This is a genomic window from Pseudomonas sp. MEJ108 (assembly GCF_030208985.1).
GTDB lineage: Bacteria > Pseudomonadota > Gammaproteobacteria > Pseudomonadales > Pseudomonadaceae > Aquipseudomonas > Aquipseudomonas fragariae.
In genome coordinates this window covers 169,864-227,534 of the sequence record NZ_JARVSW010000020.1, presented here as the reverse complement: position 1 = coordinate 227,534, position 57,671 = coordinate 169,864, and the positions used below count along the sequence as shown (strand labels likewise).

Here is a 57,671-nt window from a genome sequence, read left to right as displayed (position 1 = left end):
GGTCCTTGGGGGACAGCGCAACGATAGTTGCCTGACGACCGGCCACTCTGGATTTGCCGGCAATTTTCATGTCGTACCAGGCGGATAGTCTTTTGACATCGAATGCGCGGGCAGAAGAATCGGCCGGATTGGCCACCCCCGCTTCCAGCGTGCCGCTGACGCACTGAGTAAGCCCGTCAACACGCAATACTTCCTGAGCGGAACCATCAAGCTGTAGCAGGCGCTCCTGAATATGACCGTCCGCTATGCGGTGCCAGATTCGATGGGTAGAAAAACTACCATTGCGCTCGTATACAAACGTACCTTGATAGCTCTGCTGCTGATCAACCTTGGCAAGACGATTGATTGCGTCTTGCGCATCATCAGCCTGTACCGGGAGGGCAAGCCATCCACCAAGCAGTAACGGCAGTAGAGGGACGGCTCGCATGATCCTCCTTAACGGTTTTCCAGGCTCGCAGCACGTGCGTATGGCAGCGCGCTTTCAGTACCTTTCAACGCCGCTTCCTGGGCGTGCTGGCGCAGATAGCCCGGCAGACGCTGGTCACCTTGACCACCGCCCTGCAACACACCATTGGCCATAGGACCAGGCGCTTGCTCGGCGCTTTCAGTGTAACCAGCCAGTACGGCCGGGCCTTTGACTTGCGGAACAGTCAGGTTGGCAGGCTGTTGGGTCTGCTGTGCCAGTTGTGCACCGGCAATGTCATCCTGGTTATACAGGCGGACACCAGCCAGAACGGCTACGGTAACCGACGCTGCAACGGCCAGACGACCCAGCGTACGCCAAGGACCGCGAGCTGCCTTGAGCGGGCTGACTTCATCGGCGATCGCGGCAGACACAGCAGCCGAGATATCCAGATGAGGCACCAGCAGCTCTTTGTGCATCGCTGCACGAGCAACTTGGTAACGCGACCAGGTGGCGCGAGTATCGGCATCGTCAATGGCATTCAATACCCGACGTAATTCCAGTTCGTCCGCTTCGTTATCCAGTACCGCGGACAGCGATTCCTGCAGGGCTTCACGACTCATGGCGGGTTCCTCTCTTGGGCTATCGCCGCTGTCTCAGGATTCCTGCAACAACGGCTGCAGGGCTTTATCGATGGCTTCCCGAGCGCGGAAGATCCGAGAGCGCACGGTACCAACAGGACACTGCATGACGCTCGCAATGTCTTCATAACTCAGACCATCGAATTCACGTAAAGTTAGTGCCGTACGTAAATCTTCCGGGAGAAGCTGGATGGTCCGATGGACGGTGCCTTCGATCTCATCCCTCAACAATGCACGCTCCGGCGACTCGATGTCCTTGAGGCCGTGGTCGCCGTCGTAGAACTCCGCGTCTTCAGACCTTACATCGCTATCCGGTGGTCGCCGACCTCGCGAGACCAGATAGTTCTTCGCCGTGTTAATGGCGATGCGATACAGCCACGTGTAGAAAGCACTGTCACCGCGAAAATTTCCGAGAGCACGGTAAGCCTTGATAAAGGCTTCCTGTGCAACGTCTTGAGCCTCATGGGTGTCGTGCACGAATCGCACGATCAACCCTAGAATTTTGTGCTGATACTTCAGCACCAACAGATCAAATGCTCGCGTATCGCCACGCTGTACGCGCTCGACAAGCTGCTGATCCTCTTCCTGGGTTAGCATGAACACTCCTCGTTGAGCATGAAGGAGTGTTGCAACTGATATTGTTCAGGCTCGCAAACATAGACTCGGGCTTTTCGCAAAAGTTCTCCCCCTTCAAGCAAGTTTCCTGCAAGCCATCTTAAAGCGTGCACGAAAAACGCAGCTCGACACGGTCGGCTGCGCGAATAGTCTTGTCGCCAGTTTCGCAGTTGATGATCACTTATCTAACCCTGCGAAATCGACGCTGTTCCTGTGTAGGCAACCTGCTATTGAGCATGGTTCTTTACAAAAAGTTCCATTGACACAATCGCCGGCGTGAGCCGCAAATGGCATAAAACTCCTTTGAATCAACACACTGGAGTATTTCCAGTGGCCGAACAAAAGGAAAACAATAGGCATGCCGTCCGGGACTGGAGCACAATCCAGACCCGCCGTGGTCTCACATTGCCATGTAGGCGCGGCTATTGTGCCGTTACCCCAATACTTATACTAGTGGTCGCCAAGGGCAGAATTCGCAGATGAGTCAACATTTTCAGCATGACGTACTGGTAATCGGCAGCGGAGCTGCCGGGTTGAGCCTGGCACTGACCCTGCCCGACCACCTGCGGATTGCAGTCCTGAGCAAGGGCGATCTCGCCAATGGCTCGACATTCTGGGCGCAGGGCGGTGTTGCGGCAGTGCTGGATGACACCGACACCGTGCAGTCTCATGTTGAGGACACGCTGAACGCAGGCGGCGGCCTTTGCCACGAAGACGCTGTGCGTTTCACTGTCGAACACAGCCGCGAGGCGATTCAATGGCTGATCGATCAAGGCGTGCCTTTTACCCGTGGCGATGACGCAGACACCGACGAAAGCGGATTTGAATTTCACCTGACGCGTGAAGGCGGCCATAGCCATCGGCGGATCATTCATGCTGCAGATGCCACAGGTGCCGCCATTTTTCGCACCCTGCTGGAACAGGCCATCAAGCGACCCAACATCGAATTGCTCGAGCAGCGCGCTGCCATCGACCTGATCACCGAACGCCGTCTCGGCCTGGACGGAGAGCGCTGCCTTGGTGCCTATGTGCTCAATCGCCACAGTGGCGAAGTGGATACGTACAGCGCGCGCTTCACCATCCTGGCGTCGGGCGGCGCCGCCAAGGTCTACCTGTACACCAGCAACCCTGACGGAGCCTGCGGCGACGGCATCGCCATGGCCTGGCGTTCCGGCTGCCGGGTGGCGAACCTTGAGTTCAACCAGTTTCACCCCACTTGCCTGTATCACCCGCAAGCCAAGAGCTTTCTGATCACCGAGGCACTTCGCGGTGAAGGGGCCTACCTCAAGCTGCCCAACGGCGAGCGCTTCATGCAACGCTTCGATGAGCGGGCAGAACTGGCCCCGCGCGATATCGTGGCCCGCGCGATAGACCATGAGATGAAGCGACTGGGCATCGACTGTGTGTATCTGGACATCAGCCACAAGCCGGAAGCCTTCATCAAGACGCACTTTCCAACCGTCTATGAACGCTGCCTGGAATTTTCCATCGACATCACTCGCGAACCGATCCCCGTGGTCCCCGCCGCGCATTACACCTGTGGCGGCGTGATGGTGGACAGCAAGGGGCATACCGATGTGCCGGGCCTGTACGCCATCGGCGAGACCAGCTTCACAGGCCTGCACGGCGCCAACCGCATGGCCAGCAACTCACTGCTGGAATGCTTCGTCTATGCCCGATCGGCCGCCGCAGACATCGAGAAACAATTGGCTGACGTGCAGATGCCCGCCGACCTTCCGGCCTGGGATGCCAGCCAGGTCACTGACTCGGACGAGGACGTGATCATTGCGCACAACTGGGACGAGCTGAGGCGGTTCATGTGGGACTACGTCGGCATTGTGCGCACCAACAAACGCCTGCAGCGCGCTCAGCACCGCGTGCGCTTGCTGCTGGATGAGATTGACGAGTTTTACAGCAACTACAAGGTCAGCCGCGACCTGATCGAGTTGCGCAACCTGGCGCAGGTGGCGGAACTGATGATCCGCTCGGCCATGCAGCGCAAGGAAAGCCGCGGTCTGCACTACACGCTGGACTATCCCGATATGTTGCCGGAGGCGCTGGACACTATTCTGGTGCCGCCCACCTATGCCTGCTGAATTTCAAACGCACGCGCAGACGTCGGTGAATGTCCGGCGTCAATGCGTCATGCGGGATACAACAACTGTTTATTGATCGTGCCGGCCGACCGGCGATAATCGGGCGAAAACGCAGAATGACCACCCACGGCAAGGCAAGACTGTCAGGGCATAACTGCACAGGCTGCCAGCCGTCACGTGCATTCCACAGCTGCCAGCCTTGATGATCGCGCCTGAGCGCGGTGAATGCCGCCGGATGCGTCAGCAGGATGGCGCGTGGTATCACCCGGACAGCGTGCGCCAGACATATCAGCACACCCAGCGCCGCAGCCCACACAGCGATGTCCAGCCAGTACAACGCGACCAGTGCCAGACACTGGACCGCGAGATACACCGTCACCAGCAGACGTGAAGCCTGCCAGTGACATTCAAAGCGATCACTGGGGCTGGACACGGTCCAGGATCATGCGAACCATGCGCTGCAATTCAGCATCCTCGGATTCGGCACGCTGCATGAACCAGCCGAACATATCCTGATCCTCACAGGTCAGCAGACGGCGGTACAAATCGCGGTCCACGTCATTCAAATGTGGATAGACCTCACGGACAAACGGCACCAGCAGCACGTCCAGTTCAAGCATGCCGCGGCGGCTGTGCCAGTAAAGGCGGTTGAGTTCAACGTCTTCGACCATGGAGCGCTCCTCAAAGTAGGCGGCAAGTATACAGCCGTGAGCCGGGCGCGCGAATCTCGCAATGGTCGCAGCAGTTTTCATGTACCCGTATGCATAACCTCGACTCGGCACTATGATGTGTCCCCGGACTTTTTTCCCAATCTGCGATGACCATGGCCCACACAGCTTTTTTCTGCACGCTATCCCATGAGGGCGTTCTCGCCGTTCGCGGCGTGGATGCCAGCAAGTTTCTTCAGGGTCAGCTGACGTGCAACCTCAATTATCTGAATGAAGACACATCCAGCCTGGGTGCCCGTTGCACACAGAAAGGCCGGATGCAGTCGAGTTTTCGTATCGTCTTCGAGGGCGACGGCTGCCTGCTGGCGATGGCTGGCGAACTGATCGAGGCGCAACTGCTCGACCTGCGCAAATACGCAGTGTTCTCCAAATCAAAGCTCACGGACGAAAGCGCAGACTGGGTGCGCTTCGGTCTGCAGGACGGGGACGCCGCGCTGGTCAGCCTGGGGCTGGATCTGCCACAGCAAACCGATAGCGTGGTGCGCGCCAACGATCTGATGGCGATCCGCGTCTCGCCAGGCCGGGCCGAGCTCTGGGTGCGCAGCGCAGAGGCCGACAGCATCAAGTCGCGTCTGGCATCGCACTTGAATGAAGCCCCGCTGAACGACTGGCTACTGGGCCAGATACGTGTCGGCATCGGCCAGGTGTTCGGCAGCACTCGCGAAGAATTCATTCCGCAGATGATCAATCTGCAAGCGGTTGGCGGCGTCAGCTTCAAGAAAGGCTGCTACACGGGCCAGGAAATCGTTGCCAGAATGCAATATCTTGGCAAACTCAAGCGCAGGCTTTATCGCCTGACCCTGAGCGGCGAAGAGATCCCGCAGCCCGGTACGGCACTGTTCTCACCGGTGCATGCCAGCGCGGTGGGCAACGTTGTCATCGCCGCACAGGATGGGCAGAACATCGAACTGCTCGCGGTATTGCAGGGTGATGCGGCAGAAGACGGCCGTATCAATCTTGGCTCGCCAGAAGGCGCAGCGCTGCAAATGAGTGAACTGCCCTACACACTGGACAGCAAACTCGAAACTCAGCGCTAGCCAGACGAACACATTCAGCTTCCTAGTGTCTTTAGAGCGATCCAGTACAGCCTGGCGCTCTGAAGGGCGCGCGGATAACTCTGGACACCCCCAACAGCTGCGAGATGCAACATGAGCAAGATGGCTGACGAGGTGCAGAGAAACTTGATCAAGGCCATCGACAGAGATGCCTTGTTTCTCCCCACCCTGCCGGAAGTGGCACTGAGAATTCGCCTGGCTGCAGAGGACACCGAGATCAGTATCTCGGCCCTGAGCAAGGTCATCGGTAGCGATACAGCCCTTTCGGCACGCCTGATAAAGGTTGCGAACAGCCCCTTGCTGCGCCCGAACTTTGAAGTCAGCGACGTCAATACCGCGATTCGACGCCTGGGCGTCAACTACACCTGCAACCTGGCCATTGGTCTGGTGGTCGAGCAGATGTTCCACGCCAAATCGCCGGTCATCGAACAGAAAATGCGCGATATCTGGAAGCAAAGCCTGCAGGTTGCCGGTATCAGCTACACCCTGTGTCAGCGCTACACCAATCTGAAACCTGATCAGGCCACGCTCGCCGGGCTGATCCACCTGATCGGGATTCTGCCGATCCTGACCTATGCCGAAGACCATTACGAGTTGCTGTCCGACCCGATCAGCCTCAACCACGTGATCGACAGCATTCATCCGGTCATCGGCGAGCGCCTGCTGCGCTCATGGGACTTCCCTGAACCGCTGGCCTGTGTGCCAGGCCAGTTCCAGAACTTCGCGCGCGTCTCGAAAAACCCGGACTACACCGATCTGGTACAGATCGCCACGGTGCATATCCACAGAAATACCGACCACCCCTTCAGCCTCATTGAAATGGTCGACCTGCCTGCCTACAGCCAGTTGAGACTTGCCAGAGCCGAAGACGTGCTCAGCGCCCAGATGGACGAAGCCAAGAGCATGCTCTACTAGCCTCGACCCATCAGGTGGCGCTGAAACTGACCCTTACCTTCAAGCCGCGCTCGGCGCCCTCGTGCAAGGTGATTCTGGCCAGATGTGCCCGGCAGATCTCACCCACAATCGCCAGCCCGAGCCCGGCACCGCTGCCCTGCTGGCTGCGACGGTAAAAACGCTCGAAGACCCGTTCACGCTCATCTGCAGGAATGCCGGGACCATCATCCTCGACCTCCAGAACACCCGGCGCATAGACCCGCAACACCACGTTGCCGCCTGGCGAGGTATGGGCCAGCGCATTGTCGATCAGATTGCTCAGCAACTCGTTCAGCAAGGTCGGCTCGCCGCGCAGCCAGACCGGCTCATCAGCCTCCAGCGCCAGCGCCACGCCCCGGGAATGAGCCAACGGCGCCATGGCCATGCCCAGCTCCCTGGCCAGTTGACTGAGATCCAGCTGTTGCGCCCCACCCTCGGCGATGGCCCGCGCGCCGTTTTCGATGCGCGCCAGGGACAGCAACTGGTTGGCCAGATGCGTGAGTCGATCGGTGCCGAGCGCCGCCGACTCCAGCGTGCTGCGCCAATGCTGCGGGTCGCGTTCGCGCAGCCCCAGTTCGACCCGCGCCTTCAAGGCGGCCAGCGGGGTGCGCAGTTCGTGGGCGGCATCGGCAATGAATTGCGCCTGACGCTCGAATTGCACGCGCAGTCGCTCGGTAAAGTGGTTCAGCGCGCCCACCAACGGACGCAGTTCGTGCTGCACCTCAACCATCGGCAACGCGCGCAGATCATCCGGCTGACGCTCCTCGACGGCAGTACGCAGCCGCTCCAGCGGTCGCAATGCCGCGCTTACCGTGAACCAGACCAGCAGCAGCGCGCCCCCTCCGAGCATGCCCAGACGCAGCAATGTGTCGGCCATCAGGCTGCGCGCCATGCCCTTGCGCGCTTCCTGGGTTTCGGCAACGCGGATCTCGGCAGTGCCGTTCATGCCCGGGTCGGTCACCGGTTTGAGCAGGCTGACGACACGCACATCCTGCCCCTGATAGGTCCCGTTATAAAATTTCGCCAGGGCCGGGTAATCGTCGGTACGCAAGGTACCGGGCGGCGGCGAAGGCAGGTTTTCATAACCGGAAATCAGCTTCTGATGAATGTCATTGACTTGATAGTAGATGCGCCCTTCGCTGTCGTAGGCGAAGGTATCCAGCGCCACGTAGGGGATGTCGGCGCTCAGCGTCCCATCACGCTGGGTCAGACCGGCAGCGATGGTCCGCGCGGAAGCCAGCAATGTGCGGTCATAGGCGGTGTCGGCCACTTCGCGGCCATTCCAGTAAGCGCTCATGCCGCTGGCCAGCATCAACACCACCAGCAGCAGGGCCAGGTTCCACAACAACCGCCAGCGCAGGCTGTCGTTAATCATCACGGCTTTCCAGCAGATACCCCAGACCGCGAAAGGTCACGATGGCCACGGAATGCCCGTCGAGCTTTTTCCGCAGACGATGGACATAGATCTCGATGGCGTCGGGGCTGGCTTCTTCATCGAGCCCGAACACCTGCGCCGCCAGTTGCTCCTTGCTCATCACCCGACCCGGCCGGGCGATAAGCGCTTCCAGCACCGCCTGTTCGCGAGAGGTCAGGGTCAGCAGTTCTTCACCAAGCGTGAAACGTCGCGTATCCAGATCGTAGGCCAGCACGCCGCAACACTGTTGCCGCTCGCCACCCAGCACACTGCGCCGCAGCAAGGCCTTGACCCTGGCTTCCAGCTCGGAGAGTTCAAAAGGCTTGGCCAGGTAGTCGTCGGCGCCCAGATTCAGGCCATGGACCCGGTCCTTGACGTCACTGCGCGCCGTCAGCATCAGCACCGGCAGGTTTTTGCTGCGCGCGCGCAGACGCGCCAGCACTTCGAAGCCGTCCATGCGCGGCAACCCGACATCGAGAATGGCAACGGCGTATTCCTCGCTGTTCAACGCCAGGTCGGCAGCCACGCCATCATGCAGCACATCAACGGTCAAACCCGCGCTTTTGAGCGCCTGCGCGACACTTTCAGCCAATTGCAGATGATCTTCCACAAGAAGAACACGCATCGCCGTCTCCTGATTGTCACTGTTGTTATCGATCGGGGTATCGAGGCTCGTGGCGGTGGAGTTTACAGGCCGGCCGCGGTCTGTGAAGGGCAGAAACGCTTCGCGGCTCTTCAATCACGACGTGAAAGGCCGCTGAAAGGTTTACGAAAGGTTTGTCGTTTAGCATCGCGAGAAGACCCGACAAAAGGGTACGTAAAAAACAGGCGCCCGGATGCGTCTGAACAATAAAAACAATAAATCGCTAAACGGAGTCACGCCATGTCTACGCCCGCCCAGGCTCAACAGCCCATGGAGCACATCCCGTCGAGGGCTGCTCTGCACACTCTTCCCGCTACCCGCCTCGAAACAACACACCAGCGCAAACGCCCGCCCCTGTGACACAGCACTCAGGTTTCGCCATGCGCGTGACAAAAACGCCTGCTGGACAGCTTCTCTCTGCCAAAAACAACAAAATCTCTGGAGACTGAACATGAAATTTTCCCTGCGCCATGTAGCCGCCACCGCTGGGTGCATGCTGATTGCCAGCCAGTTGCTTGCCGAACCCAAACGTCCGGAATGCATTGCCCCTGCCTCGCCCGGTGGCGGGTTCGACCTGACCTGCAAACTGGTGCAGAGCGCACTGATCAACGAGAAGATTCTGACCTCGCCGATGCGCGTCACTTACATGCCAGGCGGTGTCGGCGCGGTGGCCTACAACGCTGTCGTCGCGCAGCGCCCCGCCGACGCCGGCACACTGGTCGCGTGGTCCAGCGGTTCGCTGCTCAATCTGGCACAGGGCAAATTCGGTCGTTTCGATGAAAACGCAGTGCGCTGGCTCGCCGCTGTGGGCACCAGCTATGGCGCCATCGCCGTGAAGAGCGACTCGCCCTACAAGAACCTCGACGACCTGGTCCAGGCGCTCAAGGCCGACCCGAGCAAAGTCGTGATCGGCTCGGGCGGCACCGTGGGCAGCCAGGACTGGATGCAGACCGCGTTGATCGCCAAGGCCGCAGGCATCAACCCGCGCGCCCTGCGCTACGTGGCACTCGAAGGCGGCGGTGAAATCGCCACCGCGTTGCTCGGCGGCCACATCCAGGTGGGCAGTACCGATATTTCCGACTCCATGCCGCACATTCTGAGCGGCGACATGCGCCTGCTCGCGGTATTCGCCGAGAAGCGTATCGACGAACCCGAAATGAAAGACATCCCTACCGCCAAGGAGCAGGGCTACGACATCGTCTGGCCTGTAGTGCGTGGCTTCTACCTCGGGCCAAAGGTCAGCGACGAAGACTACAACTGGTGGAAAGCCTCGTTCGACAAGATCCTGGCCTCCGAAGACTTCGCCAAACTGCGCGACCAGCGCGAGTTGTTCCCGTTCGCCATGAGCGGCACGGAACTGGACACCTACGTCAAGAAGCAGGTTGCCGACTACAAAGTGATGGCCAAGGAATTCGGCCTGATTCAGTGATTGAACTCAATTGACTGACATTCCGTTGCGCCCGCCTAAAGGGCGCGACTCAGGAGCTTCTCATGGTCATACAACGCATCTTCGCTGGCGTGCTGTTGCTGGCATGCATAGGCCTTGCCCTTATGGCCTGGCCTTATCAGGCACCTTTTTCCTATGAACCGGTCGGACCGCGCGCCTTCCCGCTGCTGATGCTCGGGCTGATGGGCGTCGCCCTGCTGTACCTGCTGATCAGACCCACACCCATCGTGCACACCGAGGAAGACCCGGAGCTGGACCGCGAGACCCTGATCAAGATCGGCGTGTGCATCGTCCTGCTGCTGGTATTCGCAGGGCTGTTCGAACCGCTGGGCTTCATCCTCAGCAGCATTCTGATCGGCATCCCCATGGCCCGCCTGTATGGCGGTCGCTGGCTGCCGAGCGTGGTGGTGGTGATTCTGATGAGCGTCGGCCTGTACCTGCTGTTCGACAAGGCCATGGACGTCCCCTTGCCTTTGGGCCTGCTCAGCGTTCTGGAGAATTAAAATGGATACTTTCGGTTATCTGGGCCAGGGCTTCGGTGTCGCCCTGACGCCTTACAACCTGATCACGGCGCTGTGCGGAACATTGATTGGTACTGTCGTCGGCCTGCTACCGGGGCTTGGACCGATCAACGGTGTCGCGCTGCTGATCCCTATCGCCTTCGCGCTGGGCCTGCCGCCCGAATCGGCGCTGATTCTGCTGGCAGCCGTGTACCTGGGCTGCGAATACGGCGGACGCATCAGCTCGATCCTGCTGAACATTCCGGGTGAAGCGTCCACCGTGATGACCACCCTGGACGGTTACCCGATGGCCCGCCAGGGCCTGGCCGGGGTCGCACTGTCGCTGTCGGCCTGGAGCTCGTTCATCGGCGCGTTCATCGCCACCTGCGGCATGGTGCTGTTCGCGCCGTTGCTCGCCAAATGGGCGATTGCCTTCGGTCCTGCGGAATACTTCGTGCTGATGGTGTTCGCGATCGTCTGCCTGGGCGGAATGGCCGGTGACCGGCCTTTGAAGACGTTCATTGCCGCGCTGATCGGGCTGTTCCTGTCTGCGGTCGGTATCGATGCCAACAGCGGGGTGTACCGTTTCACGGGCGACAACATACACCTCACCGATGGCATTCAGTTCGTGGTGCTGGTGCTCGGCCTGTTTTCGATCAGCGAAATCCTCTTGCTGCTGGAGAAAACCCATCGCGGCCAGGAGGCAGTCAAGGCCACCGGGCGCATGATGTTCAACGTCAAGGAAGCCGCTGCCGTGTTCGTGGTGAATATTCGCTGCGGTCTGCTGGGGTTCATCCTTGGCGTGCTGCCGGGTGCCGGTGCGACGCTGGCCAGCGCGGTCGCTTACATGACGGAAAAACGCATCGCCGGCGCTGGCGGCAAGTTCGGCCAGGGCGACATGCGTGGCCTGGCCGCACCCGAGACAGCCATCGGCGCGACGGCCTGCGGCGCCCTGGTGCCGATGCTGACGCTGGGCGTGCCCGGTTCAGGCACCACAGCGGTGATGATCGGCGCGTTGTCGCTGTACAACATCACGCCCGGCCCGATGCTGTTTCAGCAGCAGCCGGACATCGTCTGGGGCCTGATCGCGTCGTTGTTCATCGCCAACATCATGCTGGTGATCCTCAACATCCCGATGATTCGCATCTTCACGCGCATCCTTGCCGTGCCGAACTGGGCGCTGGTGCCGGTGATTGCGATCATCACCGGCATCGGTGTGTATGCAGTGCACGCCACCACGTTCGACCTGTTCCTGATGGTCGGCATCGGTATCTTCGGTTACATCCTGCGCAAGCTGGACTTCCCGCTGTCGCCGATCCTGCTCGGCTTCATCCTTGGTGGCCTGATGGAGCAGAACCTGCGTCGTGCCCTGTCGATCTCCAACGGCGAACTGGGGATCCTCTGGTCCAGCCCGATTACCCTTGGCGTCTGGGTGGTGACCGTGTTCATGCTGCTGTTCCCTCTACTGCGCATCTGGCGCAAGCGCGCCAAACAGCAGGCTGCTGCGACGCATGGCTGATTCCTCTCTGCGCCAATGGTGGGCAACACCGCTGATCGGCCTGCTGGGCGGCTACCTCGCCAGCCAGGTCGGCTGGCCGTTGCCGTGGATGGTGGGCTCGTTGCTGGCAATCATCCTGGTGCGCTGCCTGACACCCTGGCAGCTGGCGCAGATTCCCGGCGGGCGCAAGTGTGGTCAGTTGATCATCGGGATCGGCATCGGCCTGCACTTCACCCCGGTAGTCATCGAACAGGTACTGGCGCATTTCGGGCTGATTTTCATCGGTGCGCTGGTTACCAGTCTGTCGTGTCTGGTCGGCGTGTGGCTGATGCTGCGTACCGGAGAGGATCGCCCTACGGCGTTCTTCTCCAGCATGCCGGGCGGTTCCGGGGAGATGGTCAACCTCGGCGCACGTAACGGTGCAACGCTGAGCAGTGTCGCGGCCGCACAAAGTCTGCGGGTACTCGCCGTCGTGCTGTGCGTGCCGGCGATCTTCAAATACCTATTGGGTGACGGCGCACCCGCGTTGCATGCCAGCGTCGTCGACTGGCGCTGGCTGGCCGTTCTGTTGCCGCTGGGTGCAGCGCTGGCCTGGCTGTGGCAACGCCTCAAGCAGCCCAATCCCTGGCTGTTCGGCCCGCTGCTGCTCAGTGCCGTGGTGAGCGTGGTCTGGGATCTGAAAATCGGCCTGCCCAACGGTGCCAGCCAGCTTGGCCAGTTGCTGATCGGCAGCGGGCTGGGTTGTCATTTCAATCGGGAGTTCTTTCGGCGTGCGCCATCGTTCCTGGCGCGCACGCTGCTGGGCACTGCGCTGACCATGCTGATCGCCGCGCTGGCGGCACTGGCGCTGAGCGCCCTCACCCACCTGGACCTGCGTTCACTGACGCTGGGCATGATGCCCGGCGGCATCGCAGAAATGAGCCTGACCGCCGAAGTGCTTCAACTGTCGGTGCCGCTGGTCACGGCCATGCAGGTCATGCGCCTGCTGTTCGTGCTGTTTCTCGCCGAGCCGCTGTACCGACGCTGGAACAAACGGCTCGCTGACTGAACAGGTCGCTGGAACCCTTTCAAATTCAAATCAGAGCGCAGGCAAGCGCCAGTCAATCGGCGCGATGCCGTTTTGCTCAAGGTACTTGTTGGCCCGCCCGAAGTGCCCGTTGCCCAGGAAGCCTTTGTAGGCTGACAACGGCGAAGGATGGACAGAGGTCAGCACCAGATGCTTGGTCGCATCGACCAGTTTCTGCTTGCTCTGCGCATGAGCGCCCCACAGCAGGAACACCAGATGCGGCTGATGCTCGCTGACCACTTGGATGATCCGGTCAGTGAAGTGCTGCCAGCCTTTGCCCGCATGCGACGCCGCGTTGGCACGTTCGACGGTCAGGGTGGTGTTCAGCAACAGCACGCCCTGATCAGCCCAGGATTGCAGGCAACCGTGGTTCGGAATATCGATGTTCAGGTCGCGTTTCAGCTCTTTGTAGATGTTGACCAGCGATGGCGGCGTCGGCACACCCGGTTGCACCGAGAAGCACAGACCATGCGCCTGATTCGGGCCGTGATACGGATCCTGGCCAAGAATGACCACTTTCACGTTATCCAGCGGCGTGGAGTTCAACGCATTGAAAATCAGCGGACCGGGCGGATAGATTTCCTTGCCCGCCGCGTGCTCCTGACGCAGAAACTCGCGCAATTGAGCCATGTAGGGTTGTTCGAATTCGTCACGCAGGGCGTTTTTCCAGCTGGGCTCAAGCTTGATGCGGTCGTCGCTAGTCATGGTTACATCCGGTAAAAACAATGCGCGGACACTAGGAAAGCCGGGCAGCAAAGTCAATGCCGGTCGCGCTATGCGCCTTCAAGATCGGACGCAGAGCGTCCAGAAAGGCGTGCCGACGCGGAGCGTCGGCACCATAGTCATGTTGCAGCAGTCAGTTTGTAGCAGTCAGTTCACAGCGCTGACACGATCGTGAGCGCGCGGCTTTCAGCTAGCGATGCCCGCCACGACCATCGCCGCGCCCGCCTCGTCCATGATCACGGCCATCTCTTCCGCCACGCCCACCGTGGTCATCCCAGCCACGATTGCCTCGGTCGCCGCGGAAGCCGTCGTTACGTCCGAAGCCGTCATTGCGGCCGAAACCGCCATTGCCACGAAAGCCGTCGTTTCTCCAGCCATAACCCGGTGGACGTCCCGGCTGGTAGTAGCGCGGCGGGGGCGGGGGCGCGTAATAGCGTGGTGCCGGGGCGTAGTAGCGAGGCTGGGTGTAATAGCGCGGTTGAGGCGCCACATAGATGCGTCGCTCCTGATAGTAGGTAGCGCGATAGCCATTGTCATACGCGTAGGCGCCGCCAACGACAGTCGGCTGCGTGTACACATCGGATTCGTAGTAACCGGGACCTGCGTAGCAACCAGAAAGGAAAAGGGTCAGCAACGTGATAAGCAAGGGTCTTCGATACATGGCGGCCTCCTGGACCGCGATTGGGCCAAACCAGCGACGCTGGTCGGCGTCCGTCAAAGCGGTTGGCGGACGAATTATCTGACATCGAAAAGGCCTTCTAGTGCCTTGGGGCAGCCTTGAGGCCTGACTACGAATGGTTGCCCACTGGCTCGCAAAGGCTCTGCGACCAAGGCCTGCAGGCGTATTTCAACGTTCTACAAAGATGCTACAAAACATTTCATCCGCCGTTGCCTCATCACGGTGCGCCCTCGCACCAGCACAAGGCAGTTCCTGCGGCAGCTGACTGTGGACGACTCGGCCAGCCCTTGAAAAACAAGGCGCAGCACGAGTTGGCACAACTCTCGCTTGAGTGAGCGGTGTGCAGGAGTCAACACAGGTTCGCGGCACCACAATTTGCAATAGCCGACTAGGGTTCCGGCTTGCCGCCAGGCAAGTGGCTGGTCCGAGAGTTGGCGACCTCCAGTAGAGGTTACACGGCGGGACAAAAGCCCGGGAGACAGGGACACCAGTGGTGTCACGTTGCTCCTGGCCGCCTTTTTTCACTACTGGAGATTTCTCAACATGCAAAAGTCTCGTCTCTTCGGTCTGCTGACGGCAGGCCTGCTTGCTGCGTTGAGCCTCTCGGCGAATGCCGCCCAGAAAGATCACTTCAACGTCTGCTGGACCATCTACGCAGGCTGGATGCCGTGGGAATACGCAGGTAGCCAGGGCATCGTCGACAAGTGGGCGAAAAAGTACGGCATCACGATCGATGTCACCCAGCTCAATGACTACGTCGAATCCATCAATCAGTACACCGCCGGCCAGTTCGATGGCTGCACCATGACCAACATGGACGCCCTGACCATCCCGGCCGCAGGTGGCGTGGAAAGCACGGCACTGATCGTCAGCGACTTCTCCAATGGCAACGACGGCATCGTGCTCAAGGGCGAAGGCAAGAAAGTCGCCGACCTCAAAGGCATGGACGTCAATCTGGTCGAGCTGTCGGCGTCTCACTACCTGCTGGCCCGGGCGCTGGACAGCGTCAAGCTCAGCGAAAAAGACCTCAAAGTGGTCAACACCTCGGATGCCGATATCTCGGCAGCCTTCAATACCGACGATGTACAGGCGGTCACCACCTGGAACCCGATGCTCTCGGACATCAAGGCCAGGCCCGGCGTCACCGAAGTGTTCAACTCCAGCCAGATCCCCGGCGAGATCATGGACATGATGGTCGTCAACACCCAGACCCTGAAAGACAACCCGGCCCTGGGCAAAGCCCTGACCGGCGCCTGGTTTGAAGTGGTCGCGTTGATGAACGCCAAAAACGCTCAGGCCAAGGCGGCGCTGGAACACATGGCCAAGGCATCGGGCACCGATCTGGCCGGCTTCCAGGCGCAACTGGACACCACCAAGCTGTTTGCCACGCCCAAGGAAGCGCTTGAGTTCGCCACCAGCAAACAGCTGCCGGACACCCAGCGCAAGGTGGCTGACTTCTCGTTCGCCCACGGTTTGCTCGGCGAAGGTGCACGCGACGCCGATGCGGTCGGCATGTCGTTCGCCAATGGCGTGACGCTCGGCGACAAGGGCAATCTCAAGCTGCACTTTGACCCTAGCTACGTGCAGATGGCCGTCGACGGCAAGCTGTAAATCACGTTCAGTAGAAAGGTCATTGCCATGCGTTTGATAAACCGCCATCCGGATCGTGCCGGTCGCCTGATACTGGTGATCCTGCCGTTCGCCCTGTTGCTGTTCGCCTATTTCATGGGCTCGGCCACCCGGCTTGCGGAAAACCCCAGCGACAAACTGCTGCCCAGCGCGGTACAGATGGCCGATGCGGTCAAACGCATGGCGTTCGTTGCCGACCCGCGCAGCGGTGACTACCTGCTGTGGCAGGACAGCGCATCGAGCCTGCAACGCCTGGCCATCGGCCTGGGGATCAGCGCGCTGCTGGGTCTGTGCCTGGGCATCGCAGCGGGCATCCTGCCGTTGTGCGGCGCACCGCTGTCGCCCTTGCTGACGGTGCTGTCGATGGTGCCGCCGCTGGCCATTCTGCCGATTCTGTTCATCGTGTTCGGCCTGGGCGAGTTGTCGAAGGTGATGCTGATCGTGATCGGTATCACACCGATTCTGGCCCGTGATCTGGAACAGCGCGCCCGTGAAATCCCGGTCGAACTGCTGATCAAGGCGCAAACCCTCGGCGCCTCGACCTGGACACTGATCCTGCGGGTGATCCTGCCGCAATTACTGCCACGCCTGTTGATCGCCCTGCGCCTGGTGCTGGGGTCGGCGTGGCTGTTTCTGATCGCCGCCGAGGCGATTGCTTCGACTGACGGCCTGGGCTACCGGATCTTCCTGGTGCGGCGCTATCTGGCGATGGACGTGATCCTGCCCTATGTGGTGTGGATCACCCTGCTCGCCTGGCTGATGGACTGGGGCCTGAAAGCCCTGACCCGACGTGCCTTTCCCTGGTACGAAGGAGCGCGGGCATGAGCTTTATCAGTGTGCGCAATGTCTGGCAGCAATACGCCGACCAGGTGGTGCTCGAGGGCCTCAACCTGGACGTGGCCGAAGGCGAGTTCTGCACGCTGGTCGGCGCGTCGGGCTGCGGCAAGTCGACCTTTCTGCGCCTGTTGCTGGGTCAGGAATCCCCCAGTCGCGGCGTGATCACGCTGGACGGCACGCCCTTGCGCAATGAGCCGGATGCCAGCCGTGGCGTGGTGTTTCAGCGCTATTCGGTATTCCCGCACCTGTCGGTGCTCGACAACGTGGCGCTGGGTCTGGAGCTGCCCCGCTCGCCCTGGCTGGGCCGTCTGTTCGGCCAGGCAAAAGGCGAGGCCCGCGAGCACGCCGCGCAGTTGCTCGGCAAGGTCGGCCTCGGGCATGCGCTGGACAAGTATCCGACACAATTGTCCGGCGGCATGCAGCAGCGCCTGGCCATCGCCCAGGCGCTGATCATGAAACCGCGCGTCCTGCTGCTGGACGAGCCGTTCGGCGCGCTCGACCCCGGCATCCGCAAGGACATGCACCACCTGCTGCTGGACCTGTGGCGCGAAACGAAACTGACCGTGTTCATGGTTACCCACGACCTGTCCGAAGGTTTCAACCTCGGCACCCGCCTGCTGGTTTTCGACAAGGTGCGCCACGACCCGCATGCGCCCGGAGCCTATGGCGCACGCATCACTTACGACATCCCCCTCAACAGCGAACGCCGCGCCGAGCGCGCCGCTATCGATTCGCTGCTCAACGTTTCAGAGGAGCCTGTTCAATGACTGACTCAACCACGCTGTACCCGGTTTTCGCCGAAGAACTGCTACCCGGTGGCGGCCATCGTTCGTTCATCCTCAAGCGCGGCGAACTGCTGCGCCTGACCGACCTGCACGGCAACGCCAACGTCAGCCTGACCCTGCTCAACGCCCACGAAAAAACCGAGCGGCTGAACCTGCCCGACAGCCTCAAATGCCAGCACACCGCTCGCCTGAGCAACGGTCATTGCCTGTATTCGGACATGGGCCGCGTACTGGCGGCCATCGTCACTGATACCTGCGGCTGGAGCGACAGCATTGGTGGCGTGCTCAATGCTCAGGAGGTTGCTGAAAAGTATGGCCAGGGTCGCTACCAGGAATTGCGCAACGGCTTCTTTCGCAATGGCGTCGACAACCTGCTGGTCGAGCTGGGCAAATGGGGGCTGGGGCTGTCCGACCTGCTGATGACCCTCAACCTGTTCAGCCGTGTCGATGTCGACGAGGCAGGAACCCTGCACTTCGCCCCGAACAATTCCAAAGCCGGCGACTACATCGAGCTCTACGCACCGATGGATACGCTGGTGGTGCTGACCGCGCTGCAACACCCGATGGACCCCAACCCGGAATATGCCCCGCAACCGCTCAAGCTCAGCTGGATGAAAGCCGACGCCAGCGTTGCCGAGCACTGCCGCACCTCGCGCCCGGAAAACGCGCGCGGCTTCATCAATACCGACCGCCTGTTCGCCTGAGGAGCCTTGTCATGAACTCACCCACTCATCTTTGCTGCGACGCGACCATCCCGGCCGGCGAGCCCTTTCTGGCCGAGGTCAAGGCCGGGCAGACCGTGCGCATCCTCGACCTGCAAGGCAATCAGGCCGTCGACACGCTGTTTTTCAGCCTGAGCAACCCGCGTGAACGCTACGACGTGCAGCGCACCCTGCGCCGTCAGAACAGCGTGTACCTGACCACCGGCAGCGTGCTGTTTTCCAACCTCGGCCAGCCGATGCTGACCATTGTCGATGACACCTGCGGTCGCCACGACACACTCGGTGGCGCGTGCGCGCAAGAGAGCAACACCGTGCGCTACGCCCTGGAAAAGCGCTACATGCACAGCTGCCGCGACAACTATCTGCGCGCCTGTGTGCATGACGGCCGTCTGAGCAAGGCCGACATCGGCCCCAACATCAATTTCTTCATGAACGTACCCGTGACCGCCGAAGGCGGCCTGACCTTCGAAGACGGTATTTCCGCGCCCGGCAAATACGTCGAGCTGCGCGCTGAAATGGACGTGATCGTGCTGATTTCCAACTGTCCACAGCTCAACAACCCCTGCAACGGCTACAACCCGACGCCTGCGCAGTTGTTGATTCGCGACTGACCCGGCACCTGCCCTCAGCAACGGACGACCGTTGCGTAGATTGATCAATAGCGGGACGGCCCGCTTCCCATCACGAAACCGAGTGCGACTGGGTTTCCGGGGTTATGCCATGTTCGACAAACTGCTGATCGCCAACCGTGGCGCCATTGCCTGCCGCATCCTGCGGACCCTGCGCACCTTGCAGGTCAAGGGCGTGGCGGTGTATTCCGAAGCCGACGCTGCCAGCCTGCACCTGATGCAGGCCGACGAAGCCCACAGCCTGGGCGAAGGTGGCGCAGCCGGAACCTATCTGGCGGTGGACAAGATCCTCGCCATCGCCAACGCCAGCGGCGCCAAAGCCATTCATCCCGGCTACGGGTTCCTCTCCGAAAACGCTGCATTCGCTCAGGCCTGCGAAGACGCCGGTATCGCCTTCGTCGGCCCGACGCCCGAGCAGCTGCGCGTATTCGGCCTCAAGCACACCGCCCGAGCGCTGGCCAAGCAGCATGGCGTGCCCATGCTCGAAGGCACCGAACTGCTCGACAGTCTGGAGTCGGCCATCGCGGCAGCTCGCACCATCGGCTACCCGGTGATGCTCAAGAGCACGGCGGGCGGTGGCGGCATCGGCATGCGTGTGTGTCGCAGCGCAGAAGAGCTGGCCGACTCGTTCGAGGCGGTCAAGCGCCTCGGTCAGAACAATTTCAGCGACGCGGGTGTGTTCATCGAGAAATACATCCAGCGCGCCCGCCACCTGGAAGTGCAGGTGTTCGGCGACGGTCAGGGCGAGGTGCTGGCGCTTGGCGTACGCGACTGCTCGGTGCAGCGGCGCAATCAGAAAGTGCTGGAAGAAACCCCGGCCCCGAACCTGCCGCACGGCATGGCCGAAGAACTCTGCGCAGCGGCTGTCAAACTCGCCAGGGCAGTCAATTATCGCAGCGCCGGGACGGTCGAGTTCGTCTTCGACAGTGAAGATCAGCGCTTCTATTTTCTGGAAGTGAACACACGCTTGCAGGTCGAGCACGGCGTCACCGAGCAGGTCTGGGGCGTGGATCTGGTCAGCTGGATGGTGCAACTGGCCGCCGGTGATCTGCCGCCGCTGGATCAGTTGCAGGCCGGTCTGAAACCGCTTGGCCATGCGATTCAGGCGCGGCTGTACGCGGAAGATCCGGGCCGTGACTTCCAGCCCTGCCCTGGCCTGCTGACTGCGGCTGATTTCCCGCCTGCCGATGGCCGGACGCTGCGCATCGATACCTGGGTCGAAGCCGGTTGCGAGATACCGCCGTACTTCGACCCGATGATCGCCAAGCTGATCAGTTGGGCACCGACCCGCGAGGACGCCAGCGCCGGGCTGATCGACGCGCTGAACGAAACGCGTCTGTACGGTGTGGAAACCAATCGCGACTACTTGCGCCAGATCATTGCCGACGCGCCGTTCGCCAGTGGCCAGCCATGGACCCGCTGTCTGGAAGATCTGGTGTATCGCGCTGACACCTTCGAAGTGCTGAGCGGCGGCACCCAGACCAGCGTTCAGGATTACCCGGGACGACTGGGCTACTGGGCGGTCGGTGTACCGCCATCCGGGCCGATGGACAGCCGCGCGTTGCGCCAGGGCAATGAGCTGCTGGGCAACCCCGAAGGATGCGCTGCGCTGGAAATCACCATGAGCGGGCCGCTACTGCGCTTCAACACCGATGCGGTGGTCGCAGTGACCGGTGCGCACATCCCGATCACCCTCGATGGCCAATCCTGTGCGATGAACACCGCGCTATTGGTGAGCGCCGGTTCGACGTTGTCGCTGGGCACCATCGCAGGTGCCGGTGTACGCAGCTACCTGTGCGTGCGCGGCGGGCTCGACGTGCCGGATTATCTGGGCAGCAAAAGTACCTTTACCCTCGGCCAGTTCGGCGGTCATGGCGGTCGCGCGCTGCGCGCCGGCGATGTGCTGCACATCGCGCACCTGGTGGAGCGAAGTGCGGGGCAGCGGATTGCCGACGAAGCACTTGAAGCGCTGACAGACGTGCGCCGGATGAGGGTCATTTACGGCCCGCATGCGGCCCCGGAATACTTCACCGAAGCGTACATCGAGAGGTTTTTCGCGACCGACTGGGAAGTGCATTTCAACTCCAGCCGCACCGGCGTGCGTCTGATCGGCCCCAAACCCGAATGGGTGCGCGCCGACGGCGGCGAAGCGGGCCTGCACCCGTCCAACATTCACGACAACCCGTATGCGATCGGCGCGGTGGATTTCACTGGGGACATGCCGGTAATCCTCGGGCCGGATGGGCCCAGCCTGGGCGGATTCGTCTGCCCGGTGACCATCATCGAGGCAGACCTGTGGCAGCTGGGGCAATTGAAGGCTGGCGACAGGGTCCGATTCACCCCGGTCAGTGTCGAGGCGTGTCATGCAGAACGATGTGGGAGCGAGCTTGCTCGCGAAGACAGTATTCCTGACGCAGAAAATCCATCGACTGTGCCGCCCTCTTCGCGAGCAAGCTCGCTCCCACAAGGCCCCGCAAACGCCCGTAGGAGCGAACTTGTTCGCGAAAACAGTATGCCTGACGCAGAAAATCCATTGACTGCACCGCCATCTTCGCGAGCAAGCTCGCTCCCACAAGGCCCCGCAAACTCCAGTAGGAGCGAAGTTGTTCGCGAAAGCTATATGCCTGACGCAGAAAATCCATCGACTGCAACGCCCTCTTCGCGAGCAAGCTCGCTCCCACTAGGCCCCGCAAACTCCAGTAGGAGCGAAGTTGTTCGCGAAGGCAGTATTCCTGACGCAGAAAATCCATTGACTGCACCGCCATCTTCGCGAGCAAGCTCGCTCCCACAAGACTCCGCGAACTCCCGTGGGAGCAAGCTTGCTCGCGAAGGCTATATGCCTGACGCAGAAAATCCATTGACTGCACCTCCCTCTTCGCGAGCAAGCCAGCTTCCACAAGGCCCGGCAAACTCCCGTGGGAGCGAGCTTGCTCGCGAAGGCTATATTCCTGACGCAGAAAATCCATTGACTGCACCTCCCTCTTCGCGAGCAAGCTCGCTCCCACAAGGCACCGCGCGCCTTCAAGGCATCGCAAACTCCCGTAGGAGCGAACTTGTTCGCGAAGGCAGTATTCCTGACGCGGAAAATCCATCGACTGCAACGCCCTCTTCGCGAGCAAGCTCGCTCCCACAAGGCCCCGCAAACTCCAGTAGGAGCGAAGTTGTTCGCGTAGAGGATCTGCGCACTCCGGTCATCCTCGACATCGGCCAGGACGATAAACGCCTGGTCGCACGTCTGTCCGGCGATACCCATCTGCTGCTGGAAATCGGTGCGCCGGAGCTGGATCTGGTGCTGCGCCTGCGTGGCCACGCACTGATGCTTGCGCTGGAGGCCAAGGCGCTGGCGGGTGTGATCGACCTGACGCCAGGCATTCGCTCGCTGCAAGTCCACTATCGCCCCGAGCAGCTGCCGCTTCGGCAACTGCTCGACATCGTCGCCGGAGAATGGGACGCGGTGTGCGCCGCGAAAGACCTGCAAGTGGCGTCGCGCATCGTCCATCTGCCACTGTCCTGGGACGACCCGGCCTGCCAGCTGGCCATCGAAAAATACATGACTACCGTGCGCAAGGACGCACCGTGGTGCCCAAGCAACCTGGAGTTCATCCGCCGTATCAATGACCTGCCCAACCTCGACGAAGTGCAACGTACGGTGTTCGACGCCAGTTATCTGGTCATGGGCCTGGGCGATGTGTACCTCGGCGCACCGGTGGCCACGCCGCTGGACCCGCGCCACCGGCTGGTCACCACCAAGTACAACCCGGCACGCACCTGGACCGCCGAGAATTCGGTGGGCATCGGCGGCGCCTACATGTGCGTGTATGGCATGGAGGGCCCCGGCGGTTATCAGTTCGTTGGCCGCACGTTGCAGATGTGGAATCGCTATCGCGACGTCGCCGCCTTCCAGGGCAAACCATGGCTGTTGCGCTTCTTCGATCAGATCCGTTTCTACCCGGTCAGCGCCGACGAACTGGTGCGTATCCGCCGCGACTTCCCGCTGGGTCGCTTCGCCCTGAACATCGAACACAGCACCCTGAATCTGGCTGATTACCAGGCCTTCCTGAGCCGCGAAGCCGAAGGCATTACGGCATTCCGCGCCCAGCAAAACGCCGCTTTCAACGCCGAGCGCGAACGCTGGATCGCCAACGGGCAGGCCGATTTCCAGAGCGATGAAGGCGTGGCGCCGAACACTGAAGAACAGCCCCTGCAACCCGGCCAGCAAGGCGTCGACAGCCACATCGCCGGCAATCTCTGGCAAGTTCAGGTGCAACCGGGAGCGCGCGTGGAAGCAGGCGATGTGCTGGTGATTCTGGAGTCCATGAAAATGGAAATCCCCCTGCTCGCCCCGATCGCCGGCGTGGTGCAGGACGTCAGGGTGCAACCCGGCTCGGCAGTACGCGCAGGGCAACGGGTGGTGGTGCTGAGCGCAGACTGAATCGAACAACTTTTCACTTTCAAGGGAATCCCGTCATGAACGACACAGCACTGCCCAATGACCTGCGCCTGGACACCGTACGCACGGCCTACCAGTCCGGGCGGATATCCCCGCGCCAGCTGATCCTGGCGCTGCGCGAAAAAGCCGCAAGGCTGAACAGCGATTATCACCTGTTCATCCACCTGCTCAGCCCGGCTGAACTCGAGCCCTACCTGGCCGCACTGGACGATCGTGATCCCAGAGACCTGCCGCTGTTCGGCGTGCCCTTCGCGATCAAGGACAATATTGATCTGGCGGCCATTCCAACCACCGCAGCCTGCCCGGACTACGCCTACACACCCGAGCACTCGGCAAGCGTCGTCGCGCAACTGATCGCACTGGGTGCAGTGCCCATGGGCAAGACCAATCTGGACCAGTTCGCCACGGGTTTGAATGGCAGCCGCTCGCCCTATGGCGCCTGCCCCAACAGCGTGTTGAACGAGTACCCGTCCGGCGGCTCTAGCGCCGGCTCGTCGCTGGCCGTGGCCCTGGGCGTCAGCAGCTTCTCGCTGGGCACCGACACGGCGGGCTCGGGCCGGGTGCCTGCGGCACTGAACAACCTGGTGGGAATGAAAGCCAGCAAGGGGCTGATTTCCACGGCAGGCGTAGTACCCGCATGCCGCACACAGGATTGCGTCTCGACCTTCACCGCCACGGCGCGGGAAGCCAGCGAGCTATTGGCACTGATCGCCGCCGTTGATCCGCGCGATGAGTACAGCCGTCGCAACCCGCTGTGGAACGACGCCTCGGGGTTCGGCACACCTCGCCCGTTTCGCTTCGGTGTACCCCGCGCCGAGGACCTGCAGTTCTTTGGCTGTGCCGAGGGGCCCGGACTGTTCAGTGCAGCCATCGACCACCTCACCGCGCTGGGTGGCGAAGCGGTCACGGTCGACCTTTCACCGTTTCTCGAAGCGGCGCGGTTGTTGTACGAGGGGCCGTGGGTTGCGGAACGCTACAGCGTCGCCGGGCAGTTGATGGAAGAACGCCCTGACGCGGTATTGCCGGTAATCCGCAACGTGCTGGCCAAGGCTCCCCAAGTCAGCGGGGTCGATACGTTTCGCGCGCAATACCGCCTGCAAGCACTCAAGGCGACATGCGATCGGGCGCTTGAAGGGCTGGAGTGCGTGGTAACGCCAAGCATCGGCCGCCCGGTGACATCCGCAGAGCTGGCGGCCGAGCCGGTGTTGCGCAATTCGGAGCTGGGTTACTACACGAATTTCGTCAACCTGCTCGACTACGCCGCCGTCGCCGTGCCCAGCACGTTCATGGGCAATGGTCTGCCGTGGGGCGTGACGCTGTTCGGACGAGCGTTCACCGATCAGTACCTGCTTAGCCTGGCCGACGCCTTGCAGCGGCAAACCGGCCTGCCCTTGATTGGCGGCGAAGCACCTCGACTGCCTGCGCCGCAGAGCACTGCGCGCAACGATATGGCGCGGTTGGTGGTCTGCGGTGCCCATCTGGACGGACTGGCGTTGAACTGGCAGCTCAGGCAACGCGGGGCACGCCTGCTGGAAACCACGCAAAGCTCGGCCGACTATCGGCTGTATGCGCTGGCCGGTGGTCCGCCGTTTCGGCCCGGCATGGTGCGGGTGGCCGAACAGGGCGTAGCCATCGACGTGGAGGTCTGGGAGTTGCCAAGTGTCGAGCTGGGATCGTTCCTGACCGGCATTCCGGCACCGCTCGGGCTGGGCAAGGTGCAATTGGCCGACGGCCGCTGGGAGACCGGTTTCATCTGCGAAGCCTATGGCCTGGAGGGTGCCCGCGATATCAGCCATCTCGGCGGCTGGCGTGCGCACCTGCAACAGCAGTAAGCGCAAGGCGGCACGCTCGGGCGTGCTGCCTCACTCTTTCAGCGCGCTGGCGTGTCGCGATACATAGTTGTGACCTTCCCCATCACGCTTCTCGAAATAATGGGCATTCATTCATTTTGACCGCACGTCATGAATCCCATCTGGAGTCCGCTTCGCCAGGACACGCTGTTTCACCCATCCTCATTGCTGCTGGAACAAACCAGCGTTCTGCGCCCCGAGCACAGCAGTAGCAGACACGACACGCTGAACGCATCGATACCGTTTACCCTGGCGGACGGCTTTTCAATGCCCGAACCAACGCCGTTGCCTGCGGTAGCGGAAGAAAGCGAGCCGGAAGACGCCGCACCACACATCGAACGTCAGCTCAGGGCCATGCGTAACAGTGCAGGCTTCCGGCTGATTGCCGACTCGCCATTGCTCCTGCAAGCCTGCCAGCTGGACATGGACTTTCCGCCGACCCGACAGGATTACGTTCGCCAGCACCTGACCGAGCTGCTCAGACAGAAAAGCGGCAAGGCACTCGACCCGGACGTCCTGCAGATCACCTTCAGCAACAATGACCGACCTGCTGTTGACGACAATGGACACGAGCATTACAGCGTCAGCCTGTCGCTGACCGATGTGGCGCTGGCCAGCTTCGAGCCTGCGCACTTCCAGGCGCTGTCGCGTAGCACCCTTGCCGATCTTTCACTGTGCGAAAACACGCCTGTGCTGACAACCGCGCAGATGTTCAAGCTGATTGGCGAGCTGCCGCTCAAACGCAATTACCACGCCGTACTGCAGGCTTTCAGAGCCCGACACGAGGCGACCTGGCGCACATTGTCGCGGCTGGCGTTCCTTGACAACCTGGCTCGGCAGCTCAATCACAGGCACATCAGCCGGGACGGCTATTGGCTGGCGCTGGACGCCATGGGACTTGACCGGTCTCCCATCGACACCGACACGATCAGCATGAGTGGACGAGGGGAAAAATCCGAGGTCCGGATCCTGACCCTGAATGGCAAACGGGTGCCGGAAATATTTCAGATCAGCTCGAAAACCACCTCGCACTGTTTCATTCACATCCTGGGTGCCAAGGGCAACGTCGTCGAATACATCAGCGATGATCCACGGCAAATGAGCAGACGCCTGTTGGCGGCGATGAACGCCTCGGGGCTCTACGGCCAGGTATTTCTTTCGCTTGAGCAGCATGCAGGCATCGTTGCCGAGGCGCCGCTGATCGAAGGCGACCTGTTCACCGCACTGACCCAGGCCTGGTTCGCCGGGCTTCTAGCCGACAGCCACGCGCGCAGCACGCTCGACCTGCTCAGACCGGTAGCGCGCAGTCTGGCGCTGGCTGGTGCAGCAGACCTGTGGCAGGTACAGCCAGGCATTCTGGAGCAGATCCCGGCTGCATCGAAAATGGCCGGCCAGGTCATGGCGAGCTATCTACAGGAAAACCACGCGCTGACGCTCAACCCCGAACAGGTATTCATCGCTTATCAACCCGGCTATTCGAGCAACCCCCTGGGCAACCCCAGATTGCCGCCTACGTATATTCACACGCCCGACCCGAGGCCGATCAGCCTGAGCGAGGCGCTGATAAGCAATTATCGAGTCGATCACCCAGCTGGCTACATCGACCACGGCGGCGGCACCATCGTCTTCCTCGACCCCACCGGGCAGGGCGACAGTGAGCAGGGTCAGTTGCTGGAGATCAGTCCGCAGGCGCTCGAGGATTACATCAGAGCCTTCGACTTTCTGACCTGGATGACCCAGCGCGTCCACGACTTCTGGGACCAGCGGAGAACCGCCATCGAACAGGCGTTCAGAACCACGTTCATCAGCCAGGCACTGATCAGCCTCAAGCGCGGCAGCCTCACGCGCAGCACCTTCGATCTGCTCGTGGAAACCCTTGCGCCCTCGGCGCCTGATCAATGGCGGTCACTCGGTTTTTTCGTCCAGGGCGCGTTGATCGACGGCATGCAACAACAGTACACCGGCCTGCTGGTTCTTGAGCAACCGGGCTCACCGAACGTGCTTTATCAGGCGGGCCACGCCGATGCGTTCATCGAGTTTGCAGATGACACGGCGCTGAAGCTGCATCTGAACCGGGCAACGGCCAATCCGGAATGGCGTGAGGCGGTCATGCGGTATGTTCCCCGCCGTCATCACCAGCGCCTGGACTACCTGCTCAAATTATGGGGCGGGACACAGGCGCCCAACCCACCCGTTTCCATCCTTCGCCCCTGGACCGATGCGCTGTACAACCCTGACACGCGACAGGCCATGAGCCACTCGTTGTGTGAAAAAAGGCTGGAAGACACGCCATTCGCTTTTCTACACCAACTGCTCAAACAGAACGCGCGGGATGACGCAGAGGATCAGATCGTCACGTCAACGCAGGTAACCCTGGCGGACTGGACCGACCGGCTGCAGCAATTACAGCGGCTGCTGGTGCCTATGTCCTTGTTGCTGACACCTGCGCTCGTTGCCTCCCTGGCGACGGAAATTGGCATCACCTCGCTGGCCATTGCCGCAACCCATCTGCCGGGCAGCCGTTACGCAGAGAAAAACCAGGCGTTGCTGGCTACGCTAACGCTGGGCTTGCTGCAACTGGCTCCGCACACGCCAAGGCTGCTGCGCTCACTGAGCCGAATCGTCAAACCTGCCGTGCGTAACCGCCAAACCACCGCGATTACACTCAACCGGGCGCTCGGCACCCGGCCGTTGCGCAGGCAATTTGTCACGCCGCGCCAGACCCGGCTGGAGAAATTCTTTCACACCGACGCCCTGCTCAAGCGCTGGACGGTCAGCACTGCCGTCTCGTCAAACCTGTTGCAGGTCCATGCCTGGAAGCTGGGTAAAAGGTTCCTCTTATGGACGTCCGACAGAGGTCAGGCGCGCATTCTGGTGGTCAGCAGCCATGGGTACTACACGCCGTGGTCCCGAACGGTGAAGATCCCCAACGGTACCGAGATTCGCACCTACGCGCCGCATGGCTACGAACTGGTGGACCCGAAGCTGCATCGGGTCGTCAATAAGAACGCCCGGCCATTCGCCCGTTCCAACACGGCGGTGCACAGCGTGATGCAGCCCACACCGCTTGAACCACTGCTTCTCACCGACGAGTTGATAGCAGGCACTTCGCTGCCCGGCAGGCTGAAGAACTACAGCCTGTCCAAGTTTCAGACGACGACCAGCGAGACCTATGACGAGATCGCAAGCGTGGTGGGCAATTCGCGCGCCTCGCCCCTGCGCGGCTGGTTGCCGCCGACGCCGATGGATGTTCTGACAGTGCGCAACCGCTTCGGCATGCCCCCGCCATCGCTGGCCGACCTGTTCGAAAGCCTGTCCATACAAGGCATCCATTACGACAGAATATTGCTCGTGCACTGCCGATGTGCAGCGATATCGGCGCTGATGAACCGTTCACCCGTCTATCATGCCCCGGCAGCGAGCTCGGTGATTGCTAATATGGCCTGAACCGAACACCCCGATCATCCAGCACGGCGCTTACTCTCGACATGACAACGGCCTCCCCTGACACCGCGCTGTGCCCCCTCTGCGGCTTCAGCAACCAATGCAGCCTCGCCGATCCGCGCACCGTGGACCAGCCCTGCTGGTGCTTTTCGCAAAGTATCGACCCGGCATTGCTGGCAGCGCTGCCGGATAACCTTCGCGACAAGGCCTGTCTGTGCCCGCGCTGCGCCGGGATCAAGGATGCTGCGCCAAATCCCCAGGCACGCCGGGCCACAGAGTAAGATGCGCGCCCCGTCCTTCGCTCGCCGTTATCGCCATGCGCCTTGATCGTTTCCTCAGCAACCTGCCACGCTTCAATCGTCAGCAAGTGCGCCTGGCGCTGGCCAGCGGACGGGTGCAGGTAGACGGCCAGGCAACCCGCGACCCGCACCACGAAGTACGCGAATTCAGTTGTGTGGCGCTTGACGAAGAAATCCTCCAGGCAGGCAAAGTCCCCCGCTACTTCATGCTGCACAAGCCCGAAGGCTGCGTCAGCGCGACGAGCGATGCGCAGCATCCGACCGTGCTCGATTTGCTGGACGAGCCTGACAAGCACGAACTGCACATCGCCGGACGGCTGGACTTCAACACCACCGGCCTGATGCTGATAACCAACGACGGTCAATGGTCGCGGCGCCTGACTCAGCCACAGAGCAAAATGCCCAAAGTCTATTACGTCGAGACCGAGCAACCGATCGACGAACGCTACGCCGCGAAATTCGCCGAAGGCCTGTATTTCGCATTCGAAGGCATCACCACGCAACCGGCGCAATTGACCTTGTTGGGGCCGCGCAGTGCGCGCCTGAGCATTGTCGAAGGCCGCTATCATCAGGTGAAACGAATGTTCGGCCACTTCGACAACAAAGTGTTGCGCCTGCATCGGGAAACCATCGGCACGCTGGCGCTGGACCCCGACCTGCGCCCCGGCAGCTACCGTGCACTGAACGCCGGGGAAATCGGCCTGTTTTGAACGTCATGGCCGCCTGGCAGACGCTCGTCGGATCGGCACAGGCCTTTGATCGACTATCGCATGTCTGTCACGAAACGCGGGCAATGTCATAGGCACGCATACCTGTCTACGCTAGGAGTGAAACCTATGTCGCCAGAAAAAGCAGTGCTCGACATTCAAGGACAGTTTCGGGTTTATACCGAGCTCTACCGCACCGATGCCGCCGCCAAGACCATCATTCTGGTCAACGGCTCGCTGGCCACTACCGCATCATTTGCCCAGACCGTCCGCAGCCTTCATCCGGCCTTCAACGTGGTGCTTTACGATCAGCCCTATTCAGGCAAATCCAAACCGCACAACCTGCATGGCGCGCCACTGACCCGGGAAGAGGAAGGCCAGTTGCTGCTGGAACTGATCGATCACTTCAACGCCGAGCACGTGCTGTCCTTCTCGTGGGGCGGCGCAGCGACGCTGGTTGCCCTGGCGCATCGGCCAAAACGCATCGAAAGCGCAGTGATCAGTTCGTTCTCCCCAGTGATCAACGAGAAGATGCATGACTACCTGTGTCACGGCATCACGCACTTGGGCGCACATAATCGTTATGACATGGGCCACTTGATCAACAACACCGTCGGCAAGCATCTGCCTACGTTGTTCAAGCGCTTCAATTTCCGTCATATCAGCAGCCTGGATGCTCACGAGTATGACCAGATGCATTACCACTTCAGCCAGGTTCTGGAGCTCGACCCGGACAATTACCTGACCGCAGGCAAGAACATCACCGTCCCCGTACTGTTCATCAACGGTGCCCTGGATGAATACACCTGCGCGCACGACGCAGCGCAGTTCTCCCGGTACCTGCACGATTGCAGCTTCAGCACCATCGACGCCACCGGCCACTTTCTGGACATGGAACACAAGGCCGCCTGCCGCGACTCGAAACAGGTACTGATGAACTTCCTGCAACCGGCACAGGTGTCACGCGACGGCCATAACCGGGTTCAGGACTATCCGTCCCTGACCTTCTGAAAACCGCACACGGAGCCACCGTCAGCTGCGGAGCATTGTCATCTGGCGGTGGGTTTTCAGGGTGAGTATCAGGGGGCAAAGCGCTGCGCAGTGAAATTAGCGCTTCAAATCAGGGCAGGGTTCTGGTACAAAGTCAGCCGCTCAGAGCAGCTCTCAGAGCGGGTATAGTTTAGTGGTAAAACGAAAGCTTCCCAAGCTTTAGTTGAGGGTTCGATTCCCTCTACCCGCTCCATTTCTCTCCTGACTCATCGATTTAACTGAAATCCATTGAGTAACAGCGAGACAGTCACGTAGTCCTCCTGCAAAGCGCTCCTTCAACGTGACACAGCGCAATGACCTCCCCCGCCGTTCGAACGGAATCTACGTCCTTCTCATCACTGCCCCGGCTCGCTAGCGCGTTCAATCGGGTCAAGGACAAATTCACACGCCCCCCGAACCACTGATCTCCGCTCAGCTGACGCTGCTGCATTGCATCTGGTGGCGCGGGGCATTCATGCGTTAAGCCCGTTACCGGTGTGCTTGAATATCCTGCAGCGGCAGCAGATCCATGACGTCACAGAACAATTGCCGGTGCTTCCAGTCGTTTCTGTCGCCAATCACATAGAGGCGTCGCTTGGCGCGCGTCGCCGCCACGTTCAGCAGGTTAGGTTCCGAAACAGCCCAGTCGCGAGCGCCAGCTCCGGCAGTGTTGCCGCCCAGTACGACGATGACGATCGATGCCTCCTTGCCTTGCATCGTGTGGATCGTGCCCGACACTAGCTTGCCTCGGAGCATGCGCTTGAGGTTTTGCTGCACAGCCTTGAAAGGCGTGATGACTGAAATATCTTTCGCCTCTACGCCATCGCCATGCAGCCGCTTGAGCAGGTCGCGTAAGACCTGCCCTTCCGCAGGCACCCAATTTCCTTCGGAAGCCCCACTGACATGTATCCACCCTGTCGGCAGACTGGCGAGGGTTTCTTTGTCGGCATGCGGTGCAATCGTTCCATACACCATCGCTCCGTCGTAGGCGATAAGGTTGGCGAGTGCATACATAGGCTTGTCGCAGCGGCGATGCACAACCAATGGCAATCCTACCCACGTCTTGCCACCGGCAGGCCCGGCCATGCGCCCCCAAGGGGTGGCTTCGTCAGCCAGTACCTGTGCGGATTTTTGATTGGGAATCCAGTGTGCATCAACACCGTAACGCGTACGCATGTGCTCCAGCACCGCATCGGATACGGTGACGATGGGCTTGAGTTGCAATGGGTCTCCCACCAGCAACGCACGTCGGGACCGCCACAGTGCGCCGACTGCCTGTTGCGGAGCGGCCTGACCTGCCTCATCCACGAGTAACCAGCCAATCTCACTGGCACCCAGCGAGCCAAACGAACGGGCAAATGATGCAAAGGTGCTGCTCAACACCGGAACGACCATAAACAAAGAAGCCCACGCCGAACGGATTGCATCGCGCGACAAGCCTTGGAAGCGCGAACCGGTCAACAGACTGTTGATCATGAATAAATTGGAACGCAGCCTTGAGGCCTCAAGTTCGAAGAACGTCTGGTGGAGCTTCAGGGCCTGGATGAAAACCCGCGCCCGAGCCTTCCGCCAGCCTTGAATGCGCCAGGGTTCGGCCAGTTCAATGGCATCCCCATCCCCGATAGCATTGTCTTTCAACCAAGCGAGCAGATGGTCGGCCTGATGACTGGTTGCCAGTTCCATGGCATCGCGCGTGAGCGTTTGGTCCTGCTGCTGCGATCCCTGAAGCACTCGGCGCGCTTCAGTGACTTTTCTTTCCGACCGGACCTTATCGATATCGAGTTGTTGAGTGAGACGTGTGATCCGCTCGAACTCGGCTTTGGCAATATCCCGCTGGCTTTCCAGCAGTTCCCGAGCGGCATTCCAGTCGCGCCGAGCATTTCCCAGGCTGAATAAATTTGACCAGAAACCGGGCCTGCGCGGGAGTTCCCCAAGTGCGTCAAGACACGTCTTGAGTGCCATATTAGCGGGGCCACCTTCCTCGTTATCCAGGCGCAAGAGTTCATTTGCTATCTCAATCAGTGACTGTTCGAATGACCGGAGCTTTTCGGAGTCTTCGGCAATCTTCTTCCTGACCTCGAGGATGGCCAGGATCAACTCACGAATCCGACTGGCGTCACTGCATGCTTTGCGTTCTTGCGCCTTGATCGCCTCGTAGTCAGAGACTGCTTGCTGCCACAGCGCTTGACGTTGCTCTGGAGAGCGGACCGCATTTACCTCGGCACTCACATTGAGCCAACCCCAAAATCCCTTCGGGCCCTTCTCTTCCTCGGGTAGAGCATCTTCGCTCTGGTTCTCGCTGTCGTCGGCGTTCTCCATCTCCGCAGAGGAGGCCGAAAAGAGTGCCTCCACAATGTTGTCGACGTCTTCATCAGGGTCGACCTCAGTCTCGTCCTCTACCTCCACTGCAACCTCGGCTCCGCTGCCAAACGGGCGCTGGCCATAGAAGTAACGATCTACGAACTTGTTGCGTCGTGCCTTGCTCCCCAGTGCACCGGAAATCAGTCCCCACGCAGGTTTATCCGAGACCAGCTCCCCCAGCTCGGCGAAATACTCTGCTTCTGGCAACCAGCTGTCATCAATCTTGTCTCGCTGCGGCAGCTCCAGCGTCACATTTTCCACGGCACCGTTGTTGGATGAAGCGACTACGATTTCGAAGCCATACAGTGCGGGGTTGAGCCTGAAACTGTATTGCTGCCTGCCACCGTCGTTGGCAGCTTCGCGTCCGTCGCTTGCGAATGCATCGGAAGCACGGCGTAGCTTGGCAAACGCATCGGCGCGGCTGGTGATAATCGCTGCAATAAGGTCGCGCAACAGCGTCGTCTTGCCCGTTCCAGGCGGGCCGTTGACGCCAAGCAGCCCTTGACCATCGGCCAGGGTGGACTGGATTGTGTTGACGGCCAGCTGCTGGGAATGCACCAGGCCCAAATGGTGCTCGGTAGGCCAACAGCTACTGGCGTAAGCATCCGGCATCAGTCGCCCCATCAGTGGCAACGATGCACGCTTATCGTCCATATGCAGGCGAAGCTCGGGATCGTGATAGCGCAGGTACTGATCCAGTGGTTCGCTTTTCACCCCCCTGGAGATCGCATCGGCGACATCGGCAAGATCGTCCAGCAAAAAGCTGTTCAGTGGATCGTCTTCCGACTCGGGCTTGTCGGGCTTGACGGGTTGTGAGCGAAAGCGAAAATGATGATGGTCCATCTCACCAAAAAAGTCCCCCAGCCCCAGGAGCTGGAGGGTCCAGTGAGTCAGTTCGCGCAAGTCTGCGCTTGATACCTCACCTTCGAACAGGGTGTTGGCGCGCTCCCTGACGGTCTTTTGGTCGGTCTCGAACCCTCTGGTCCAATCCTTGCCGGTCAATACCCGACCAAGAAACCACGCTTCGCTTGAAAGCACGAGGCTGTCATCGACCAGTCGGCCCGCCATCGTGAATTTTGCCGCAAACACGGCTGACTCGCGAAACCTGGGCTCCTGGTAGCCCTGATCGGCGCCGTACATCGCATCGAGCTTCTCGGCAACGAGACGACTGTCGTAAAGATGAGCATAGAGCGTGTGGCTCCATATGCGCTTCTTGGGCAGCGCCTGTTGACTGACGATACTTTCCGGAGTCCACGGAAGCAGCGGACGCTGAATTGACGTGTCATGGATAAACGCTTCGTATCGATTAGCGCGTTTTTTCAGCTTGGGTGCTGATTGTGGTTGCAACAACTCGACCGCATGCCAGTACCGGACGATGCTTTCTTGATCCATCAAAATGACTTCCCCTGACTCACTGATCGGGCCTTTTTAGGTGTTAGAAGGCGCGGTATTGGGTGATAGTAAAACGATTGGGTACCGGTGAATGCAACCCAAACATCGAAGTCATTGCAGTAGACCGGCACTGGCCTTACCCACCCCCGCCTCTCCCGGCACCCGCGCCTTGGCCTCTTGCGCCGAAACCGGCGCCACCAGGTACTGCCGATACTCGCGAAACGCCTGCAAGACAGAGGCATCCTGCGGGCGATAGTCGTCGCCGCTATCCTGTTGCTGATTCGCCACACAAGGCCTGCCGATCACGCTCATGCACACGTTGTTTGCAGCCGTCGAAACCGGCTCGAACAAGGCGAACGCCGTGCCTGGCTGGTCCACATCGTTATACAGCGGGTGAGCCACGTTCTCGAAGTCGTTTCCCTCTACCAGCAACTGTGAAGATGAGGTCCGCGACATGATTGCGCCTTGGTAGGTCATGCGCTGAAAGACGTTGTTGACCAGTTGAGCGCGGATTTGCGCATTTTTCATCCCGCCGGAATGAGGTGCTCTGCCGGAGGTGTCGTGTATGTAGTTTCTCGACAGCGTCAGCGTGTCCTGACTGCCGAGGAACAGCCAGACCCAATAATGATGGCCATCGCAGGTAGACGAGTAAGGCGTACGGCCGTCGAATTCATTGCTGGAAATGGTGACGTGTGAAGCAGTGCCCCAGCCTGTCACGATCATCTGTCTGCCGATCCGCGCAAAGGTGTTGTGATCGATCCACACGCCATCGGCCTTGTTCAGGGTCAGCGCATCGCCGCCCCATACGACATGCGGGTTGATATCCGAAAGGGTCAGGTTACGAACGATCACGTTATGCGCACCGTCGCCAATGAACAGTCCAGCGCCCTGAATGCCTGCCTTGTCGCCAAGCCCGATCAATGTCTTGTTGGAGCCGACTTTCAGTGGTTTCAGTCCCGCGTTGTCGTAGGTCACTATGACGGGCGGCCTTGATTGGCAGAAGTCGTTGGCGCCATTCAGTGCAAGTTGCTCACCACCCTGCGGGCACGGTTTAACGACGCAGCCAGGTTCGGTGGTTGTGGTACTGCCGTTGGCAATCACGCTCGCGCGGAAGTCGAACGTGTGGTCCAGGACAATCACTCGGGGAGTGTCATCGGTGCAGGCCCCGTGTGAGTCATGCGACGAGCAGAGTGCTGATCGAAGTTCATCCGGTGTGGAGGGATGCACGGCAGCCGCGGAGCCTCCGCCGGTCACGCCCTTGGCGAAACCTTCAGGTATGTCTGCTGCCCACAGGCATTGCGCTCCTGACAGGAGCAGAACCAGAGTGGTGGCGATCTTCAGACAGCCGCTTTGCAAAAGAGAACGCAGGGGCGTCATTGGTTGAGCTTCCAGTCATGCCCGCGGGAATCGCGAGGACAATCTGGATGCTAAACGGACTGCGGCCTGGCCTGCTCCGGTTCCATGGTGCTGGTCAGCCTCTGTTCAGGCACCCTGGCTCACGAAAACACCCGATCCATCCTGACGCTGTCAATCCCGCGTCCACAACACTCATGATCTTCAAGGGTGTACGGCCGCAGCATGTCCATGACAGGCCTGTTTTGCAGGGGTGATTAAAGCGCCTGGCGAAATATATCCTGAATCTGCTCAAGATCGGCAGGACGCGGGTTGGTCAGGCCGCAGGCATCTTTCAGGGCATTGCTGGCCAGCATCGGGAAGTCTTCCTCCTTGACGCCCAGCGTAGCAAGACCTGCCGGGATTTCCACGGCAGCCGACAATGCACGAATCGCGTCGATGGCTGCCTGAGCGCCTTCTTCCGGAGAGAGCCCACGGATATTGCTGCCCATGGCGTGTGCAACGTCGGTCAGGCGTGCAGCGCTGACGCTGGCGTTGAAGCGCTGCACATGGGGCAGCAATACGGCGTTGCACACACCGTGGGGCAAATCATAAAAGCCGCCCAACTGGTGCGCCATGGCGTGCACGTAGCCCAGTGACGCGTTATTGAACGCCATGCCAGCCAGAAACTGGGCATACGCCATGTTCTCGCGGGCAGTGATATTGGCCCCGTTGTTGAATGCGTCGCGCAAATTGTTGGCGATCAGCGCCATAGCCTGTAACGCACAGGCGTCAGTGATCGGGTTGGCAGCCGTGGAGACATAGGCTTCGATTGCGTGAGTCAAGGCATCCATGCCAGTGGCGGCAGTCAGCGACCTGGGCATGGCGACCATCATGTCGGGATCATTCACGGACAGCAGCGGCGTGACGTTGCGGTCGATGATCGCCATTTTTACGTGCCGGGCTTCGTCGGTAATGATGCAGAAGCGGGTCATTTCACTCGCGGTTCCGGCGGTGGTATTAATGGCAATCAATGGCAACTGCGGTTTTGCCGAACGGTCGACGCCCTCATAATCGCTGATATGCCCCCCGTTGCTGGCGCACAGGGCAATACCTTTTGCACAGTCGTGAGGCGAGCCACCGCCCAGCGATATGACGAAATCGCACTGGCGCTCCTGCAACAGGGCCAGGCCGTTCTCGACGTTGGCGATGGTCGGGTTGGGCCGGGCACCGTCGTACACAACCGAGTCAATGCCCTGCTCCACCAACAGCCCGGCGACCTGACTGGCTACTCCGGCCCTGGCAAGGCCAGCATCCGTGACGATCAGAGCCTTGCGAAATCCGTATTTGCGTATGGCGAGCATGGCTTCGTCAATGCAGCCAGTGCCGATGATGTTCACAGCGGGGATGAAAAAAGTGCTGATCATGACGGACCCTCGAGGGTAGCGCGGATGCTGGGGTGATGAGCCAAGCATCCGCCTTGCGCGAGGTACAACCATTGATCCAGCGCAACGAAGCAGTCAAACGCCAGACCGTTGGTCGCAGACGCTTCGGCCACTGCGCACAGGACGGCTATTTTCAGCCGATAAAGCCGTCGCTCTTGAGCAGCGTTTCCAGGCAATGCTCGCTGAGGCCGTAGAACGTCTTGAGCTCCTGAATGCGCGCCAGTAACTGAGCCGGATCGACCGGCTCGGCACGCTTGACCGCGAGGATCATCTTGTTCTTGTTGGTATGCTCCAGCGAGATGAACTCGAACACTTTGGTCTCGTAACCGCATGCTTCCAGCAATAGCGCGCGCAGGCTGTCGGTGACCATTTCTGCCTGCTGGCCCATGTGCAGACCGTATTGCAGCATCGGTTTCAACAGCGTCGGGCTCTGGATCTGCAAGCGGATCTGTTTGTGGCAGCACGGCGAGCACATGATGATCGAGGCGCCGGAGCGAATGCCCATATGAATGGCGTAGTCTGTCGCGATATCACAGGCGTGCAGCGCAATCATCACGTCCAGCGCGCTGGGCGCCACTGTACGCACGTCACCCTGCGCAAAGGTCAGCCCCGGATGATCGAGCTTCGCCGCCGCCTCGTTGCACAGCGTGACCATGTCTTCGCGCAGTTCGACACCGGTCACCTGCCCTTGCGCCTGCAAGGTGTTGCACAGGTAGTCGTGGATGGCGAAGGTCAGATAACCCTTGCCTGAGCCGAAGTCCGCAACCTTGATCGGCTGATCGAGCTTGAGCGGCGATGAGCTCAGTGCATGGGAAAACACTTCGATGAACTTGTTGATCTGCTTCCATTTGCGCGACATGGCCGGAATCAGCTCATGCTGGCGATTGGTCACACCCAAGTCAGTCAGGAATGGCCGGGTAAGCTCCAGGTAGCGTTTCTTCTCGCGGTCATGCCCGGCCGAAGGAGCCTGGCGCTCCTGCTGAGCCTTGCTTTTGAACAGCGTCGTCTTGCCCTTCTTGCTGAACTCCAACTGCACCTCGTCGGTCAGCGACAACAGGTGCGCGTTCTTGAAGGACGCCGGTATCAGGCTGGCAATGAAAGCCACCGCTTCAGCAAGCGAAAAATTCTTGGTGATGTCACGAGTCTTGTAGCGATACACGAAGCTCAGGCACGGTTGTTCCTTGACGGTCAGCGGCTTGATGATGATCCGCTGCAAGTCGGCTTCGCTGCCCACGTATTTGGCCAGGACCAGCTTGATCAGCGAGTTCTGCGACAGGCTGATGTCCAGCAGGCCAAGGAACTGCGCGAGGTGATCGGTCGCAGCGATGGGTGACGTGGAGGTAATGACTGACATTGAAAATGTGCCTCAAGCGTCCCGTCCGGGACTCGAAAAATCAGACCGGCATTTTAGGCGCGTCGGCACGTCAAGGGCACCCTTATTTTTCAGAGACTACGCGGGCTGTTAGTGCGGTCCTACACACCATTGCGACACGCACATGATCGGTAAAACAATCTCTACCGACAACAGCGAAGCATTGCTTGCGCCGTATAAAAACACCTTTATAGTCGTTGTGGCTGATTACAGATAATCAGATAAAAGTTCTGGAGCCTTTTGCTCCGGCAGAATAAACCGCACAAGGAACGTGCCTTATGTTGAGTCAAGCAGCACTGCTGGAAAACGACACGCTCGCGCGGGTCACCTTAAAACCCGTAGAGTATTTGAACCTTATACTTGATGATGAAAAAAAGGGTGGCCGTGGCGCCGCGCTTATTTTGACCAAAGAAGACATTCTTAGTCTGAAACGTTACGAACGACACGCCCTTAACATCCCCACGTCACTCGCTCGCGTCGAACAGCAATTGGGTTTTACAACCAGTAGCATTCCCGGGCTTGAGCCTAAAGACATGCTGGTGACTTACAAGGCAATCCACAACCACGGCAAAAGCTGGCTGGGTATCGAGGACGCCATCAAGCGCAGCGGTTTCACCATTGACCTGTTTGCCTCACACTTCTCGGATCAGGGTCGGCAGATCATCAGTTACATTGAAAAAATGGACTTTGCCAGGCAGCTGGGTCTGACCGTTGTCGATCTGACCCTTGAAGAGGTCCGCGATACATCGCCCACGCCACTGGGGCAAACCGACCAGAAGGTCTGTATCACGCTGGCCCAGTTCCTGAAAGAAACCGCGTCACAAATAAAGAACCATCAGCACGCGGCCAGCACGTTGGCGCAACACATCGATACCTTCAGCACCGTCCTGAGCGTTCAACTCATTCCCGGCATCAACGATAAGGTAAAACTGGCAAAGCGCTCTGATCTGGACCAGCAGATCAGCGAACTGGAAAAAGACATCGAACAGCTGACCGTCGATATAGAACACAAGAACAAAGAATATAAGGCAGCCATAACCAATATTGCCTGGGGTGGTTTCGGAGGGCCCATCGGGGTTGCTATCACGGGAGGTATTTTTGGCGCCCAGGCGGAAAAAATCCGGAAAGAAAAAAACCGGATGATCGCCTCCAAGAACCTCAAGGTTCAGACCCTCAAGGAAAAAGTTCCGTTGGCCGCCGCCGTACGCAGCCTGCAGATACTCTTCGAGGATATGAATATTCGCATGATGGACGCTCATCAGAGTGCGACCAATCTGAAAGACCTATGGACCCTGCTGGCGGCATACATTGACAGCTCTGCAGATGAACTGGCAGCGATCAGCGACGATCAGGCACTGATGATTTTCGCTATACGGTTTCAGGCCGTAGTCACACCGTGGCTGGAAATAAAAAGCATGACCGCCCAGTTACTGAAGCTGTTTGAAAGTGCGCTGGACCAGTTTCAACACGAACAGCAATCCAGCCTGAAAGGACAATGACCATGAGCACTGAAACCTTGGGTAAGCCGATGGTCCTCACGCCTCCCGATACTGAAATCATGAATGCCGCCAGCCAGAATATTCTGGCCCAGGTGAATACGTTGAAGCTGGACTTTCTGCCGACGATGAAAGAAAAAATGCTGTCGCTTCAAAACGCATTGACGCGTGCAGACAACGCCTATCGTGAAGCGCTGGCCGATATCACTGTGCAGTTGAATAACGTGAACCTGCAGCCGATCGATCTGAGGCAACAGCACATTGAAGCAGACGCTCGACTCAGCGATAAACAAAAGAAGCAAGCGATCAGCCTGCTGAACGGCGAGCGCATTCGTCTGCTCTCGAATCTGACCGCCGTTTTGCGCAGCAGCGCTCACGCCATTGCCGAGCGCAGCGATGATATGGCGCAAATAAACCTCACGCTGGAAGACAACCGTTTACAGGACATACTCCAGCAACAGATTGACGGCATGACACAACGCTCAGCCGCTTTGGAAAGCGCGATGAGTGTCATCGCTGAAGACCGGCGCCTGCTTGACACAACGATCAAGACCTATGAAAAGTACAACCTTGCCGACCTGTTCAAGGACATGCTGCCTACTCAGGAAGAACTGCAGATCGTCACCATGCCATCGCCGGAACTTGCGTTGATCACCGCCGGAATTGCCAGACTCGGAAAACTCCTGGACAAGATCAGCAGCGCCCTGACCTACCTTGACCTTACTGAAGAACGCGACAGACTGAGGTCGCGCTATAACGCACTGCTCGCCGAGTCCCGCACGGTCGCCCAGGAAGCAAAGTCAATCAACGGAAGGCTCGATGAGCTGACCGGGCTCGCTGACATCAGCAAGAGCAAGGCACTTTGGGTCAAAGAGGCCAGGAAGGTTTATCACTCGCTCTACAAATTTCTGGATCAGATCACGTCGCAAGATGACGCTTCTGCACCGATCAGCACGCCTGTCGAAAAACTGAAGACGTACATAAAATCGTTCTACGATATCAGGCGCCTCGTCTGACGCGTCAGCCTTCAATATAAAGGCAGGCGTTGATCCATATCGACACCTGCCTTTTGTTGTTACCCCAGCACCACCAGCCGATTCGGCAATTCATTCCTGCCGTGAGTCACTGGTACATGATCGGCAAGCAGCTCGCCACAGGCATGGATACACCCGAGAAACCCCTGCAAGGTCTGTCCGTCTCTGACCTGCTGGGTAAACACGTCAACCATCGCCTTCCAGGTGTCGTTGTGCAGACGACTGGCAATGCCATGGTCAACCAGGATTTCGACATACCGTTCGGCCTCGCTGACAAACACCAGAATGCCGGTTCCGTCGTGGGTCTTGTGCAGGTTCTGCTCGAGAAACTGCCGACGCGCGAGATTCCCGGCCCGCCAGCGCCGCACCGAAAGCGGCACCAGCAACGCGGAGACCTTCGACAGGCGACACACCAGCGCGACAATAATGAACGTACTCATCTGCGCGAGCATCAACTCGTCCGCGCTCAACCATTGAAGGCAGTAGTTGATCGTGCCCGGCAGCAGCAGGCCGATCAGCCCGGCCCAGATCAACGGCATGTAGGCATAGTCGTCAGCGCGAGCGGCCAGTACCGTGACCAGCTCGGCGTCAGTGCGCTGCTCGACGCGGTCAATCGCTTCGGCAACCTGCCGCTGTTCGTCTTTGTTCAGTAAAGCCATGGTTCCCTCATTCCGAATCAATCAACTACCAGTTGCCTGAAGCACCGCCACCGCCGAAGCGTCCGCCACTGCGATCGGCGACTCTTTCACGTGCGGGCCGGGTGGCGCCGCCCCGTCTGACACTAATGATTACAATCCCCAGCACGATGAGGGTCAACACGATACCGATCAGCCAGACCTGGTCGTCATCGGGCTGCTCGTCATAGTCGGACATCTGCCCTGTCGGCTCGGGATAATCGGGTATCTGCCCACCCAATGCCGCGATGACCGCGCGCGTACCGCGCTCTATGCCGACGGCAAACCGGTTGTCGTCAAACTCGGGGGTCATCAGCATGTCGATGATCAGAGACGCCTGGGCGTCGTTGAGACGGTCCTTCAGCGCACCGCCGACCTCCATGAACACCTTGCGCTTGTCGCGGTAGACCACCAGCAGAACACTGTCATCCTTGCCGTGCAGCCCCAGGCCCCAGGCGTCGCCGAGTCGAGAGCCGAACTCTTCGATGCTCGTGCCCTGCAGATCAGCGAGGGTCACCACCACTACCCGCTCCCCGGTCGCCTTTTCATGGGCGCTCAGAAGTCTGGCCAGACGAACCGTAGTCTGGCTGTCGAGCATCTGTGCGGCATCCACCACACTGCCGGTCATCGGCGGAAAAACCAGTGCTGATGGCTCTGCCTCGGCCCGCAATACCCCTCCCAACAGCATCACCATGTACAGCATCCACTGTGAAACAGACTTCAAAATCCAGACCTCCGGTGTTTTTTTGAATCCATTGAAACGACACGCCTTAGCCAAAACACAAGTTCCCCGGCATAATCCACCGCCAACACTTGGTGCGTTCACTATTTGATCGAACAGGGTCTGTACAAAAATCAATCAAACCGCCATTTTCGTACACACCCTGGGGAGACTTCGTACAGTCAAGCGGATAGCAACTATCCTTGCATCCCGTACGAACCATAACGCCAAAGGTCCATAACCCAAAAACTGGCTGTCGGACATTAAACGCGAGTTACTGACAAAAGCCTTGAGAAATCATTCATGAATAAGCTGTGTTTATTAGGTTTGCTGGTCGGTATGGCCAGTCAGTCGGTGATGGCCCAGACCGCTGCCGCCACGGACAATACAACGCTTCAGGCCAAGAATGCCTTCATCGGCAAACTCATGAAACAAATGACTCTGGACGAAAAGATCGGTCAGTTGCGACTCATCAGTATCAGCTCGGAAATGCCACAGCCGCAAATTCTCAAGGAAATTGCCGCCGGACGAATCGGCGGTACGTTCAACTCCATTACCCGTTCGGAAAATCGTCCGCTGCAGGAAGCCGCAGTCGCCAAAAGCCGTCTGAAAATTCCGATGTTTTTTGCCTACGACGTGATTCACGGTCACCGGACGATTTTCCCGATCAGCCTGGGCATGGCCGCCAGCTGGGACATGGACGCCATCGCGACGATGGGCCGGGTCTCGGCCAAAGAAGCCAGTGCCGACAGTATCGACATGACCTTCGCGCCCATGGTGGATATTTCCCGCGACCCTCGCTGGGGCCGCAGCTCCGAAGGCTTCGGTGAAGACACCTACCTGGTGTCACGCATTTCCGATGTGATGGTCAGGTCCTTCCAGGGCAAGAACGTCGCAGCCAATGACAGCATCATGGCCGCCGTCAAACACTTCGCCCTGTATGGCGCGGTAGAAGGCGGGCGCGACTACAACACCGTGGACATGAGCATGACGCGCATGTACCAGGACTACCTGCCGCCGTACAAGGCCGGCATCGATGCCGGCGCCGGCGGCATCATGGTCGCGCTCAACTCGATCAACGGCGTCCCGTCGACCTCCAACAAATGGCTGATGCAGGACCTGTTGCGCAAGGACTGGGGCTTCAAGGGCGTGACCATCAGTGACCACGGCGCGCTCAAGGAGCTGATCGACCACGGCGTGGCCAAGGATTTCCGCGAGGCCGCCAAGCTGGCTATCAAGGCGGGCGTCGACCTGAGCATGAACGACGCGGCCTATGGCGAGCAGTTGCCCGGGCTGGTGAAAGACGGCGAGGTTTCCATGAAGGAAATCGACAGCGCCGTGCGTGAAGTGCTGGGTGCCAAGTACGACATGGGCCTGTTCGCCTCGCCTTACGGTCGCATCGGCGTTGCCGCCGATGACCCTGCCGACACCTATGCGGATGACCGCCTGCACCGTGCCGAAGCTCGCGATGTGGCGCGCAAGACGCTGGTGCTGCTGAAAAACCAGAACGAGACATTGCCACTCAAGAAGCAAGGCACCATCGCGGTGATCGGCGGACTGGCGCAAAGTCACCTCGACATGCTCGGCAGCTGGTCGGCAGCCGGTCGTCCCAACCAGTCGGTGACAGTGTATGAAGGGCTGGCCAACGCGGTCGGCGACAAGGCCAAGCTGGTTTACGCACGCGGTGCCAACGTCAGTGACAATGAACACGTCCTCAACTACCTGAACTTCATGGAGAAGGAAGTAGAGATCGACCCGCGTCCGGCGCAGGAAATGATCGACGAAGCGGTCAAGGTCGCCGAGCAGGCCGACGTGATCGTTGCCGTGGTCGGCGAGTCACGCGGCATGTCCCATGAATCGGCCAGCCGCAGCAGCCTGAACATTCCGGGCAAACAACGCGACCTGATCAAGGCGCTCAAGGCCACTGGCAAACCACTGGTGCTGGTGCTGATGAATGGCCGTCCGCTGGTTCTGGTCGACGAACAGGAACAGGCCGACGCCATGCTCGAAACCTGGTTCCCGGGCACCGAAGGCGGCAATGCAGTGGCTGACGTACTGTTCGGCGACTACAACCCGTCGGGCAAGCTGGCGATGACATTTCCGCGCTCGATCGGTCAACTGCCGGTCTACTATGCGCACCTGAACACCGGCCGTCCGTATCACGAAGGCAAGCCAGGCAACTACACCTCGCACTATTTCGAGGAGCCCAATGGCCCGCTGTTCCCGTTCGGTTATGGTCTGAGCTACACCCAGTTCGACGTCTCGGACATCACGTTGTCGGACGCCAGCATGACGCGCAAAGGCAAGCTCACTGCCAGCGTGACCGTGAAGAATACCGGCAAGGTTGCCGGTGCTACCGTTGTGCAGCTGTATCTGCATGACGTAGCGGCGTCGATCAGCCGTCCGGTCAAAGAACTGAAAAACTTCGAAAAAGTGATGCTTGAGCCCGGAGAAGAAAAAGTCGTGACCTTCACCCTCAGTGAAGACGATCTGAAGTTCTACAGCACTGAGCTCAAGCACGTGGCGGAACCTGGCGAATTCAAGGTCATGATCGGCCTGGACTCCGAAGCTGTGAAAGAAGCGACCTTCAATCTGTTGTAACCCCTGCGCATGGCGCGTTCGTGAGCAGTCGCTCGGGAACGCGCCAACAGGGTTCGATCAGGCTGCGACATGACGCTCAAGCATCGCTACTGGCGCATTACCCTGTACGTGCTGCTGATTCTGGCCGGTGCAGCCCTGTGCGCCGGGCTCGCAATGCGTCAGGCGCAGCGTCACGCAATGTCTGAAGATGCCGCGCGTGCCGAAGGACAACTGGCACTGTATGCCAATACCCTGCACACCCTGATCGAGCGCTACCGCGCCCTGCCCTCCGTTCTGGCACTGGACCCGGAAATTCGTGCCGCGCTGAGCGGCCCGGTAACCGGTGAAGTACAGAACGCACTCAACCTCAAGCTGGAAAAAATCAACAACGCGGCTCATTCGTCGACGCTGGAGTTGCTCGACCTGCAGGGTCTGGCGATTGGCGCGAGCAACTGGCGCACGCCCAATAGCTATGTCGGTCACAACTACGCTTTTCGACCCTACTTCCTGCAGACCCGCGCCAAGGGTACCGGGCGCTTTTACGCGGTCGGGGTGACCACCGGAATTCCGGGGTACTTTCTGTCCAGCGCGGTGTTGAATGATACCGGTGGGTTCATGGGGGCGATGGTCGTCAAGCTGGAGTTCCCCAGCCTCGAGCAGGAGTGGGATAAGGGCGGCGACCTGCTGCTGGTCAGCGATGAGAAAGGCATCGTGTTTATCGCCAATCAACCAGGCTGGCGCTATCGCGAGCTGCAGCCGATCTCGGTGGAAGACCGTGCCACCCTGTTGCGCACCCGCCAGTACGACAAGCAGGTATTGTCACCGCTGCGCAGCCGGGTCATCGACAGCTTCAGCGAAAACAGCCATTTGAGCCGTGTCGACGGCCCGGACGGCACCACGGACTATCTCTGGCAGTCGCTGCCCCTTGCGGACGAGAACTGGACCCTGCACCTGTTGCGCAAGCCGCCCGCGTCCAGCGAGGATGTGCGCAACGCAGGGCTGGCCGCCGCAGGCATCTGGCTGGCGCTGGTATTTCTGGGCCTGTTTCTCTATCAGCGCTGGCGACTGGCGCGACTGAGGGAGCGCAACCGGGATGAACTGGAGCGCCTGGTGCAAGAGCGCACACGCGATCTGCACACCGCGCAGGACGGTCTGGTGCAGTCGGCCAAACTCGCGGCGCTGGGGCAGATGTCGGCAGCGCTGGCCCACGAAATCAACCAACCGCTGACCGCCCAGCGCATGCAGCTGGCGACCCTGCGACTGCTGCTCGATCAAGGCCGAATCGATGAAGCCTGCAAAGCGCTGGTTCCCGTCGATCAGCAACTGACACGTATGGCCGCCTTGACCAGCCATTTGAAGACCTTCGCACGCAAGAGCCCCAGCGGCCTGCGCGAGAGGCTGGACCTGGCCACGGTGGTCGATCAGGCCTTGCTGTTGCTCGACCCGCGCCTGCGCGAGGAACACGTCGACTGCGTCCTGCATCTAGCACGCCCGGCATGGGTGCGCGGCGACGCCATCCGCCTGGAGCAGGTGCTGATAAACCTGCTGCGCAATGCACTGGACGCCATGCACGAGTGCCGCTCCAGGCGCCTTGAAGTGCGTATCGACGCCCTCGACAATCAGTGGCGGCTCAGTGTCAGGGACAACGGAAGCGGGATCGCTGCGGAAAATCTGCCCAGCATTTTCGATCCGTTCTTCACCACCAAACCGGTAGGCGATGGTCTGGGCCTTGGCCTGGCGGTGTCGTACGCCATCATTCATGAACTGGGCGGACAACTGACGGCGCAAAACCATGCGGACGGCGCCGAATTCTGGTTCAGCCTGCCCAACGACTTCCTGGAGGCCTGACCCGGCATGTTGAATTCGGTCATCGTGGTAGACGACGAGGCGCCCATTCGGCAAGCCGTCGAACAATGGCTGACGCTGTCGGGGTTCGAGGTGCAAGTCTTCGCCCGCGCCGAAGAGTGCCTGGCGCACCTACCGGAACACTTCCCCGGCGTCGTGCTGACCGATGTGCGCATGCCAGGCATGAGCGGTCTGGAGCTACTGACCCGGTTGCAAGGCGCAGACCGCGACCTGCCGGTCATCCTCCTGACCGGTCATGGCGATGTGCCGATGGCTGTGGAAGCGATGCGCGAAGGGGCCTATGACTTTCTGGAAAAACCCTTCAGCCCGGAAACCCTGATCAGCAACCTGCGGCGTGCCCTCGAGAAACGCCAACTGGTGCTGGAAAACCGCCGCCTGCATGAGCAGGCCGATGCCAGAACCCGCCTGGACGCCACGCTGCTCGGCGTATCGCCCGGCATGCAGACACTGCGCCGCCAGGTGCTGGAACTGGCGCAACTGCCGGTCAATGTGATCATTCGCGGGGAAACCGGCAGCGGCAAGGAACTGGTGGCTCGCTGCCTGCATGATTTCGGACCGCGCGCCGCCAGACCTTTTGTTGCACTCAACTGCGCGGCCATCCCGGAGCACCTGTTCGAAGCCGAGCTGTTCGGCCACGAGAGCGGCGCCTTCACCGGTGCACAGGGCAAGCGCATCGGTCGTCTGGAGTATGCCGACGGCGGCACGGTGTTCCTTGATGAAATCGAGAGCATGCCGATGGCACAGCAGGTCAAGCTGCTGCGCGTTCTGCAGGACAAGCGCCTTGAGCGGCTGGGCTCGAATCAGAGCATCGACGTCGACCTGCGAATCATTGCCGCGACCAAGCCTGATCTTCTCGAAGAAGCGCGTGCCGGGCGCTTCCGCGAAGATCTGGCCTACCGCCTCAATGTTGCCGAACTGCGCCTGCCGCCGCTGCGCGAGCGTCTTGAAGACATCGCGCAACTGTTCAGCCACTTCGCCCGCGCCGCCGCCGAACGCGTGGGCAGGGAGGCGCCCGCGCTGGATGCAGCGCGCCTGAGCCATTTGCTCGGCCATGACTGGCCTGGCAACGTGCGCGAGCTGGCCAATGCCGCCGAGCGGCAGGCGCTGGGTCTGGAGCAGGCCCTGCCGCAACCTGATACTCAATGGCCGGGGCATTCATTGGCGGCGCGTCAGGAAGCCTTCGAAGCACAATGCCTGCGCGCTTCGCTGGCCCGTCATAAAGGCGACATCAAGGCGGTGCTCAATGAGCTGCAACTGCCTCGAAGGACGCTGAACGAGAAGATGCAGCGCCATGCTCTGGTACGCGAAACGTTCCTCGAATGAGGGCTGCGCAGATTCCGTACAGCTTGTTCCGGCGATAACCGAACATTTCCTGCAGCGCCGGGTCTGCATACTGTTCACGGCTATATGAGGGTCGTGATGGCTGGATACTTATAAGGCATAATGACATCATGCCCGCATGGCTATTCAGCTCACTTTGACAGTCCGAAAGATGGGGCATTTTCTACCGTGAATACTCCCCTCGACCTCCCATTGGGAGGCGGCGAAATGGGTCGGTTTATCCGAGAGACGGACTGGTCGACGTCCGCGCTGGGACCTAAGCAAGCATGGCCCGCAGCGCTACTGTCTTCAATGAATCTGATGCTCAGTTGCCCTGACAGCATGTACCTGCTCTGGGGCCCGGACTACACCCTGTTTTTCAATGACGCTTACGCTCAGGTCCTGCCCATCGCGGCAGCACAGGCGCAGGGGCAGCCCATTGCCTCGGTCTGGGGCGATGCCTGGGAAGCCGTGCGGCCGCTCGCCGAGCAGGCGCTGGCCGGACAAAACCGCCGCTCCGACGATATTCAGCGCACCATCGTGCGCAATGGCAAGCCCGAGCAGACCTGGTGGTCGCTGTCCTACTCGCCGCTGTATGGCGATAGCGGCCTGATCGAGGGCGTGTTCTGCCGTGTCAACGAGACCACCTTGCAGGTCATGGCTGAAGCACGTCAGTCGGAAAACGAAGCGTTCACGGACCGTGTGCTGTCGAGCATCAACGACTGCATCAAGGTGCTGGACCTGGACTCGCGCCTGACCTTCATGAGTGAGGGCGGTCAGCGGATCATGGAGGTCAGCGATTTCAACGCGATTCGCGGCTGCCCCTGGCCTGACTTCTGGCAGGAACAGGGCAATCTGGACGCCATCGCGGCAGTCGAAGCGGCCAGAGCGGGTCAGAACGCCAGTTTTACGGGCTCGGCGCGAACCCTGGCCGGCACCACCAAGTGGTGGCACGTGCAGGTCAGCCCGATTTTCGGCAAGGATGGCAAACCGGAGAAGATCCTCTGTGTGTCCAGGGACATGACCCAGCTCAGAGACGCTGAAGAAGCCCTGCTGTCGCTCAACGAGACGCTCGAGCAGCGCGTGGTCGAACGCACCCAGGACCGTGATCGCATCTGGAGGCTATCGACCGACCTGATGCTGGTGGCGCAGTTCGACGGGATCATCTCGGCAGTCAATCCGGCATGGACGCAAGCCCTCGGCTGGTCGGAAGAACAACTGCTCGACAGCCAGTTTCTGGCACTGGTGCACCCTGAAGACGTGGACAGTACGCTGGCCGCCATGAGCGGGCTGGAGAACGGCCGCACCATCCCGCACTTCAAGAATCGCTATCGCCATCAGGACGGCTCGTACCGGACCATCTCCTGGACGGCCGTGCCGGACAAGCAATTCATCCATGCCGTCGGCCGTGACATTCAGGCCGAGGAAGAGGCCAATGAAGCGCTGCGGCTTTCACAGGACGCCCTGCATCAGGCGCAGAAGCTGGAAGCCATTGGCCAACTTACCGGCGGCGTAGCGCATGACTTCAATAATCTGTTGACGGTGATCCGCTCCTGCAGCGACCTGCTGAAGTCGCCAAACCTGGAAGAGCACCGTCGCGTCAAATACGTCGAAGCCATTTCCAGCACGGTGGACCGGGCCGCGCGCTTGACCGGACAGTTGTTGGCGTTTGCCCGCCGTCAGGCCTTGCAGCCGGAAGTGTTCGATGTGTGCAAAAGCGTGGCGCGCATTGGCGAGATGATGGACACGCTGACCGGCGCGCGGATTCAGGTCAGCATCGACCTGCCTGCCGAGCCGTGCTTCATCTTCGCCGATGGCAGCCAGTTCGATACTGCGCTGGTCAACATGGTGGTCAACGCCCGCGATGCGATGTCCGGCGCGGGGCGGCTGGTCATCAAGGTTGAATGCGCTGCCTGTCCTGCCGACGATCAACCCGCTTCACTCGGCGAGGGTGACTATATAGAGGGTGACTATGTAAGGGTATCGCTGACCGATACCGGCGCCGGTATTGCCAAGGAGAAACTGGGCCTGATCTTCGAACCGTTCTATACCACCAAGAGTGTCGGCCAGGGCACGGGGCTGGGTTTGTCACAGGTATTCGGGTTTGCCAAACAGTCGGGTGGTGAAGTGCTGGTTGAAAGCGAGCTGGGCAAAGGCAGCCGCTTCACGCTGTGCCTGCCCAGCGCACAGAATCACGAAGTCGTCCAGGAAGACCATCGCCACACCCTCACCCCGTTGCCCGGGCTGTGCGTGCTGATGGTCGAGGACAATCAGGACATCGGCACCTATACCCGCCCCATGCTTGAGCAAATGGGCTTTCAGGTGCTCTGGGTAAGCAGTGCCGCCGAAGCACTGAAAGAGCTTTCCGGCAACCCGGAAAACTTTCATGTGGTGTTCTCGGATATCGCCATGCCGGGCATGAGCGGCCTGGAACTGTACGCCGAAATCGAAGCGCGCTATCCGTGGATGCCGGTGGTTCTCACCACCGGGTACAGCACTGAGTTCGCGACGATCGCTCAGGACGAAACACAGCGCTTCGACCTGTTGCAGAAACCCTACTCCAGAGACGATCTGGCGGCGATTCTGCACAAGGCCGTGAGCCGTAGCGGCGAGCACTGAGGGGATGGATTCGCATCAATTCATCACGCCAGCGGATTCACTGATGCCTGATACGCATGAGTGAACCCCGGCACTCTTGACGCATGAAACCAAGACAACACCGGTTGCCTTGATTCAGAATCACGCAAAACATCGCAACACTCTTAGAGCAGGGAGCATTTTCGAGATGATCGTCGGTATTGATCTGGGCACCACCAACAGCCTGGTGGCTGTATGGCGCGACGGCAGCAGCGAGCTGGTGACCAACGCATTGGGAGAAACACTTACCCCCAGCGTTGTCGGGCTGGACGACGACGGGCAGATTCTGGTCGGCAAGGCAGCCCGCGAACGCCTGCAGACCCACCCGGAAAAAACCGCCGCCCTGTTCAAGCGCTACATGGGCAGCGCCCAGGAAATTCGCCTCGGCTCTGCTACTTACCGCCCCGAAGAGCTGTCCTCGCTGGTGCTCAAAAGCCTGAAGGCTGACGTCGAGCGCGCGTTTGGCGAGCCTGTTACCGAAGCGGTGATCAGCGTTCCGGCCTATTTCAGCGACGCTCAGCGTAAAGCCACGCGTATTGCCGGAGAGCTGGCGGGCCTCAAGGTCGAGAAGCTCATCAACGAGCCGACAGCGGCGGCGCTGGCCTATGGCCTTCACCAGAAGGAAGGCGAAACCTCGTTTCTGGTCTTCGACCTGGGCGGCGGTACCTTCGACATCTCGATCCTCGAACTTTTCGACGGCGTGATGGAAGTGCGTGCCAGCGCGGGCGACAACTTTCTGGGGGGTGAAGATTTCGATCAGGTCATGGTCGAGCACTTTGTGAACCTGCACCGCGATGAGCCGGACTTCCCGTCAACGGAGCTGATTGCCCCGGCCTTGCGGCGCGAAGCCGAGCGCGTGCGCAAGGCACTGGGTCAGGAAGGGAGTGCCGACTTCGTATTGCGTCACGCCGACAGGGAATGGCGAAAGACCATTACTCAAGAGCAGATGAGCGACTTTTATGCGCCCCTGCTCAACCGCCTTCGCGCGCCGGCCGAGCGTGCGCTTCGAGACGCGCGGATACGCGTCGCCGATCTGGATGAGATTCTGCTGGTGGGCGGCACGACGCGCATGCCACTGATCCGCAAGCTTGCCGCGAGCCTGTTCGGGCGCTTCCCTTCCATTGCACTCAATCCCGATGAAATCGTCGCTCAGGGCGCAGCGGTGCAGGCGGCACTCAAGCACCGGGACGCAGCGCTGGAAGAGATCGTCCTCACCGATGTGTGCCCTTACACGCTGGGGATCGAGACCATCACGCAAGTTGGCAATCGCTATGAAAGCGGTCACTACCTGCCCATTATCGAACGCAATAGCGTCGTACCGGTCAGCCGGGTAAAAACAGTGCAGACCGTCAGTGATGATCAAGAGCACGTTATGGTGCGGATCTTTCAAGGCGAAAGCCGTATGGTCAAGGACAACATCGCCCTGGGCGAGCTCATTATCCCGATCCCCAGGGCGAAGGCCGGCGAAGTGGCGCTGGATGTGCGTTTTACCTATGACAATAACGGCCTGCTGGAGGCCGACGTGATGACACAGCTGACCGGGGAACGTCACAAGCTGGTCATCGAAAACAACCCTGGCGTGATGACACCTGATGAAATACAGGAACGCCTTCAGGTACTCGAAGCGCTCAAAGTCCATCCGCGCGAACAACAGGTCAACACTCATCTGATCGCCAGACTCGAACGCCTGTATCAGGAATGCCTGGGCAGCGATCGAGAACTTATCGATCACTGGACCACCCAGTTTCAGCATGTGCTGGAAACACAGGACGAGCGGCAGATCAGCGAAATTCGCAAGCAACTCAAACAGGAAGTCGACACGTTCGAGCAGGGCGCAAGATGATCGACTGTTGGTCAGTACTTGAGCTGAATAACGATGCCGACGAGCGCAGCATCAAACGCCAATATGCCCGGTTACTGAAGGTCAACCGTCCTGATGAAGACCCGGCTGCCTTCCAGAATCTGCGTGATGCCTATGAGGAGGCGCTGCAGCTGGCACGATCGCGCGCGGATGAGGACGACCAGCCTGTCATGCTGCGCCAGCCCTTGCCTGAGCCCTCGCCTGCCACGCTTCTGACAACGACCGTTATCGAGCAGCCCGGTGGCCTGGACTGGCTTCAACAGGTCAGGCAAACCACTGCACAGAACCTGCCCGAGCAACAGCAGCTCGCCATGGAGCATGGACAGGCGGAGCGCTTTCAACAACTGTTGCTGCTGGAGTGCCTGAACGACTCGGCGCGTCGTGTCGAGTTGATCAAAGCTGCATTTCAGCATCTGCGCTGGCTGACGGTATGGCAAAGCATTCATATCAGCAGCTACCAGCAGCACGCCTTGGCCGAGGCGATATTGCGCGAGGCGTTCGAAGCGTTCAGCGCACTCATCGAGAGCGGGCAGCATGCACGCTTCATTGAAGAACTTCAGACGCTGGAGCAACAGCCCTGGCTGACAGAGCTGGAGCGTCGCGAGCATTTGCAATGCAGGTGCATGGTCTTGCTGATTGCCAGCCAGCATGTGACCTCTGACCTGCTGGAACAGACGCGCGCGGTATTTGGCTGGAACCTGCAGCAAAACCTCCACCCCGGCCCGGAAGACCTCTGGCAGACGCTGCGCCAGCGATACGAAGAAGTGGAGTACGCCGAGCATCTGCAACGCCTGCTCGATGCCAAACCGAGCACTGCCGGAGGCAAGGCCGCGCACTTGATGTTCAAGCCGCCACGTCTGGCCGCGCGGATCCGTACCGCGGTCAAGCAAGACGCCTCGGTGTGGAACGCCTGCGCGCATATTCAGGAGCAGTTGACCGTCCACTACCCCGATATCCTCAAGCGCTACCCCGAAGCAGACCTGAACGCCTGGAAACTCATGCGTGAGCAGAGCGACTTCACGCCGCTCATCTGGGTCTACATCGGCGCGTTTCTGCTGGCGTTGCTGGCACCCCCGCTAGCGCCTGAAGGCACGGAATACAATCCGGGAACGCGGGTCCTCGTGCTGTTCCTGACACCGCTCTGGACAACCGTCGGCTTCTTCATCTTTATCTGTGTATGGCGTCCGCTGATGGTTCTCGCAGAGCCTGCCGATGCCTGGCTGAGCAGCAAGTTACTGCCCAAGGTGCTGAGCTGGCCCGGTGCCCAGGCGCTGGTCTTGCGGCATGGCCTGCCCTTTTTGTTTCTGGGCCTTGTCCAGGTGCTTGACGGCCCGCGCACGCTGCTGGCTTATCTGCTGCTGGCGGTGCTGTGGGTCGCCCTGTCGCCTTATCGCTACCTGTTTCAGACGGCGCCTGCCCGGCAGAAGATTCGGCAGTTTTATGCAAGGCACACGATCATGGTGATCATCGGCACTGTCAGCATCGTCATGGCAGCGCTGTTGATCTCCTCTAAACTGAGCGCTTGAGCGGTCTTCTGTCGGCAATCGACCAGAACACCCTGCTGCGAGCGCTCCCATCGGCAAGAATCCGCTTATCCCAATCGGGCAGATAAGCGGATTCTTGCTCATCAAAGTCGTCCTACCGCTCTAGAACAAGCCTTCATGGTCTGGCACAGCTCCTGCTATGTAACGGGCAGGGCATCGAATGCCTCCTTCCAAAAATAATGAAAACAAGGAACACCATGGAAACTTCCAATCCCGCCTCCCATGGGTCGGCTGCTACTGCCGCTGGCCAGAAAACCACCTCCAGCCGTCTCAAATCGATTTTCAGTGGCTCGGTCGGCAACATGGTCGAGTGGTACGACTGGTACGTCTACGCCGCCTTCTCGCTGTACTTCGCCAAAGCCTTCTTTCCCAAGGGCGACACCACCGCACAGTTGCTCAACACCGCCGCGATCTTTGCCGTCGGCTTTCTGATGCGGCCCATCGGTGGCTGGCTGATGGGGCTGTACGCCGACTATAAAGGGCGCAAGGCCGCGCTGATGGCATCGGTGCTGCTGATGTGCTTCGGCTCGCTGATCATTGCCCTGACACCGGGCTATGAAAGCATCGGCGTCGGTGCCCCGATTCTGCTGGTGTTCGCCCGCTTGCTGCAGGGCCTGTCTGTCGGCGGTGAATACGGCACGTCCGCCACCTACCTCAGCGAAATGGCCACCAAGGAACGTCGTGGCTTCTTCTCCAGTTTTCAGTACGTCACGCTGATTTCCGGCCAGCTCATCGCGCTGGGCGTGCTGATCGTTCTGCAGCAGACGCTGACCACCGAGCAGCTGTATGCCTGGGGCTGGCGCATCCCGTTCGTCATCGGCGCCCTGTGCGCAATCGTCGCGCTGTTCCTACGTCGCGGCATGGAAGAAACCGAGTCGTTCACGCGCAAGAAGAAGGAAAAGCCCAAGGAGAGCCTGATGCGTACGCTGATGCGCCATCCCAAGGAACTGATGACCGTCGTGGGTCTTACCATGGGCGGGACGCTGGCTTTCTACACTTACACCACTTACATGCAGAAGTATCTGGTCAACACCGTCGGCATGAGCATCACCGACTCGACGTCGATATCAGCGGCGACACTGTTTCTGTTTATGCTGTTGCAGCCGGTCATCGGCGCGCTGTCCGACAAGGTCGGGCGGCGTCCGATCCTGATCGCGTTCGGCGTGTTGGGAACGCTGTGTACCGTACCGATCCTGACCACGTTGCATACCATTCAGACATGGTGGGGTGCGTTCTTCCTGATCATGGCGGCACTGATCATTGTCAGCGGCTATACCTCGATCAACGCAGTGGTGAAGGCCGAGCTGTTCCCGACCGAGATCCGTGCGCTGGGCGTCGGTCTGCCTTACGCCCTGACGGTATCGATCTTCGGCGGCACTGCGGAATACATCGCGCTGTGGTTCAAGAGCATCGGGATGGAAACCGGTTACTACTGGTACGTCACTGCCTGTATTGCCTGCTCGCTGCTGGTGTATGTGTTCATGAAAGACACGCGTAAGCACTCGCGTATCGAAACTGACTGATCGGATTGCGACGATTCTCGTGCCCAAGCTCCGCTCTCATCGTTATATACAAATCTCGTGGGAGCGAGCTTGCTCGCGAAGAGGCCGGTACAGCCTCCAGAAATAGAGCGTTATGACTGACTCTTCATGAGCAATGGGGATCGCCGCCCCGTTCACTCCATTTTTCGGGCTTATCGAGACGTGTGTATAACGCTGAGGACTCCGCGCAGGCAGAAGAGTCATTCAGGCTCACTTACAACGATCAATATCATCGCCCGCATTGATACATCAGCCGCTCCAAAACAATCAATTACATCCAGCACCTGCAACAGAGTGTTACAGGGCGGTGCGTTATTTAGCCGAATTTCAGTAATAACCGCTTGAATAAACTGCGCTTTTAATTTGTCAAGAGCCTTTATTACAAGACTTTTCAGAAATTGCACCACAATAATGCAACACCGCCTGCAAGGCCCGAAACCAGAGCATTACAGACAACTATCATTTTCAGCGATGATCGCTAGCAATCCTATTAACTTCTTAATAATCCGCTGGCGCGTAGCATTGCCTCCATACCGGGATGACAACTCACCCGACACCCATTGGAGACATCATCATGAAAACCAACACACTGATCTTTGGCCTGGCTATCTCCGTTCTGGCTTCCAGCGCATTTGCACTTCCAGCCACCCACGTTCAAAGCGACCTGTCCAGCGCCACCCTCGTTGCTGAAGGCGGTACCAAACACACTAACGTCGGCTCGATCCGCGTGTCGGCTGACGGCGCAGATCACGTCGGTGCCAACCGTCTCGCCGCTGATGGCGAAGACCGCGTCGGTGCCAACCGTCAGGCTGCCGATGGTGCAGACCACGTCGGTGCCAATCGTCTTGCTGCAGACGGTGCAGATCGAGTAGGCGCCAATCGTCTGGGCTGATCGCTCACGCAACACCCCCAAAGCCCGGCCGATGTCGGGCTTCTTCATGTCTGGCTCAGGATGAAACACACACGCCCCTCTGGCATCCTCTGCAAATGCGCAGCACTATGCTGACATCCACTATTGAGCCCATCAGGAACCGAGCATGTCAGACGCTATTCACTCCTACGAGCCATCCAAGGGTCACGGCCTGCCGCACGACCCGTTCAACGCGATTGTAGGCCCACGCCCGATTGGCTGGATTTCGTCGCAGGATGCCAACGGCAAACTCAACCTGGCACCTTACAGCTTCTTCAATGCGTTCAACTACGTGCCGCCGATCATCGGGTTCTGCAGCGTAGGTCGCAAAGACAGCCTCAATAATATCGAGCAGACCGGCGAGTTCGTCTGGAACCTGGCGACCCGCTCGCTGGCCGAAGCCATGAACCAGAGCTGCGCGCCAGTCGCGCCGGACGTCAGCGAATTCGAACTGGCAAACCTGACACCACTGGCCTCGCAGATCGTCTCGGTGCCGCGTGTACTCGAAACGCCAGTGTCGTTCGAGTGCAAGGTCACGCAGATCATTCAATTGCAACGCGCCGACAAGGAACTGGTGCCCAGCTGGTTGATTCTCGGCGAGGTGGTGGCGGTGCACATCGACAAGTCGCTGCTCAAGGACGGCGTTTACGACACCGCCGCCGCCGAGCCGATTCTGCGCGGCGGCGGCCCGGCGGATTACTTCCAGCTCGGCCCGGAAGCGCTGTTCAAGATGTTCCGCCCCGGCGCCTGATCAGGCGTCAGC

At 59.9% G+C, this 57,671-nt stretch carries 45 protein-coding genes, 1 tRNA gene and 1 riboswitch (2 of these 47 only partly in view); of the genes, 30 read left to right on the top strand and 16 right to left on the bottom strand.

The annotated features are described in order from the left end of the window. The 3 genes in view from QRN50_RS11690 to rpoE are tightly spaced (at most 33 nt apart) and all read right to left on the bottom strand, a layout consistent with a single transcriptional unit that may run on beyond the window. Positions 1-427: the 5' portion of a MucB/RseB C-terminal domain-containing protein gene (locus tag QRN50_RS11690; RefSeq protein WP_024642771.1), read on the bottom strand. Its footprint begins 533 nt before the window's first position; only the first 427 of its 960 coding nucleotides appear in the window; it begins with the start codon at positions 425-427; its stop codon lies beyond the left edge, outside the window. A gap of 8 nt (positions 428-435) precedes the next feature. After that, the gene (locus tag QRN50_RS11685) at positions 436-1,026 is read right to left on the bottom strand and encodes an anti sigma-E factor RseA C-terminal domain-containing protein (RefSeq protein WP_003405339.1); all 591 of its coding nucleotides are present in this window, start codon (positions 1,024-1,026) and stop codon (positions 436-438) included. A 33-nt stretch (positions 1,027-1,059) separates the two neighbouring features. Then, positions 1,060-1,641 (bottom strand): RNA polymerase sigma factor RpoE/AlgU, encoded by a 582-nt coding sequence (gene rpoE, locus QRN50_RS11680; RefSeq protein WP_002554912.1) that lies wholly within the window; start codon positions 1,639-1,641, stop codon positions 1,060-1,062. Between the two features lie 497 nt (positions 1,642-2,138). Between rpoE and nadB the strand changes: the two genes are divergently transcribed. Next, positions 2,139-3,755: an L-aspartate oxidase gene (gene nadB / locus QRN50_RS11675; protein WP_024651044.1), complete on the top strand. Its 1,617-nt coding sequence runs from the start codon at positions 2,139-2,141 to the stop codon at positions 3,753-3,755. Here nadB and QRN50_RS11670 read toward each other — a convergent pair. After that, the gene (locus QRN50_RS11670) at positions 3,724-4,188 is read right to left on the bottom strand and encodes a protein YgfX (RefSeq protein ID WP_024660704.1); all 465 of its coding nucleotides are present in this window, start codon (positions 4,186-4,188) and stop codon (positions 3,724-3,726) included. The genes nadB and QRN50_RS11670 overlap by 32 nt on opposite strands. Beyond that, positions 4,172-4,426: an FAD assembly factor SdhE gene (locus QRN50_RS11665; protein ID WP_003363729.1), complete on the bottom strand. Its 255-nt coding sequence runs from the start codon at positions 4,424-4,426 to the stop codon at positions 4,172-4,174. Before QRN50_RS11665 ends, QRN50_RS11670 begins: the two co-directional genes overlap by 17 nt. A 152-nt stretch (positions 4,427-4,578) precedes the next feature. Between QRN50_RS11665 and ygfZ the strand changes: the two genes are divergently transcribed. Together ygfZ and QRN50_RS11655 are read left to right on the top strand one after the other, a co-directional pair. Further along, positions 4,579-5,520: a CAF17-like 4Fe-4S cluster assembly/insertion protein YgfZ gene (ygfZ, locus tag QRN50_RS11660; protein ID WP_032607913.1), complete on the top strand. Its 942-nt coding sequence runs from the start codon at positions 4,579-4,581 to the stop codon at positions 5,518-5,520. A gap of 111 nt (positions 5,521-5,631) precedes the next feature. Then, positions 5,632-6,453, top strand: a complete 822-nt coding sequence (locus tag QRN50_RS11655; protein ID WP_003405327.1) for an HDOD domain-containing protein — start codon at positions 5,632-5,634, stop codon at positions 6,451-6,453. Positions 6,454-6,463: 10 nt separating this feature from the next. On the opposite strand, the gene tctE is transcribed toward QRN50_RS11655, so the two are convergent. Beyond that, positions 6,464-7,846, bottom strand: a complete 1,383-nt coding sequence (gene tctE / locus QRN50_RS11650; protein WP_003405326.1) for a two-component system sensor histidine kinase TctE — start codon at positions 7,844-7,846, stop codon at positions 6,464-6,466. Then, a complete protein-coding gene (tctD, locus tag QRN50_RS11645; protein WP_003405325.1) occupies positions 7,839-8,510 on the bottom strand; it encodes a two-component system response regulator TctD in 672 nt (223 codons plus the stop codon). Before tctD ends, tctE begins: the two co-directional genes overlap by 8 nt. 463 nt (positions 8,511-8,973) lie before the next feature. Between tctD and QRN50_RS11640 the strand changes: the two genes are divergently transcribed. The 4 genes from QRN50_RS11640 (at position 8,974) to QRN50_RS11625 (ending at position 13,021) form a co-directional block, all read left to right on the top strand. Further along, complete coding sequence (locus QRN50_RS11640; protein WP_172452201.1) at positions 8,974-9,957, top strand: Bug family tripartite tricarboxylate transporter substrate binding protein; 984 nt, start codon at positions 8,974-8,976, stop codon at positions 9,955-9,957. Positions 9,958-10,019: 62 nt separating this feature from the next. After that, positions 10,020-10,478 (top strand): tripartite tricarboxylate transporter TctB family protein, encoded by a 459-nt coding sequence (locus QRN50_RS11635; protein WP_011268760.1) that lies wholly within the window; start codon positions 10,020-10,022, stop codon positions 10,476-10,478. A 1-nt stretch (position 10,479) separates the two neighbouring features. Next, positions 10,480-11,994 (top strand): tripartite tricarboxylate transporter permease, encoded by a 1,515-nt coding sequence (locus QRN50_RS11630; protein WP_003405319.1) that lies wholly within the window; start codon positions 10,480-10,482, stop codon positions 11,992-11,994. Next, positions 11,987-13,021: an AbrB family transcriptional regulator gene (locus QRN50_RS11625; protein WP_024651045.1), complete on the top strand. Its 1,035-nt coding sequence runs from the start codon at positions 11,987-11,989 to the stop codon at positions 13,019-13,021. Before QRN50_RS11630 ends, QRN50_RS11625 begins: the two co-directional genes overlap by 8 nt. A 30-nt stretch (positions 13,022-13,051) precedes the next feature. On the opposite strand, the gene ung is transcribed toward QRN50_RS11625, so the two are convergent. Continuing rightward, entirely contained in the window at positions 13,052-13,744 is a 693-nt protein-coding gene (gene ung / locus QRN50_RS11620; protein WP_003405314.1) for a uracil-DNA glycosylase, read from the bottom strand. Positions 13,745-13,952: 208 nt separating this feature from the next. After that, a complete protein-coding gene (locus tag QRN50_RS11615; RefSeq protein ID WP_161632398.1) occupies positions 13,953-14,339 on the bottom strand; it encodes a hypothetical protein in 387 nt (128 codons plus the stop codon). A gap of 479 nt (positions 14,340-14,818) precedes the next feature. Then, positions 14,819-14,921, top strand: a riboswitch (guanidine-I (ykkC/yxkD leader). A 63-nt stretch (positions 14,922-14,984) separates the two neighbouring features. On the opposite strand from QRN50_RS11615, the gene QRN50_RS11610 reads away from it, so the two are divergent. From QRN50_RS11610 to QRN50_RS11555, 12 genes are all read left to right on the top strand, one after another. Next, positions 14,985-16,052, top strand: coding sequence for a putative urea ABC transporter substrate-binding protein (locus QRN50_RS11610; RefSeq protein WP_096127112.1), 1,068 nt, complete (start codon positions 14,985-14,987; stop codon positions 16,050-16,052). A gap of 27 nt (positions 16,053-16,079) precedes the next feature. Further along, the gene (locus QRN50_RS11605) at positions 16,080-16,895 is read left to right on the top strand and encodes an ABC transporter permease (RefSeq protein ID WP_003413041.1); all 816 of its coding nucleotides are present in this window, start codon (positions 16,080-16,082) and stop codon (positions 16,893-16,895) included. Continuing rightward, complete coding sequence (locus tag QRN50_RS11600; protein ID WP_057457244.1) at positions 16,892-17,674, top strand: ABC transporter ATP-binding protein; 783 nt, start codon at positions 16,892-16,894, stop codon at positions 17,672-17,674. Before QRN50_RS11605 ends, QRN50_RS11600 begins: the two co-directional genes overlap by 4 nt. Then, positions 17,671-18,396 carry an urea amidolyase associated protein UAAP1 gene (locus QRN50_RS11595; protein WP_096127111.1) on the top strand — a complete coding sequence of 242 codons (726 nt, stop codon included), beginning with the start codon at positions 17,671-17,673 and terminating at the stop codon, positions 18,394-18,396. Before QRN50_RS11600 ends, QRN50_RS11595 begins: the two co-directional genes overlap by 4 nt. A gap of 11 nt (positions 18,397-18,407) precedes the next feature. Then, positions 18,408-19,025, top strand: a complete 618-nt coding sequence (locus tag QRN50_RS11590; RefSeq protein WP_003405298.1) for an urea amidolyase associated protein UAAP2 — start codon at positions 18,408-18,410, stop codon at positions 19,023-19,025. Between the two features lie 109 nt (positions 19,026-19,134). After that, positions 19,135-23,475 (top strand): 5-oxoprolinase/urea amidolyase family protein, encoded by a 4,341-nt coding sequence (locus QRN50_RS11585; protein ID WP_285427547.1) that lies wholly within the window; start codon positions 19,135-19,137, stop codon positions 23,473-23,475. A gap of 35 nt (positions 23,476-23,510) precedes the next feature. Further along, positions 23,511-25,325 carry an allophanate hydrolase gene (gene atzF, locus QRN50_RS11580; RefSeq protein ID WP_060406371.1) on the top strand — a complete coding sequence of 605 codons (1,815 nt, stop codon included), beginning with the start codon at positions 23,511-23,513 and terminating at the stop codon, positions 25,323-25,325. 129 nt (positions 25,326-25,454) lie between these two features. After that, positions 25,455-28,790 carry a dermonecrotic toxin domain-containing protein gene (locus QRN50_RS11575; protein WP_096127069.1) on the top strand — a complete coding sequence of 1,112 codons (3,336 nt, stop codon included), beginning with the start codon at positions 25,455-25,457 and terminating at the stop codon, positions 28,788-28,790. A gap of 41 nt (positions 28,791-28,831) precedes the next feature. Next, positions 28,832-29,068, top strand: a complete 237-nt coding sequence (locus QRN50_RS11570; protein WP_024642869.1) for a cysteine-rich CWC family protein — start codon at positions 28,832-28,834, stop codon at positions 29,066-29,068. Positions 29,069-29,103: 35 nt separating this feature from the next. Next, positions 29,104-29,796 carry a pseudouridine synthase gene (locus tag QRN50_RS11565; RefSeq protein ID WP_024642870.1) on the top strand — a complete coding sequence of 231 codons (693 nt, stop codon included), beginning with the start codon at positions 29,104-29,106 and terminating at the stop codon, positions 29,794-29,796. 126 nt (positions 29,797-29,922) lie between these two features. Continuing rightward, the gene (locus tag QRN50_RS11560; RefSeq protein WP_057457179.1) at positions 29,923-30,804 is read left to right on the top strand and encodes an alpha/beta fold hydrolase; all 882 of its coding nucleotides are present in this window, start codon (positions 29,923-29,925) and stop codon (positions 30,802-30,804) included. Between the two features lie 158 nt (positions 30,805-30,962). Beyond that, positions 30,963-31,036: transfer RNA gene (locus QRN50_RS11555), tRNA-Gly, on the top strand. A gap of 275 nt (positions 31,037-31,311) precedes the next feature. Here QRN50_RS11555 and QRN50_RS11550 read toward each other — a convergent pair. The 4 genes from QRN50_RS11550 to QRN50_RS11535 all read right to left on the bottom strand — a co-directional run bounded on the left by QRN50_RS11550 (position 31,312) and on the right by QRN50_RS11535 (position 38,706). Further along, positions 31,312-34,575 carry a DEAD/DEAH box helicase gene (locus QRN50_RS11550; RefSeq protein WP_096127068.1) on the bottom strand — a complete coding sequence of 1,088 codons (3,264 nt, stop codon included), beginning with the start codon at positions 34,573-34,575 and terminating at the stop codon, positions 31,312-31,314. Between the two features lie 111 nt (positions 34,576-34,686). Continuing rightward, the gene (locus QRN50_RS11545; RefSeq protein ID WP_096127067.1) at positions 34,687-35,952 is read right to left on the bottom strand and encodes a pectate lyase family protein; all 1,266 of its coding nucleotides are present in this window, start codon (positions 35,950-35,952) and stop codon (positions 34,687-34,689) included. Between the two features lie 233 nt (positions 35,953-36,185). Then, on the bottom strand, positions 36,186-37,334 hold the full coding sequence (yiaY, locus tag QRN50_RS11540) for an L-threonine dehydrogenase (protein WP_003406228.1): 1,149 nt from the start codon (positions 37,332-37,334) through the stop codon (positions 36,186-36,188). A gap of 151 nt (positions 37,335-37,485) precedes the next feature. After that, a complete protein-coding gene (locus QRN50_RS11535) occupies positions 37,486-38,706 on the bottom strand; it encodes a class I SAM-dependent methyltransferase (protein WP_096127066.1) in 1,221 nt (406 codons plus the stop codon). Between the two features lie 296 nt (positions 38,707-39,002). On the opposite strand from QRN50_RS11535, the gene QRN50_RS11530 reads away from it, so the two are divergent. Further along, the gene (locus tag QRN50_RS11530; protein WP_096127065.1) at positions 39,003-40,223 is read left to right on the top strand and encodes an alpha-xenorhabdolysin family binary toxin subunit A; all 1,221 of its coding nucleotides are present in this window, start codon (positions 39,003-39,005) and stop codon (positions 40,221-40,223) included. After that, complete coding sequence (locus tag QRN50_RS11525) at positions 40,220-41,236, top strand: alpha-xenorhabdolysin family binary toxin subunit B (RefSeq protein ID WP_024639171.1); 1,017 nt, start codon at positions 40,220-40,222, stop codon at positions 41,234-41,236. The genes QRN50_RS11530 and QRN50_RS11525 overlap by 4 nt, the downstream gene beginning before the upstream one ends. Positions 41,237-41,295: 59 nt before the next feature. Here the strand turns inward: QRN50_RS11525 and QRN50_RS11520 are convergent, their stop codons facing one another. Both QRN50_RS11520 and QRN50_RS11515 read right to left on the bottom strand, forming a co-directional pair. Then, a complete protein-coding gene (locus QRN50_RS11520) occupies positions 41,296-41,913 on the bottom strand; it encodes a TPM domain-containing protein (protein ID WP_003406246.1) in 618 nt (205 codons plus the stop codon). A 25-nt stretch (positions 41,914-41,938) separates the two neighbouring features. Beyond that, entirely contained in the window at positions 41,939-42,622 is a 684-nt protein-coding gene (locus QRN50_RS11515) for a TPM domain-containing protein (protein ID WP_053275532.1), read from the bottom strand. Between the two features lie 330 nt (positions 42,623-42,952). On the opposite strand from QRN50_RS11515, the gene bglX reads away from it, so the two are divergent. The 9 genes from bglX (at position 42,953) to QRN50_RS11470 (ending at position 57,659) form a co-directional block, all read left to right on the top strand. Then, positions 42,953-45,250 carry a beta-glucosidase BglX gene (gene bglX, locus QRN50_RS11510; protein ID WP_096127064.1) on the top strand — a complete coding sequence of 766 codons (2,298 nt, stop codon included), beginning with the start codon at positions 42,953-42,955 and terminating at the stop codon, positions 45,248-45,250. A gap of 69 nt (positions 45,251-45,319) precedes the next feature. Then, on the top strand, positions 45,320-47,077 hold the full coding sequence (locus QRN50_RS11505) for a sensor histidine kinase (RefSeq protein WP_060409138.1): 1,758 nt from the start codon (positions 45,320-45,322) through the stop codon (positions 47,075-47,077). 6 nt (positions 47,078-47,083) lie between these two features. Then, entirely contained in the window at positions 47,084-48,418 is a 1,335-nt protein-coding gene (gene mifR / locus QRN50_RS11500) for a two-component system response regulator MifR (RefSeq protein WP_024650607.1), read from the top strand. A 225-nt stretch (positions 48,419-48,643) separates the two neighbouring features. After that, entirely contained in the window at positions 48,644-51,034 is a 2,391-nt protein-coding gene (locus QRN50_RS11495) for a PAS domain-containing protein (protein ID WP_080433985.1), read from the top strand. Positions 51,035-51,200: 166 nt separating this feature from the next. Beyond that, positions 51,201-52,895: a molecular chaperone HscC gene (locus QRN50_RS11490; protein ID WP_096127063.1), complete on the top strand. Its 1,695-nt coding sequence runs from the start codon at positions 51,201-51,203 to the stop codon at positions 52,893-52,895. Next, the gene (locus QRN50_RS11485; RefSeq protein ID WP_060409141.1) at positions 52,892-54,439 is read left to right on the top strand and encodes a J domain-containing protein; all 1,548 of its coding nucleotides are present in this window, start codon (positions 52,892-52,894) and stop codon (positions 54,437-54,439) included. The genes QRN50_RS11490 and QRN50_RS11485 overlap by 4 nt, the downstream gene beginning before the upstream one ends. Positions 54,440-54,654: 215 nt before the next feature. Then, positions 54,655-55,980 (top strand): MFS transporter, encoded by a 1,326-nt coding sequence (locus QRN50_RS11480; protein ID WP_024641536.1) that lies wholly within the window; start codon positions 54,655-54,657, stop codon positions 55,978-55,980. 592 nt (positions 55,981-56,572) lie between these two features. Next, positions 56,573-56,890, top strand: coding sequence for a hypothetical protein (locus tag QRN50_RS11475; RefSeq protein WP_096127062.1), 318 nt, complete (start codon positions 56,573-56,575; stop codon positions 56,888-56,890). 145 nt (positions 56,891-57,035) lie between these two features. Continuing rightward, a complete protein-coding gene (locus QRN50_RS11470) occupies positions 57,036-57,659 on the top strand; it encodes a flavin reductase family protein (protein ID WP_003406312.1) in 624 nt (207 codons plus the stop codon). Here the strand turns inward: QRN50_RS11470 and QRN50_RS11465 are convergent, their stop codons facing one another. After that, positions 57,660-57,671: the 3' portion of a hypothetical protein gene (locus QRN50_RS11465; protein WP_003406313.1), read on the bottom strand. The gene runs 228 nt beyond the window's last position; 12 of the gene's 240 nt are visible here — the last part of the coding sequence; its start codon lies off the right edge, out of view; the stop codon is at positions 57,660-57,662.

What these genes read in the sequence shown, in the direction of transcription:
- QRN50_RS11665 (WP_003363729.1), bottom strand. Translation starts at nt 4,426, where the DNA reads ATGGTCGAAGACGTTGAACTCAACCGCCTTTACTGGCACAGCCGCCGC.
- QRN50_RS11595 (WP_096127111.1), top strand. Translation starts at nt 17,671, where the DNA reads ATGACTGACTCAACCACGCTGTACCCGGTTTTCGCCGAAGAACTGCTA.
- QRN50_RS11600 (WP_057457244.1), top strand. Translation starts at nt 16,892, where the DNA reads ATGAGCTTTATCAGTGTGCGCAATGTCTGGCAGCAATACGCCGACCAG.
- QRN50_RS11515 (WP_053275532.1), bottom strand. Translation starts at nt 42,622, where the DNA reads ATGGTGATGCTGTTGGGAGGGGTATTGCGGGCCGAGGCAGAGCCATCA.
- QRN50_RS11505 (WP_060409138.1), top strand. Translation starts at nt 45,320, where the DNA reads ATGACGCTCAAGCATCGCTACTGGCGCATTACCCTGTACGTGCTGCTG.
- QRN50_RS11490 (WP_096127063.1), top strand. Translation starts at nt 51,201, where the DNA reads ATGATCGTCGGTATTGATCTGGGCACCACCAACAGCCTGGTGGCTGTA.
- nadB (WP_024651044.1), top strand. Translation starts at nt 2,139, where the DNA reads ATGAGTCAACATTTTCAGCATGACGTACTGGTAATCGGCAGCGGAGCT.
- QRN50_RS11635 (WP_011268760.1), top strand. Translation starts at nt 10,020, where the DNA reads ATGGTCATACAACGCATCTTCGCTGGCGTGCTGTTGCTGGCATGCATA.
- QRN50_RS11585 (WP_285427547.1), top strand. Translation starts at nt 19,135, where the DNA reads ATGTTCGACAAACTGCTGATCGCCAACCGTGGCGCCATTGCCTGCCGC.
- QRN50_RS11625 (WP_024651045.1), top strand. Translation starts at nt 11,987, where the DNA reads ATGGCTGATTCCTCTCTGCGCCAATGGTGGGCAACACCGCTGATCGGC.
- QRN50_RS11685 (WP_003405339.1), bottom strand. Translation starts at nt 1,026, where the DNA reads ATGAGTCGTGAAGCCCTGCAGGAATCGCTGTCCGCGGTACTGGATAAC.
- QRN50_RS11550 (WP_096127068.1), bottom strand. Translation starts at nt 34,575, where the DNA reads ATGGATCAAGAAAGCATCGTCCGGTACTGGCATGCGGTCGAGTTGTTG.
- QRN50_RS11520 (WP_003406246.1), bottom strand. Translation starts at nt 41,913, where the DNA reads ATGGCTTTACTGAACAAAGACGAACAGCGGCAGGTTGCCGAAGCGATT.
- QRN50_RS11495 (WP_080433985.1), top strand. Translation starts at nt 48,644, where the DNA reads ATGGGTCGGTTTATCCGAGAGACGGACTGGTCGACGTCCGCGCTGGGA.
- QRN50_RS11605 (WP_003413041.1), top strand. Translation starts at nt 16,080, where the DNA reads ATGCGTTTGATAAACCGCCATCCGGATCGTGCCGGTCGCCTGATACTG.
- QRN50_RS11655 (WP_003405327.1), top strand. Translation starts at nt 5,632, where the DNA reads ATGAGCAAGATGGCTGACGAGGTGCAGAGAAACTTGATCAAGGCCATC.
- QRN50_RS11485 (WP_060409141.1), top strand. Translation starts at nt 52,892, where the DNA reads ATGATCGACTGTTGGTCAGTACTTGAGCTGAATAACGATGCCGACGAG.
- tctE (WP_003405326.1), bottom strand. Translation starts at nt 7,846, where the DNA reads ATGATTAACGACAGCCTGCGCTGGCGGTTGTTGTGGAACCTGGCCCTG.
- QRN50_RS11590 (WP_003405298.1), top strand. Translation starts at nt 18,408, where the DNA reads ATGAACTCACCCACTCATCTTTGCTGCGACGCGACCATCCCGGCCGGC.
- QRN50_RS11475 (WP_096127062.1), top strand. Translation starts at nt 56,573, where the DNA reads ATGAAAACCAACACACTGATCTTTGGCCTGGCTATCTCCGTTCTGGCT.
- QRN50_RS11470 (WP_003406312.1), top strand. Translation starts at nt 57,036, where the DNA reads ATGTCAGACGCTATTCACTCCTACGAGCCATCCAAGGGTCACGGCCTG.
- QRN50_RS11560 (WP_057457179.1), top strand. Translation starts at nt 29,923, where the DNA reads ATGTCGCCAGAAAAAGCAGTGCTCGACATTCAAGGACAGTTTCGGGTT.
- QRN50_RS11630 (WP_003405319.1), top strand. Translation starts at nt 10,480, where the DNA reads ATGGATACTTTCGGTTATCTGGGCCAGGGCTTCGGTGTCGCCCTGACG.
- QRN50_RS11610 (WP_096127112.1), top strand. Translation starts at nt 14,985, where the DNA reads ATGCAAAAGTCTCGTCTCTTCGGTCTGCTGACGGCAGGCCTGCTTGCT.
- mifR (WP_024650607.1), top strand. Translation starts at nt 47,084, where the DNA reads ATGTTGAATTCGGTCATCGTGGTAGACGACGAGGCGCCCATTCGGCAA.
- yiaY (WP_003406228.1), bottom strand. Translation starts at nt 37,334, where the DNA reads ATGATCAGCACTTTTTTCATCCCCGCTGTGAACATCATCGGCACTGGC.
- ung (WP_003405314.1), bottom strand. Translation starts at nt 13,744, where the DNA reads ATGACTAGCGACGACCGCATCAAGCTTGAGCCCAGCTGGAAAAACGCC.
- QRN50_RS11565 (WP_024642870.1), top strand. Translation starts at nt 29,104, where the DNA reads ATGCGCCTTGATCGTTTCCTCAGCAACCTGCCACGCTTCAATCGTCAG.
- rpoE (WP_002554912.1), bottom strand. Translation starts at nt 1,641, where the DNA reads ATGCTAACCCAGGAAGAGGATCAGCAGCTTGTCGAGCGCGTACAGCGT.
- QRN50_RS11575 (WP_096127069.1), top strand. Translation starts at nt 25,455, where the DNA reads ATGAATCCCATCTGGAGTCCGCTTCGCCAGGACACGCTGTTTCACCCA.
- QRN50_RS11525 (WP_024639171.1), top strand. Translation starts at nt 40,220, where the DNA reads ATGACCATGAGCACTGAAACCTTGGGTAAGCCGATGGTCCTCACGCCT.
- QRN50_RS11535 (WP_096127066.1), bottom strand. Translation starts at nt 38,706, where the DNA reads ATGTCAGTCATTACCTCCACGTCACCCATCGCTGCGACCGATCACCTC.
- QRN50_RS11545 (WP_096127067.1), bottom strand. Translation starts at nt 35,952, where the DNA reads ATGACGCCCCTGCGTTCTCTTTTGCAAAGCGGCTGTCTGAAGATCGCC.
- ygfZ (WP_032607913.1), top strand. Translation starts at nt 4,579, where the DNA reads ATGGCCCACACAGCTTTTTTCTGCACGCTATCCCATGAGGGCGTTCTC.
- QRN50_RS11570 (WP_024642869.1), top strand. Translation starts at nt 28,832, where the DNA reads ATGACAACGGCCTCCCCTGACACCGCGCTGTGCCCCCTCTGCGGCTTC.
- tctD (WP_003405325.1), bottom strand. Translation starts at nt 8,510, where the DNA reads ATGCGTGTTCTTCTTGTGGAAGATCATCTGCAATTGGCTGAAAGTGTC.
- atzF (WP_060406371.1), top strand. Translation starts at nt 23,511, where the DNA reads ATGAACGACACAGCACTGCCCAATGACCTGCGCCTGGACACCGTACGC.
- bglX (WP_096127064.1), top strand. Translation starts at nt 42,953, where the DNA reads ATGAATAAGCTGTGTTTATTAGGTTTGCTGGTCGGTATGGCCAGTCAG.
- QRN50_RS11480 (WP_024641536.1), top strand. Translation starts at nt 54,655, where the DNA reads ATGGAAACTTCCAATCCCGCCTCCCATGGGTCGGCTGCTACTGCCGCT.
- QRN50_RS11530 (WP_096127065.1), top strand. Translation starts at nt 39,003, where the DNA reads ATGTTGAGTCAAGCAGCACTGCTGGAAAACGACACGCTCGCGCGGGTC.